Here is a 55,562-nt window from a genome sequence, read left to right on the forward strand (position 1 = left end):
ACCCCAACCCCTCCCCTGAAGGGGAGGGGCTAAGAGGGACTCTATAGCGACCGCGCGATCAGCATCTTCATGATCTCGTTCGATCCGCCATAGATCCGCTGCACCCGCGCATTCCGCCACATCCGCGCGATCGGATAGTCGTTGATATAGCCGTAACCGCCGTGCAGCTGGAGGCATTCGTCGACCACCTGGCCTTCGGCTTCGGTGACCCACAGCTTGGCGATCGCCGCGGTGGTGAGGTCGAGCGTTCCGGCGATCTGGCGGGCGATGCAGTCGTCGACGAACACGCGTGCGACCGCCGCCTTGGCCTTGCACTCGGCGAGCTTGAACTGGGTGTTCTGGAAATCGAACACGCGGCTGCCGAACGCCTCGCGCTGCTTGACGTATTCGACAGTCACTTCGACCGCCCTCTCCATCGCGATCACGCTCGACACCGCGATGACGAGGCGCTCACGCGGGAGCTCGGCCATCAGCTGGCGAAAGCCCTGGCCCTCGGTGGTGCCGAGCAGGTTGTCGGCGGGGACCCAGACATCATCGAAGAACAGCTCCGACGTGTCCTGCGCGTCGAGCCCGATCTTGTCGAGCGCCTTGCCGCGGCGGAAGCCATCGGCGCTCTCGGTCTCGACGACGAGCAGCGACACGCCTTTGCCGCCCGCGTCAGGATCGGTCTTGGCGACGACGATGATGAAGTCGGCGATCTGGCCGTTCGAGATGAAAGTCTTGGCGCCGTTGATCCGATAGCCGTTGCCGTCTCGCAGCGCAGTCGTACGGATCGACTGGAGGTCCGATCCCGCCCCGGGCTCGCTCATCGCGATCGCCGCGACGCTCTCGCCCGAGCAGAGTTTAGGCAGCCAGCGGCGCTTCTGCTTCTCGGTGCCATGGGCGAGGACATAGGGCAGGATGATCACGTTGTGCAGCGATAGGGCGAAGCCCTCGACGCCGTGGCGGGCGACCTGCTCGACGAGCGTGACGTCATGGCGGAAGTCGCCGCCGGCGCCGCCATATTCGGTCGGGATCGAGACGCCGAGCAGTCCGGCTTCGCCGGCGTGGCGCCAGAAGGCGCGCTCGACCTGCCCGGCTTCGCGCCACGCCGCGATGCGCTCGGGCGGGGCATGGCGCTCGAAGAAGCGCGATGCGGACTCGGCGAGGGCGGTGAGTTCGGGGTCTTCGCGCCAAGTGCTTTGCATTGTAGCCTTCTCCCTAACCGTCACCCCGGCCGAAGTGCCGGGGTCCACCGTGCGGCACCGGAAGGACAAGAGGCGTGCGTGCTTCCGCTGCCGCGCAGTGGACCCCGGAACAAGTCCGGAGTGACGGGCTGGTTATGGGCGCGCGCCGGGCTCACCGCGGCGCCATGCGGATCGCGCCGTCGAGGCGGACGTCCTCGCCGTTGAAATACGGGTTGCGCAGCATCTCGAGCGCGAGGCTGGCATAATCCTCGGGCCGGCCGAGGCGCTTGGGGAAGGGCACCGCGGCGGCGAGGGCTTCCTTCACCTGCGGCGGCGCGGCGTTCATCAGCGGCGTGTCGAAGATGCCAGGCAGGATCGTGTTGACGCGGATGCCCTCCGAGGCCAGGTCGCGCGCGATCGGCAGCGTCATGCCGACGATCCCGCCCTTCGACGCCGAATAGGCGGCCTGGCCGATCTGGCCGTCCTCGGCGGCGACGCTGGCGGTATTGACGATCGCGCCGCGCTCACCGTCTTCCCTGGGGTCGAGCGTCAGCATGCCGGCTGCCGACTTGACGATGCAGCGAAAGGTTCCGACGAGGTTGACCTGGATCACCCAGTCGAACGCCGCGGCGGGGAATTGGCGGATTTCGCCGCTCGCCTTGTCGCGGCCGACGGTCTTGAAGGCATTGCCGACGCCGGCGCAATTGACGAGGATGCGCTCCTGACCATGCGCCTCGCGCGCTTTGGCGAAGCCGGCATCGACCTCGTCGTCGGAGCGGACGTCGACCTTGCAGAAGATGCCGCCGATCTCGGCGGCCACCGCCTCGCCTTTCTCGATGTTCATGTCGAACAAGGCGACCTTGGCGCCCGCCGCGGACAGCGCCCGCGCCGTTGCCGCGCCGAGCCCTGAGGCGCCGCCGGTCACCACTGCGGCGGTGTCTTGGAAGTTCATGTCGTTCTCCTAGCCGATCGTGCCTGCGGCCCTGAGCGCCGCGATTTGGGGTTCGTCATATCCGAGGCCTGCCAGCACCCGGTCGGTCCATTCGCCGGTCCGCGAAGGCTGCGGCTGGAGCGCAGGCGTGGCCGCGAAGCGCGGGGCGGGGGCGGGCGCGCCTTTCGCGAAGGTGCCGCGCGCGCGGTTATGCGGGTGCGCGGCTGCTTCGTCGAACGTCAGCACGGGGGAGACGCAGGCCTCGGGCGGAAAATGCGCGATCCATTCGTCGCGGGTACGAGTGGCGAAGGTCGCGGCGAAGCGCTCGGTGCGTGCGGGCCAGGCGTCGGCGTCCATCTGGCCGGCGGCGTCCTCGCGGAGCCCGGCGGCGAGCGCGGCATAGAACAACGGCTCGATCGCGCCGACCGCGACGTGGCGGCCGTCGGCGCAGGCATAGGTGCGGTAGAAGGGCGCGGCGCCGCTGAGCAAATTGGCGCCGGGGCCGCCGCGCCACAGGCCGGCGGCCTTGAACCCCCAGCTCATGCTGGCGAGGAGCGCGGCGCCGTCGGTCATCGCCGCGTCGACAACCTGGCCGGGCGCGCCGCGCTTCACCGCGAGCAAGGCGCTGACCATCCCGAACGCAAGCAGCATCCCGCCGCCGCCGAAATCGCCGAGATAATTGACCGGGGCGACCGGCGGTTGGCCCGGCGTGCCGATCCCGTCGAGCAGTCCGGCGACGGCGATATAGTTGATGTCGTGGCCCGGTGCCAAGGCGAGCGGGCCGTCCTGGCCCCAGCCGGTCATGCGGCCGTAGACGAGCCGCGGATTGTCGGCGAGCAGGGTGTCCGGGCCGAGGCCGAGGCGCTCCATCACGCCGGGGCGGAAGCCTTCGATCAGGCCATCGGCGTCGCGGCAGAGCGCGCGGGCGATTGCGGCGCCCTCGGCGGACTTGAGTTCGAGGCCGACCGCCTTGCGGGATCTGGCGAGCGCGTGCGGGCCGAAGGTCGCGTCGGGGCGCTCGATACGGATCACCTCGGCGCCGTGATCGGCGAGCATCATCGCGGCGAACGGAGCGGGGCCGATGCCGCCGAACTCGATGACGCGGATGCCGGAAAGCGCGCCGGTCACCTAAATCCTCCCCCGGAGGGGGAGGATTTGCGCGTCTCTTCACAACGCCTCGACGATCGTCACGTTGGCGACGCCGCCGCCTTCGCACATCGTCTGAAGTCCGTAGCGCAGCCTGCGCTTGCGCAGCGTGTGGAGCAGGGTTGTCATCAGCTTTGTGCCCGAGGCGCCGAGGGGATGGCCGAGCGCGATCGCGCCGCCATTGACGTTGAGCCTGGCGGGATCGGCGCCGGTGTGCTCGAGCCAGGCCAAGGGCACCGGCGCGAAGGCTTCGTTGACCTCGTACAGGTCGATATCGTCGATCGACATGCCCGCGCGCTGCAGCGCGCGATCGGTGGCGAACAGCGGCTCCTCGAGCATGATCACCGGATCGCCGGCGGTCACGGTGAGGTTGTGGATGCGCGCGAGCGGGGTCAGGCCGTGCGTCTTGAGTGCGGCCGCGCTCACTACCATCACTGCCGAGGCGCCGTCGCAGATCTGGCTGGCGTTTCCCGCGGTGATCACGCCGCCTTCGACCAGCGGCTTGAGACCGCTTAGCCCTTCGAGGCTCGCGTCGAAGCGAATGCCCTCGTCCTGTGCATGAATCCCGCCCTCGATTTCGATCGGCATGATCTCGTCGGCAAAGTCGCCGCGTTCGACCGCGGCGGCGGCGCGGCGATGGCTTTCGAGCGAATAGGCATCGAGCGCCTCGCGGCTATGCCCGTATTTTCGCGCGATCCTCTCGGCGCCGGTGAATTGGCTGAACCCGCGCACCCCGAAGCGTTCGAGCTGGCGCTCGCTATACGGTTTGGCGCCGGCGACGCTGGTGCCCATCGGCACGCGGCTCATATGCTCGACGCCAGCGGCGATCACCACGTCCTGCGTACCCGACAGCACCGCCTGCGCGGCGAACTGGATCGCCTGTTGCGAACTGCCGCACTGGCGGTCGATCGTCACCGCCGGGATGCTCGCCGGCAAGCCCGAGGCGAGCACGGCGTTGCGCCCGACATGCAGCGCCTGCTCGCCGGCCTGCCCGACACAGCCCATGATCACGTCGTCGATCGCGAGCGGATCCACGCCGCTGCGCGCCGCGATTTCGGCGAGCACTGCGCCGGCGAGGTCGACCGGATGCCAACCGATCAGCCTGCCGCCCCTTTTGCCGCCGGCGGTCCGCACCGCCGCGACGATATATGCCTCCGCCATCCTGCTCTCCCGCGCGGCCTTGCCGGCCGTCAACTTACATCAGTGTAAGTGGCGCGGGAGGGCGGAGGCAAGGGGGTCAGTCGCCGCGATCGCCCTGATTCCGCGGTTTCTTGTGCTCGCTATGGTGGCGCACGTCCTGCGCGAGGCTGCGGCCGGCATCGACGACTTCGTCGAACTGGCCCTTCTCGTCGCGGCGGACATAGCGCTTGTCGCCCTTATGGGGCTCGATCAGTTCGCGTTCGCTCATGACACTCTCCATTGACCGAGAGTGAGAATCCGTGAGATTCGCGCATTGTTCCGCGCTGGACTTTGGGGTACGCGATACCCATCTACTTACCGTGGACGCAGCCGCTTGCCGTCCGCCTTCCCTTTTCGCGCGTAGCAGAGTAAAGGCACCGCCACTTTTGCTGGCGCTCACCCGAGAGGCATATTTTTGGCCAAAGAAGAACTCCTAGAAATGCGCGGCCAGGTCGTTGAGCTTCTGCCCAACGCCATGTTCCGCGTCCGGCTCGAGAACGATCACGAGATTCTCGGCCACACCGCCGGCAAGATGCGCAAGAACCGCATCCGCGTGCTGGTCGGCGACGAAGTGCTCGTCGAACTCACGCCGTACGACCTGACCAAGGGCCGTATCACCTACCGCTTCAAGTGAGCGGCGGGCCTGTGCGGCTCGTCCTCGCCTCCACTTCGCCGCGCCGGCTCGATCTGCTGAAGCGGATCGGCGCCGAGCCCGCGCGCGTCGCCGCGCCCGATGTCGACGAGGATGTCCGGCCGGGCGAGCTGCCCCGCGCCTATGTGCTGCGCGTCGCGATCGACAAGGCGCAGGCGGTGGAACGTGCCGCGGACGAGATCGTCCTGGCCGGCGACACCACGATCGCGGTCGGCCGCCGCATCCTTGCCAAGCCCGAAGACGAAGCCGATCTGCGGCGGATGCTCGGCCTGCTCTCCGGCCGGCGGCACCATTGCCTGTCGGCGGTGTGCCTGATCGGCCCGGACGGCAACGCGCGGACGCGGATCTCGGACACGGTCGTCACCTTCAAGCGACTGAGCGAGGCCGAGATCGACTGGTACGTCGCGAGCGGCGAGGGGATGGGCAAGGCCGGGGGCTACGCGATCCAGGGCAAGGCCGAGGCGTTCGTGCGCTTCCTGTCGGGGAGCCATTCGGGCGTCGTCGGGCTGCCGGTGTTCGAGACGCGGGCGCTGCTCGAAGGCGCGGGCTATTCGCTTGGCTGAGTGGCTGTACGAGGCGGGGATCGGCGAGAACCGCGCCGCGCTCGTCTCGCGCGGGGTAATCTGGAAGGCGCGGATCGAACTCGAACGCACTGCGCCGCGGCACAACGCGGTGCTCGACGCGCGGCTGGTCGACAAGAGCACCGGCAAGCTCGCGTTCGAGGGCGGCGAGGCATTGTGCGATCCGCTGCCGCAGGGGATCACCCAGGGCCGGCCGCTGCGCGTGCGCATCGTCCGCGAGGCGATCCCAGAGGCGGGGCGGCCGAAGCTGCCCAAGGCGGTGCCCGCGGGTCCCGACGCGGTGCCCGACGAAGGCCCGAATTTGCTGACGCGCATCGCCGGCAGCGGCGTGCCGGTGCGGATGCTGCGCGCCCACGAGCCCGATTTGTTCGAGGAAGCCGGCTGGTCCGAGGTGCTCGAAGAGGCAATGACCGGCGAGATCGCCTTTGCGGGCGGCGCGCTGCGGCTGTCGCCGACCCCGGCGATGACTCTGTTCGACGTCGATGGCGGCGGACCGCTCGAGCCGCTCGCGGTAGCGGCGGCGCATGCGGTGGCGCGCGCGATCGAGCGGCACGGCATCGCAGGCTCGATCGGCATCGATTTCCCGACTTTGGCCAACAAGGCGGCGCGGCAGGCGGTGGCCGAGGCGATCGACGCCGCATTGCCGCAACCCTTCGAGCGGACCACGGTCAACGGCTTCGGTTTTCTGCAAATCGTCCGGCGGCGGACGCGGCCCTCGCTGCCCGAATTGCTCCGCGCCGATCCGGTCGGCGCCGCGGCGCGGGCGGAATTGCGGCGGATCGAGCGGCTTCCCCCGCCGCCGCCCGCTACCCATATGGTGGACAGGCGAATCGCCAACCGGCTGGCGCAGCGGCCCGAATGGACCGCCGAGCTCGCCCGGCGCATCGGCGGCGCGACCAGCTTCGTCGCCCCCAAGGAGTGAACATTGGCAAAGCGTGACGGCTGCCCGATCTGCGGCAAAGCGACCGAGAGCGAATTCAAGCCCTTCTGCAGCCGCGGCTGCAAGGACCGCGACCTGCTGCAATGGCTGGGCGAGGGATATCGCGTTCCCGGCGAAGCCGTTGATCCGAACACGCAAAGCGGGCTGGACACGGGCCGGGACGCCGACTAAGAGCCCGCTTCCGGCGTTCGCCGGGACCCGTGCCCGGGTAGCTCAGTTGGTAGAGCATGCGACTGAAAATCGCAGTGTCGGCGGTTCGACCCCGTCCCCGGGCACCATTTTCCAAACCCGATTGATCGCGACTGCCGAAAGCGCGTCAGAAGCTCGTCGTGAGCCCGAGCACCACGGTCCTCTCCGCCAGATTGCGATAGGCGAGCGCGTCGCCCGGCAGGGTCAGTATCTGCGACGAGGCGTTGCGGTGGTTCGCGAGGTTGTTCAACACCGCGAAGATCAGCGGATTGCCGGGAACCGGCCGGATGCGGACGCGGCGGGAGATGCTCGCGTCGAGCGACAGATAGGCCGGCAATCGCGCCGCATTGACCGGGCCGTAGACCGGTGACGGCGACCCGAACGGCAGGATCACGCCCTCCGCCGGCGTGAACGGCTCGCCGGACCGGTGCGTCAAGCTGAGGCTGTAGGTGCTCGTTCTCGGCGTCGCATATTTGACGCTGGCCCGCAGGATGCCCGGATAATCGTTGCTTCCGCGTACGCGCTGGCCGCCCAGGCGCATGCTCTGGCTGACCGTCGCGAAGGACAGCCGTGCATCCAAGCCCTTGGCGGGCAGCCAGGTGGCATAGGCTTCCAGCCCGCGGCTTCGCGTCGAGCGGGCGATCCCGGTCAGATTGTCGATCGTGCTGCTGATGCGCAGATATTGGCTGTCGAAGGGGGCGCCTTCGCTGCTTTCTTCCGACAGATATCCCGACAGCCCGATCACGTTGTTGGCGAAATGCCACGAATAATCGGCTTCGAGCTGGCGGTTGGTCGATCGCGCCATTGGACCGTAATAGGCCCGGGTCGGCACGGCGACGCCGCCATATTTGCCGATCGAGACGATCAGTTTGTGCCGCAGGTCCGGGGATGACAGCGTGGCGCTGGCCTGGACGGAGAAGACGGGGCCGATGTTGCTCGCGATGCTGTGGCGGGCGCCGGCGCTGAACATCAGCCGTTCGCTCTCGCGATAAGTGGCGAAGACATAGCCGGTGAGCTGGCGCAGGGCGCTGCGGAAAGCGCCGGTCGACACTGCGTTTTCGTCGAAGACCAGTGCGGTGCCGCTGACCTGCCTGATATATTCGCCGTCCACGCCGATACGGACGCTCGTCTTGTCGCGCGAGGAGCCCCGCGCCAGATCCAGCGAGCCGAACCCATATGCATTGGTGCTGTGCACCCGCGAGCGTCCGAACGCCTCGCTTATGGTCGAATGCGTGAAGGCGGCATTGGCACTGAGCACCATGCCCCCCATCGGCAGCGCTGCCGAGACGACCGAGCGCTGCTTCGCGGGCTTCAGCCGGAACATGCTGTCGACGCCGTAGACCGTGAACGGAAAGGCATCGTTCGCCACTTCCCCCTGCAGGAAGATGTTGACCGTGCCGCCGCTGCGCGTCGTCAGATGCGCGAGGCCGCCGCCGCTGGCAGAGCGGATCTTGCCGTACAATTCGTCCAGCCCCGGATTGATCGCATTGTGCAGCGTGAAATCGGTGAGCGAGCCATAGACGGCGACGAAATTGTCTTGCGCCTTGGAGGCGAAGCTGTGGCCGCCGCTGATCCCGAGGTCGGTGATGGAGACCGTGCTGCCCGACGGCTTGGTGTCGGGCGTCAGAACGCGCACCACCCCCCCGGTCGCGCCGGAAAGATAGGTCGGCGGGTTTCCCGGATAGGTTTCCACTTCGTCGGCGACGATCAGCCCGAAGACCGATCGGTTCTCGGTCGAATTATCGACTTCGGAACCGGCGGAGAATTCATAGACGGGGACGTCGTTCAGATAGGCGCGGTTGATCGATGCCCGGTTGCCGCGAAAGGTGATGCGTGCATTGCCGGTGACGTTGGTGCTCGCGGGCAGATTGTTGACCGCGAGGATCGGATCCGCCTGCGCCTTGGGATCGGTGACGACATCGAGGAAGCCGAGCGTCTGCGGACTGAACGGCCGCGAGATCCTGCGGCTCACCACGATGATATCGCCGCTGTCGGCCGCCAGCGGCTTCAGCTGGATGACCGGACTGGTGGTGCCCTGCGCCTCCAGATCGATGCTGGCAGGCTCGTAGCCGACTGCCGACACGTCGAGGTGGATGACGCCGACGCCGTTCGACAGGGCTGGATCGACCGCAATGCGTCCCGCATCGTCGGTCAGCAGGTCCACCGATCTGCCGGCGGAAAGCAGCTTCACTTCGGCAAGCGCGATCGGCGCGCCGTCCTGGTCGGTGATCGTCACTTCCTTCGCTGCTTGTTGTGCAAGGGCAGCGGGGGACAGGACGGCAATCACGACGGGAGCGGCAACCGCCGCCCATGCCCGTCCCGAAGGAATCACGACGTCTTGGCGAGCTGGGCAAGCGCGAAGCTGTCGGGGTAGCGCTGGCGCCACTGCGCGTAGAGCGTGTTGGCCTCGTCATTCGACCCTGCCTGGCGCAGGATCTGGATCAGCAAGGCTGCACAATCATCCCGGCCCCAGGTCGGCTTGAGGGGGCTGGCAGCGTCTTCACGGGCGGCCAGCGCCTGGCGCAGCAGCGATTCGGCCACGCGGCCTCCGCCATATTGCTTGGGGGTATAGTGATCGGCCAGCGCCAGCGCGTAGAGCGCACGGACCGAGCCCGATTTGGCCAGCTTCGCGCGTAGATCGGCGGTCCTCGATACGAGCGTCTCGATCTCCGCAGGCTGGGCGACCGCGAAACGGACGAGCAGCACGAGATCCTGCAGCGCGTAGCTTTCGTCATCCTTGACCGCCAGCTTGTCGAGTAGGGTGTCGGCCTCGGACGTCAGCGCGGCGACGCGGTCCAGGCGCTTCTCGCCGAGCGCCAAGGTGGCAGCGAGATAATCGGCATAAGCCAGCCAATAGGTCCGATAGTGCAGCGACGGGCCGCGATCCGTCGCCATTCCGCTTCGCAGCTGGTCGGCGACGGCGGTCAATGTCGCCATGTCCTTGGCCTTGGCGGAGGACAGGGCGGCAGCGGCGATGCATTGCTGGATGCGGGGCAGGGCCTTGGCGCAGGCTGGCGCCGGTGGCGTGGGGGTGGACTGTCCGCGCGGCGCGGCTTGGATGGCGACGGACGCCATGCCCGCGATCGCGGCCGCCATCGCGATCCCGGCTTTGAACCCGCCCAATCGCGTTTCGCCCAGACTTTCACTGCATCGTGCTTCGTCGATCATAATGCCCGCCTCAATATACCCAAGTGCAAGATTGTGAGATGCCGCTCGACGGTTACCCCGGCACGTGCTCCGGAATGCGCGCCGTTCCCACGGCGAGATCGCCTCCGATCTCCGACCAACTCGGCGCGATCGAGCGGATGTCGCCGCGGGTGCGGGTCTGACAGTGGAAATGGTAGAAGCGCGCGGGCTGCCCGGCGTGGAAGACGATCTGGCTGGGCGTGCGATAGTCGATCCGCACGAGCAGATCCTCCGCACCCTCCGACAGCTCGAGGGCGAGCGCCTCGGCAAGCACTGCCCTGTGGCGACCGGGGACGCGGACGACCAGCGCATCGCGGCCGCGCTCTTCGACCGACAGGATCGACAGATAGGGCTGCTTTTCCGGGATGGTGGCGTTCGAATAGAGGATGGGCCGGTTGAGCAGGTCGATCTCGAAGCGCAGCCGGGCGTCCTCGTCGTCCAGCCAGCCCTGCTGGGCCGCGAAGGCATGGAGCGTGCGGTCGAACTGCCGGACACCTGCGAACAAGGCGGTGTGAATCGCCCCTCCCAAGGCGATGAAGCCGCCGGCGCCGGCATTGAACCCGGTCATCGACACGATGCCCTTGACGAACTCGGTATAGGGGTCCTCGGGCCTGCCTTCGCAGAACTGCCAGAACGCGGTTGCAACCTCGGTATAGGTGTCGCCGCCGGTCTGGTCGAGATAATCCATGGTGTGACGCAAGCCCATGAACGCATAGAGCGCCGTCATGTGATAGGTGAGGTTGATCCCACGCTGATAATCCTCGTTGCTGACTTGCGCGGTTGCGATGACGATCTCTGCCTCGCTGCACGGATCGGGATCGACGATCGTCTCCAGCCCGTAGAGTTCGCGCTGGGTCGACATCTTGACGTTGTTGATTAGCATCAGCGGATAGACGACGAAGGAATCCGATCGCATCCGGCACAGCGCATCCAGCCCGTCGCGGAACGACGCCAGCGTCTCCCCCGGCAGCGGCCAGATCATTTCGAGGAAGGACTGCATGCCATAGGCGTTCAGCGTCTTCTGCAGTTCGATATAGGTCGAATCCTTGATGTTGTCGCGCTCGACCGCCTTGAGCGCGTCGACGCTGACGGTCTGCATCGACACCGGTTGCGCGGCGATCAGCCCGACCTCGTGCCACATCCGCGTGATCTCGATGACGCGTTCGGGGGTGTTCTTCGATGAATTGATGAACGCCGTCTTCGGGAACCCCGTCCGCTTCTTGCAGTCCACGAAGCGCTGGGCGATCTCCAGGTCGCGCGGTAACATGCCGAAATTGGCGTCGATCAGGAACACCATCTCGATCCGGTTGTCGCCGATCCAGTCGATCTCGTCGAACACGCGGTCCTCGCCGAACTTGTGCACCTTGGCGTTGGTGGCGCCGCCCCAAAAGCAATAGGTGCATTTGAACGGGCATCCGCGGTTGGTCTCGAACGACACGAAGGAGAAGGACGCGGGATCGATCAATCCGGTCAGGAACGGCGAGGGGATGTCGTCCAGTTCGCGAATGCGCGGCGAGCCCTCGGTGGTCGACAGGATGCCGTCGCGGTAGAAGCTCAGACCCTTCACCTGCGACAGGTCGGGCGTGTCGTCGAGCATCGCGCACAGATAGTTGCGGAAGGTGTGCTCGCCCTCGCCGTTGCAGAGCACCAGCCGATCGCAGTCGCTGCGCAGATAATCGGCCGCGCCGTGCATCACCTGCGGCCCGCCCAGGATGATCTGCGCCTCCGGACGCTGCTCGATCAGCGCGTCGACGATGCGCCGCACGAGGCGCGAGTTCCACACATAGGTCGACAGCCCGTAGATATCGGCATCCACCGCGACCACCTTGCCGATGACGTCGGCCTCGTCGACGCTGATAACCTGCAGCGTGAAGTCGCAATGTTCGCGTACGCGCGCGTCCTGCAACGCGAACGACTGGAGATAGGCCGTTGCCAGCGGCGCGATCCCCGCGCGCGTTGGAAATTCGAAAAGAGCCACACGCTTCATCGTCACTTGCCCCTCCCTCACGCCGATATGGTCGTCCCGCTTCCTTGAATGATCGTGCGTCGCCCCCCTTGCGGCGACACGGTCAGCGGCCGCTTTGCTGGCGGCGGAAGATCAGCAGCGCCGCCGCCGCGAACGCCACCGCGAAGCCGGCATTGGCTGCCCACAGCGCGGGCTCGGCCACGGGGCTCGGATAGCCCAGAGCCGTGTGCGACAGCTGCGACGAATAATAGGACGGCAGGATCTTCGCGAACGACCGCAGCCAATGCGGAAGCGACTCGAGCGGCAGCCACAATCCGGCGCACAAGGACAGCGGCAGATAGACCATGTACATCATGCCGGGCGCGCTGGCCGGCGCCAGCACCAGGCCGAGCGCGGCACCCAGTCCGGCGAACACCAGCGCACAGGCGATGTTTGCCGAGAGCAGGTGCAGTACCTCCAACGGCGTCACGTCGAGCGGCGTCGTCAGTGCGGCGACCAGGGTTAGCCCCAGCGTGCCGAGGATCGACGCGAGCACGCCCGCCACCACCTTGGCGAACAGATAGGCGGCCGGCGGCATCGGCGAGGCGCGCTTGAGCTCTAGCCAGCCATAGCCGCGCTCGACCGCGACGCCACTGCCGACCGCCAGCAGCGACGCGCCGATCGCGCCGAAACAGGAATAGCTCGCCAGCAAATAGCGCGACAAAGGGTGCCCGCCAAAGTCGATATGGCCGTTGCTCAAGCCGAACAGCAGGAAGAACAGGACGGGGAACCCCAGCACCGCGGCCGGATATAAAGGCTCGCGGACCAGCTTGGTCAGCTCGTAGCGGGTCTCCTGCCAGTAGATGCCCCAAACCGGGGTGGATCGGCCGGCAGGCGCGATTGCGGAGGTTGCATTCATCACGACACCTGCTCTTCGACCTGGCCAACCAGCCGCTCCGCCGCGCCGGTGAGCGCGAGAAAGGCCCGTTCCAGGCTCGCTTGTTCGACTTCGATGCCGCTTGCGGCGGGATCGGCAGCGACGAGCGCACGGATCGTCCCGTCGGGATCGCTCGAGGCGATCACGGTCACGGCGCCTTCGCGGACGACCTGCGTCACGCCGAGAAGCCCGCGGATCGCCGCATCGGAAAGCGTGGTGCGGCAGCGTAGGTGGCGCGACGTCGCGGCGGCCTTGATCGCGTCCGGGGTGCCGCTGGCGATCAGCCGTCCGCCCTGCATCACCAGGATGCGGTCCGCGAGCCGGTCGGCTTCCTCGAGATAATGCGTCGTCAGCAACACTGCCTTGCCCGCATCGGCCGCGCCGCGGATCCGGTTCCACAACAGCGTGCGCGCCTCCACGTCCATGCCGACCGTCGGCTCGTCGAGAAACAGCAGATCGGGGTCGCCGCACAGCGCGAGCGCGAGCATCACGCGCTGCTTCTCCCCGCCGGACAGCTTGCCGTAGCGCCTTCTCTCCAGCTCCTCGATTCCCGCGAGCCGCACGATCTCGGCAATCGGCAGCGGCCGGTCATGATAGGCCCGGAACAGGTTGAGGTGTTCGCGCACGGTCAGCGTGCCCGGCACGCCGCCTGCCCCGACCTGCAGCATCGCGCCGACCCGCTGGCGCGCCGCCCGGTCGCGCGGATCTCGGCCGAACAGTTCGACGCTGCCCGTATCCGGCGTCGTCAGGCCCAGCATCAGGCGGATCGCGGTCGTCTTGCCGGCGCCATTGGGCCCGAGCAACGCGACGACCTCGCCCGGATATACCGAAAGCGAAAAGCCATCGAGCGCGACCTGGTCGCCATAGCGCTTGCCGACGTCGCGCAGCGTCACCGTCGCGCTTCGGCTGCCGCCGCTCCCGATCGCGCCGATGTTCGGGGCGGTCCTTATCTTGTCCATGATTGTCACTGCGCGATCCTCGGTCGGATGAACTGCACGGGTTGGGCCACCGGGCGGGGGTGGACGGCGAGGCCGATCTCCGGCGCGGCGGCGAAAAGATCCGCGTCGCCAGGGGCGAGACCTGCCAGGCAGATCACCCGCGCCCGCCGGAGCGAGTCCAGCTCGGCGGGACGCTCGGGATGTCCCGCCAGCGCCGCACCCAGCGGCATTCCCACGCGGGCGCAGTCGATCAACGCGCTCTGGATCGGCGACGGCGCGAGAGGCGGAAAATAGCGGCGGAATTCGACCAGGGGCGCGTCGCCGTCGCGCACCCGCGTGACGAACGGATTGACGGCCAGCCGCCGCGCCCGCTGCGCACGGACGACATCGTCCGGGTCGAGCGCTATGCGGCGACCGTCGAATTCCAGAACTTCGGCGCCGTGATCGACTGCGCTGGCGAGTGCCGTCGCCCAATCCACGGGCATTTCGCCGCCATCGCGCCGGTCCACCAGAAAGCAATTCTCGTCGCCCGCCGCGCTCTGCCGGCGAATCCAGCCGGCCAGCCACGCGCGTAGCCGTTGCAGCATGGGTCCCGACGGTCGCGGCTGCCGGTCGACCTGGGCGGCGAGAACCGACCAGCCGATACCGCCCAAGGCGCGCGGCGCCGTCGCCCGATCGAGCACCGCGTCCGAAGCGAAGAAGGGCAGGGCGGCTTCGCCGTCGACATCGATCTTGATGCCGTTGATCGCCGCCAGCCGGTCGAGCTGATGCACGAAGCCCTCGGCGAGCGTTTCCACCAGTGCCTGGGCTTCGGCGTGGCTGGTCACGGCGATCCGCCGCGCCTTCTCGATCACCAGCATCTGCACGCGCCAGTTGAGCGCCTCCAGGCACGCGTTGGCGCACCATTGCATCGCCGCCCGCACCCAGTGCAGCAGCGCGTCCTTATGGTCGTCCCGCGCCATTGCGAGCCGGGCGAAGCACAGATTGACGTTGACCTGGTCGGTTTCGGTGCGGCCGCCCTGAACGGTCGCGAACGCGCGCCCGTAATAGCGTTCGGACTGATCGAAATCATTGGCGTAGCGGTACAGGCGCGCCTGGTTGATGCTGTTGACGAAGCGAAGCTCTTCGGCGCCGGCCATCTGATCGAGCCCGCGCTCGATGACTTTTTCCAGGTCCATCGCGCCCGCCGCGTCGCCGGAACGCAGCTCTGCAAGCGCGGAGATGTTCATCAGCAGCAGTGCTGCGCGATCGGGAGGATCGATGTTGCCGCGAAGCGCACGCGCCCGCCGGAGCGCGTCGCGGGCGGCCATGCCTTGGCCCGTCATCACCAGTCCCCAGCCGCGGCCTTCCTCGATGCCGCTCGCCACCGCGGGGTCGGCGGACTCGGGTGCCGGCGGTTCCGCCGCCGCCTCCGCGAAGCTGGACATCACGATCCGCATCGCCTGGCGCTGCGCGACGAGCACGTCCCGTTCCGCCGGCGTGGCGGCACCCGCCACCGCGCGGTCCATCAGCAGCGGGGCCAACTCGCGTGGGCCGATATAGCAGAGCCGCCAGGCCTCGAAGGCGCGTTGCATCGCCCCGGAGGCGCCGGGCTGTGCATGGAAGGTCGCGAAGCTGCGAAACGCCGCCAGCCCGGGTTGGCTGAAGCGGGCAAGGTCGGCGTCCGAGAATTGCCATGCTTCGCCACGGCGGCTTTCCGGCGTCGCCACCGCCCAGCCATTGTCGAGGATCAGCAGGTCGGTCGTGTCCTCGTCCCCCAGCAGCGCCCTCAGGCGCGGGGACAATGCCGTCGGCATGGCCGAGACCAGCGAATTGGCACGGATCGCCGTCGCGGGATCCGACCTGCTCCCGGCGCTTGCCGGCGCGCCCGGCGCTAACGGTTCGGTCGCCACGACGGTCACGCGCGTCTGCGGCGACATCTCTGCCAGGTAGCCGAGCAATAGTTCCGATTCGCTCAGCCAGGCCGCATCGCCGGCGGGCGCCAGCAGCACCAGCGCGGAGGGACGGCGCGCGAGCAAGCGGCAAAGCTGGCGTGCGGTCTCGAACGCGGCGAGCAAGGCGCGATTCCCCTTGCTCTCCTCGTCGATGCCGCTGGCCAGCGCGTCGCTCAGCCAGGTCGGGCTGGTCATCTTCGGCGCGTCGCTCTTGAGCAGCACGTCCTGTCCGACGATCTGGCCCATCCACTGCGTGGCGATCGCCTGGGGCGTCCAGGTGCCCAGCCGCGCATCGGCGACGGCATAGCGCCCGCCACCGGCCGCATCGCGGATCGCCGCCGCGAGCGCCGGCGCGTCCAGCGCGACTATGGGTGCCGTCCGCTCGCGCATCATCGCGCCGCCTTTCGATTCATCTGGGTGAGCTGCGAGATGAAGCGCGCCAGCATCACCCCGAGCAGCAGGACCGTGAGCCCATAGCCGAACAGGGGTCCGAGCCAGTCGGCCAGCATGTGCGAATAGCGCCCGATGATCAGCGCGAGCACGACGGCGGTGATCAGGAACGAGGCCGCGCCATAAGCGATGTAGATCGGCTGGACGTAGCGCGCGACCTCCGTCGGGATCGGCTTATGCTCGCCCTTGCCGAACCAGCCGAGGATCGAGCGGTAGAGGTAGGCGTAGGCGTCCTGGCGGAGCTGCGGCATGTGAAGGAACTGCGCGACGATATGATAGCCGTCGAGCTGCAGGAACGGCAGGAACTGCAGCAGGAACAGCAGATTATACCAGATCAGAAAGTCCGACGCCGTCTGCCGGCCCAGGCTGCCGTCCGGAAACAGCGTCCATGCCGCAAAGGCGAACGGCAGGATCGACAGGCTGGCCAAGGGGCCGGCGAGGAACACCGCCGCACGTTTCCAGCGATTTTTGAACAGCAGCACGTCGTCGAGGCGCGTATAGGGGGTGAAGGTCAGGTAGCGGATCTGGAAACCCATTTCCCGTACCTCGCCGCCATAGGCCTTGCACACCAAAGCGTGCGCGCCCTCGTGCACCAGGAACATCGTCCCGTTGATCGCCAGGAACAGCGCGACCCGCCACGGCAGCATCGCCATGTCATAGCTTAGCGCCTGGCGCAGGATCGGTCCGAAATTGGCAAGCACGAACGCTTCGACGATCAGCACCGCAAGGGTGACCGCGGCAAAGGCCCAGGGCGATGCCACCCAGCGGAAGAGCGATACGATCCGCTCGAGATCGGCATCGGGGTTCCAGCTGTAGATGTTGAACGAGAACAGCGTCGGTGGCGGGGCGAGCAGCCTTTCGTCGGGCGCCCCGGCGTTTGCCGTGGTCGCGAACATGCCCGCCTGGCCGAACACGCGCAGCGCCTGCTGATAGGATGCGTCGTTGAGCGGGCGCCCGGTGGTCGCCAGATACCGCTGGGACATCGCGTCCTGCGAAATGCCGTCGACCACGCCACGCACGATCACGCTCTCGCGCTGGCCCAGCCGGAAATATCGGCCCGTCGTGCGGTTCTTGGCAAAGCAGAGCACGCGGCCGTCGACATATTCGTCGGGCCCCACGATGAGCAGGTCGGCCGCCTTGCCGGCCTCGCCGTCGAACGCCACCGCGCTCACAGCCGCAACGCCTTGGCGATCAGACCCGCGATATAAACCTCTTCGAAGATGAGGAGGCCGAGCCGATTGTTGGTCATGTGCGTATAGCTCGTCACCAGGCGGAACAGCACTTCGTTGGCAGAGCTGGGCGCGACGCTGAATTCGAGCTCGTCCGCCGCATAGGCCTGCAGGATCGTCTCGCGCATGTCGTAGGCGTGGCGGATATATCGGCTGAAATGGTGTTCCTCGCCCTCCCTCAGCCTGGCGTGGATCGACTCCAGCTGATTGACATAGTTGAGCACGCGGTCGGATTGCTGGCCGAAGAAATGATCGAGCCGGTCGGTGATCCGCACCGGGGTCTCCAGCTTGTTGAAGAACCCGACAAAGTGATCGAAGAAGCGCGCCGTTTCCTCGCGCGTCTTGAAGAACGCGAAGGCGAAGTTGAGCGTGAGCTGGAATGCCAGCCCCAGCACGTTCGCGTGCATCCGGACATTGTTGTCGCGGAGCGCCCTGATCGCGATCTCGCTCGACATGGCGAAGTTGCGCTGGGCGAGGTCGATGCCGATCGCGCCGCCATATCGCCCATATTCGGGGTTGTACGGCATGTGCTGGTAGCTGTTGTTGGGATAGATCGGGATTTCGGTATTCGCGAATTCGCGCTGGAATGCCTCCGCGCCGTGCTCGAATTCGTAGAGCGAGCGGATCACGCCGCGCAGATCGTCGAGATCGGGCTCGAGCATCGAGGGCTGCTCGCGCAGAAAGATAGGGACCTCGCGGTCGATCTCTTCGCGTACTGCGTCGGCTTCGCCGGGGGAGGTCGGTAGCACGCGCAGGCGGACATGATTGCCGCCCTCCCAATAGCGCACGAAGAAGAAGCTCGAGATGAGCCCGCTACGCTTCAGCCGCTGGACCAGCGGGTCGACGCAATTGAGCACCACTGCGCGGAGATCGGGCACGTTGTAGAAGATGTGCACCGCCAGATAGTCCGTCCGAAGAGCCGTCGTCATCGCTGCGCTCCCTGCGTGATCTCCACTACGAACTCGGCAACCCGCGGCTGGTCCTCGACAAGGACCACGGCGTCCTCCGGGCGCGGCAGCATCTCGCTGAATTCCGCATGCCCGCTTCGGTCGCTATTGGCCTTTTCGAGCATGGCGATGCTGAACGGGCTCTCGAAATCGACGAGGAACGGCTTCTGGTCGGCAAGCGAATGAGCGGCTTTCCGGCTCAGAATTTGCGCGAAGCAATGGCGCGGCAGGCCCCTTGCCGTTCGCCACTGCGCATATCGCGACAGCAGCGCGTAATCGTCCTCGGCACCGTCGCGAACGGGCAGCGCCGCAGCATCGACCGCCCATTTCGCCCGCGCGAGGATCACTTCGCCGCAGCGCACCCGCGGGAAGAAGCGATCGCCTTCGCCGTCCTCGAAAAGGTCGGCCTGCAAGTGGACGGGATAGCTGAAGTGCATCAGCAGCGTCTGGAGTTCGGGCAGCGCCAGCGGATAGAACATGCCGGCATAGACCGGGGTGACTTCCCGGCCGAGCCGCGCGCAGTACAGATACATGCGATCGTCGTGCGGATCGTGGCGCAGGCTCAGTTCGTCGACACGGATGCGCGCGGCGTGCGGCCCGGCCGGCCGTTCACCGGGGAAGACGATCTCGGCGGGCGTGGTCAGCGCATGCTGGTTGAGGTTGGTGTCGTAGCCGCCGTGAAATTCGGCCGTCAGCCGGTCGCCGTCCAGCTCTAGCGCGGCGTTGTGCTGCAGCAGCGCGTGGATGGGGTCGGCCCCGGACGCGTCGGCGAACAGCCCTTCGAAGCGGCTGAACGAACTGCCGCCGCCGCCATAGACGCGGTTTAGGACGACGCGTTGGCGCCCGCCGACATGCGCGAATTGCAGGTAGAAGGAATTGCTCAGCAGGTTCTGGAACGACGCCGCGAGGTCGCCGATCTGGTCGACCAGCGCCGGCGGCAATTCGATCTCGCCGCCCTCCGTCATTGCCGATGCCGCCGCCACCGCTGCACGTACCTGATCGCGCGCGCGTTCGACGATCGCGAGCTCGGGTGCGTGCGCGGCATTGAGGCGGCCGCTGCCGAAGTTGCCGGTCTTGCGGTCGCCTGCCGTGAAGGCGGTGTAGAAACGATCGTGGAAGAAGTCGGAAAAGGCGCTGAGGTCGTCGCACGTGCCGCCGCGGCCGTAGCGGTGGACGAACATCGCCTTCAATGCCAGCCGCGAGAGCAGCAGCGGATCGTACAAGGACAGGAAGCGCTGGATCCGCGGCAGGTCCGTCATCGCGGCGTGCCATTTGCCGCGCGGCAGCGGCAGCGGCGCGCGGCTGAGCGTCGCGTCCTCATAGACGATCGGTCGCGGCGCCCGCGTCGTCGGCGCGACCGCCGCCACGATGTCGTCGAGCCTCGCCTCCAGTCCGGCGATGACGGCGCGGCGATCGTCGACATCGCCCTCGCCATAGGCCCGCGCTCCGTCGACCACGTCGTCGATCGCCGCGGCGGCTTCCTGGAGCCACGGATCGTTCGCGCGGCGCAACTGGGCGCTGAACTGCCGCCAGCAATCGCTGTCGAGCACCGCGGTCTGCAGGCCGGCCGGCTTCAACAGGCCCTTGTCGGCGAGGAGCTGCAGATAAGAGGCGCCCTGTTCCGCGTTCATCCCGGTGGCTTCCAGCACTTCCACCAGATCGCGCACCCGCAGGCTGCGCCCGCCGTCCAGCCTTTCGATCAACGCGCCGAGCGCGGCGGTTCGGGTGATGCTGAAGGCATATTCCCGCGCCGAGGCGTGGATCGGGCCGAGCTGCTGCGAAACTGCCTCGACTCGCCGGCGATAAGAGAGGCGGCGGCCCGACTCGGACAGCTGGTCCTGGATCGTCACTTCCAGATCGGGGAAGCGCGTCAAATTCTGCAGGATGAGATGGCGCAGCCGGCCGAGCAGGCTGAGATTGGGGCGAACGCTGGCCACGACCCGCGCCGCCAGCGGCGGCACCAGCGCCAGGCCTTCGCCGTCTTCGAGCAGACCGAAGCCCACCAAGGTCAGCCGGCTGAAGGGCGAGGTCTTGCACGCGGTGCGGCAGACGAACTGCACCACCGCTTCCTCGATATGGCGCATCTTGCGGTTGAGCTTGCCTGCGTGCGCCGCCGCATAGCGCACCAGCGCGGTCTCCAGCGCGGGACTTGAGGTGAGCAGCCCCAGCCGGAAGTCGGTCTCGAGGACCAACTGCTGCAAGCGGCAGCGTCCGGCATCGCGCACCGTCGCGACCAGCGCGGCCGCCTGCGCGCGGTGCCGGTCCACGGCGTCCAGCGCATCGCGCCAGGCCTCGGCGTCCCGCGCGAATGTTGGAGGCAGATGCGCGGTGCAGGTCGTCAGCGCGGCCCGTCCCGGCCGCCGGCGGTTGAAGATGTCGCGCTTCACCGCGAGGAACGCGTTGCGCACCGCCTGGTCGTGCCGCGCGTCGTGGATCGCCTCGAACAGCGCCTCGGTCAGCCCCTCGCCCAACGCCCCGCACCGTTCGATCAGGCGCTGCTCCTCGCGGAGCGCGACGCTGATCTCGGGCGAATGCAGCGCATCGATCGCGGCATAGTCCAGCCCGCCGATGCGCAGCATCACCCCGTCGCTGATGCGCACCGCCCGCGCCGCCGCCGGCGCCTCGCGCTGCGAAAGGGCGACCGCGGCGCTCATGCCCGGCTCTGCCGCAGGAACTGGAAATCGAACAGCTCGCTCGGCGCGGCCTCGCCGCCGACATAGATCGCCAGCATCACGTCCCGCGCCGGCGGCAATTCCAGCAGCCGCTTCACCCGCTGCGCGCGCGCGCCGAGCACCACCCCGCAATCGAGCGACAGAGCCGCGGCGGCGACATAGGCCAATTGCGCCATCATCCCGATGCGCGCGTTGAGCACCCGGTAACCCCGCGCCCCGTGGCAGGCGAGCATCGCCCCCAGATCGCCGGTGACGAACAGCAGGCAGCCGGCTTCGTCGAGATTGTAGTTGAGCATCGCATAGGTCGATTGCCAGGCATGCGGCGACGCGCGCGAGATCGCCGCGCAGGCGCCGAGGCTCGGATCCCAGCGATAGCCGCCCGGCGCAAGGCCCTGCACGTTGAGGCTCTGCAGCACCAGTTCGATACTGCCCCCCGGCACCCCATCGTCCGCGACGGTGCCCTGCGCGCCCGCATGCCGGGTCATGAACGACAGCAGCTCGTGGAGCTTTTCCGCGAGGAGCGGCGTGGCCGGCCGCATGCTGCCCCAGGCCGAGCGCCGCGCGAGCAGCACCGACGGCAACCGGTCCAGCAGGGCGGCGTCGAACGGATCGACATGCGACTCCGCCACCGCCGGACGCCAGGCCGGGCCGATCGGCACCCGCGCCGCGTCGAGCGCCGTCGCCGCGTGGACCGCGAGGATCTCGTGCGGAACGGCGGCCCGCTGCGAGCGCTGGCGCGGGCGCACCACCGGTGTCGCCGGCACCGGCAGCGCCGCATCCGCGTCCGCTGCCGACGCCTCGTCCCCACCGATCCCGACCACCGCGAGCGCGACCTCCCGATCGCCCGGCAGGCCCAGCAAATCGCCGACCGCCGCATCGTCGAAGCGCAGCCGGACCTGGCGTCCGACACCGAACGCGTCCAGCACCAACCCGATCGTGGCGAGCATCGCACCGACGTCCTGGGTGCAGACGTGATAGCCGAAATTGTTGTATTTGAAGCAGTTCTGCCAAAGGTCGCTGGTCAGGACCAGCTGGCATTGCGAAGGCGTGGACGGCGCCATTGCGGCTGCCGCGGCCACCGCAGCGCGGCGGTCTCCCCGGCGCAGCGGTATCAACCGGTGATGCCCGGGATCGTAGCGATAGATCCCAGCGGGCAGCGGATCGCCGCCGCTCACGACATAGATCTGAGTGGGATACAGCCCACCCCCCGAGGCACTGCCGCGCCGATATTCCTGCTGGTTGAAGCCGGTCAGCGGCTGCTTGCTGTTCCAGCACAATTCGAGCTTCCGGCGCAGCGGCGCTGCGACCAGATACAGCATCGTGGAGAGCATGCCGCGGTCTAGCCGCGCCGTCCCGCCATTCGCTGCCGCACGTGCGCGCGCAAACCGGTCCGTCAGCCCGGCGGGGCCGGCGAGTTGGATCGCGCCCGGCGTATCGTACCGCGCGAACATCGCCGGCCGATCCTCCCAATCGGGCACGAAGCCGGGGGGAACCACTTCGTCCACGCCGTCCGCGCGACGATAGATGCGCCGCGCATAATCGAGCACGGTCGTCGCTTCGTCGGCCGCGGGATCGTAGGCGAGGTCCGCCGACAGGCTCATGGAAAGGGGTGCGCCAGTTTGTTGAGCGGCTTGGATCTGTCGGCCGCGAACCCCGCCGCTGCCGGCGCGGACCAGAGCCGCGGCAGCGATTCCGCGCGGTTGCGGGGGTGGCCGAAATCGATCGGCAGCAGGCCCGGCGCGATCGCGCGCACGGTGCGCAGCCCCAGCAGCCGCTGTTCGCGCGCGGTCATGTCGACCATGACGGTCTCCGTCACGCCTGCCTGCATGAGCTTCTGGTGCAGCTTCCTGACCTCGGCGCCGATGTCGATCGGCGATCCGCGCCGCCAGTCGGGATAGGCTTCCTCGACGCTGCGGAGCACCGTGCCCGAGTCCAGCCACCGTGTCTGGGCGGCCACTTCCGGCAGGCCGTACAGCATCTGGTGATCCATCACCGAGCAGACGAGAAGATGGTTCTCGGCCAATTCCCGCACCTGCGCCTCGGCGTGGCGGATCATCGCGGGCAGCTCGGTGATCGACGTCGCCGCCTCCAGCATCGCGCCCAGGATCGCCTCGATCGGATCGACATGCGCCGAGGCGCCGACTGCCATCGCGCCGATCCCCTCGTTGCGACGGCGCGCGACTGCGATGATCACCGGAAGGTCGATGTCCATGCGCGCATCGAGCAGCGATATGTCGATGCCCAGATAGTCGAGCCTGCTGACCAGCCGGGCGACGCGCACGTCGTGCACGCTCGCCGGATCGATCTTCGGCAAGGTGAGCATGCGCAGCCAGGTCAGGACGAACGAGTCGCGCTCGATCAATTCGAAGAAGCTCTTGAGCAGTGCCTCCTCGACACAGGAGCCCATCGCACAGCCGCTGGAATTGTTGTCGACCAGCTTGACCCGCTCGGTGAAGCCCGGCCGGTGATAGAAAGCGAGCGCCGAAGGAACGAGGACCGGCCGCCCGCGATCGAGCGAATGGCCCCAGATCCAGTTGCACGGCACATCGGGCGTGAACGGAGTCAGCCCCAGCGACAGCGCGTAGCTCTCTTCGTTATAGGCAAAGCAGAGCGTGGGATCCATTGCCTGTTCGCCGAGCTGGCGCAGCGTCGCCAGGGTCTCAGCGGGCCGGACCGGAGGCTGCATGCCGCCCTGCCGCTCGAGCGCTTCGATCACCCCGACTCGCTCGCTGTCGTCGCGGCGCAGGCAGAGTCCGCTCCAGCCGACCGAGCGCGGCTTGCTCGCGGTCGCGCGCTGCCAATAGAGCCCGAAGACGGGCGCTGTGATGCTTTGCGAGAAGCCGGAGATATGCCCCGGCCCGACCGCGCCGCAGACCGGATTGACCAGCGCCGTTACGGGCAGGTCGTAATCGTCCAGCCGCTTCATCCGGATATCGCCGGGCAAGGCGACGAGCGACTCGCGCAGTACCAGCGGGGGTGGTTCGACCCCGTCGTCGTGCATCGCGCACGAACAGAAGGCGTCGGCCATCACCCCTGCCATCACGACCTCCTGCGTGAGCAGGTTGAGCGTATAGACCGTACCCGAGGCGACGGACCCGGCCTCGATCACTCGGCGCGCCAACAGCCGAACCTGCTTCATCGCGAAGGGCGTGAGCAGCGCCCGCTCGCCTCCGTCCAGCGTCCCGTCGCCGCGCTGGATCGACCATTGCGCATCGGGCGGAAACCAGGAGAGGCAGCGTCGATCGAAGCATTCGGTGCAGGGCAGGTCGAGCCCGGCCGACTCGCTCGCCGAGAAGCGGACCAGATGCACCATGCGTGCCTCGACGCGCACCAACAGATAGCCGTCGGGCGCGTCGGTCTCGTCGTCTTGATTGTCGCGCCAGCGGGTGGGGTTGGCGATCGGGCCGCCGACGAAATCGACATCGAGTCCCCAGCTCGCCGGGAGCTCACGGCTCAGCTGATCCCGAAGCAATGCCACGGTGCAGGTCGCGTCAGGGACCAATGAATCTAGCATGCCCCGCCCTTCGTTCAAGCAAAGGTCGGCCCGCACCGCTTTTGCCGTCCGCCTCCACTTGTCCCCGGGCGGGCGGCCAAGCTCCATACTTGCCGGATCATAGGGCTGCCAAGATTCTTGGAGGATTGCAAGCCTCCCTCCAACGAACAAGCCCAAGTTAATTCACGATTTTACACGAATGTTCCGTGTTGACAGTCTTTCGATATCATGAGAGCCTGCGAGTCGCGGGTAAATCATTGCCTACAATGACTGTTGTCCGCTCATCGACATGGATAATCCTTCAAAGGGGTATGCTGACATGGGCAATAACGAGGTAATCAATACGACCGCATCCGACGATCTCTATGATCTGGAGATCGAAACGTTCGAAGTAGAAACACTGTCTGATCTTGGTATCGTGGCCGCGGTCGCTGCAGAGCTTCCGGACATTACCGTCTCCAGCACGAGCAGCACCACCAGCAGCTCCTGCTGCGGCTAAACACCGTATTGTTCGGTCCCGGGGTGTGCGGTCTCTCGCCGCGCGCCGAGCTGCTTCCAGCTTCGGGGCCGAATGGCGTCTCCCGCTTCTTGGAGTCGGCGGAAGCGGTATCTGGGGCAGGGGGCCCTAGCGACGTTCACCAAGCCCGACGAATAGCTGTAATTGGGGCGGGGCCGAGCGATGACCAGGCATTGCGCTAGAGCATCATCGTGAACGCGCCGCTGATGTCCGCCGCTGCAGCAGCGCGCGCAATATCGTCCCGAGCGATATCCTCAGCAGAATTGGTCGCCGATGCGATCGACCGGATCGAGCGCCAGGATGGCGTCCTCAACGCGGTTCCGTGCCGCGATTTCGACAGGGCGCGCCGCGATGCGCTGATCGCCGATCAGGCGGTCGCCAGCGGCACGCGCCTGCCGCTCCTCGGCGTTCCGATCACCGTGAAGGAATCCTTCTGGGTCCGCGGCCTGCCGACCTCCTGGGGCGTTCCCGAATTCCGCGACTGGCGGCCCAAATGCGACAGCCACGCGGTGCTCCGGCTCCGCCGCGCCGGCGCGATCGTGCTGGGCAAGACCAACATCGCCGCGGCGCTGGGGGACTGGCAGAGCGCCAATTCCGTCTTCGGCCGAACCAGCAATCCCTATGATCCCTCCCGCACCGCCGGGGGATCGTCCGGCGGCAGCGCCGCTGCGGTCTCCGCCGGGCTCTCCTATCTCGAACTGGGGTCGGATCTGGCAGGATCGATCCGGATCCCTGCACATTTCTGCGGCGTCTTCGGCTTCCGGCCGAGCGCCGGCCTGGTGTCGAAGCGCGCTTATGCCTTTCCCAAGACGATCCTGCCCAGCGATATCACCGAGATCGGGCCGATCGCGCGCACCGTCGACGATCTCGCCATCGCGATGAACGTGCTGACCGGACTGCCCTTTCCCGAGTCGCTCGCCTGGTCCGTGCATCTGCCGCCGCCGCGCCGGCCATCGCTCGAGAATCTGCGCGTCCTGTTGCTCGACTCGCACCCGCTCGTGCCGACCTCGGCGGCGGTTCGCGATGCCGTGCGAGATTGTGGGCACAAGCTGGCCGCTGCGGGCGCGATCGTCACCGACAATGCGCAAGGGCTCGCTGATCTGGCGGAGGACGCGCGGCTGTTCGTCCGGCTGATGACGCCGGCCAATCTCAACCGCGTGGCGCAGTCGCATTACACCGCGATGATGGAGCGCGCGCGGGAGGTTCCGGAAACGGATGACCGTCTCAGCGCGATCGCGCTCCGATCCTGCCTCACCTCGGCGCGGGAACTGGCGGTCGGTCAGGAGAGCCGCTTCCGGCGCAAGCTCGCCTGGCACCGGCTCTTCACCAGGTTCGACCTGGTCGTCTGCCCCGTATCGCCGACCACCGCATTCCCGCACGACGACCAGTCGGTGGAGCAGCGCCGGTTGCAGATCGACGACTCGGACGTCGATTATTTCGACCAGCTCTGCTGGACGGCATCGGCGGGCTTGTGCGGGTTGCCGGCCGCGAGCTTTCCCTGGGCCAATGATTTCGACGGAATGCCGATCGGGCTGCAGGCGATCGGGCCGCAGAACGAGGATCACACCGTTCTGACCGCGCTCCAGGAGATCGAGCGGCAGTTTGGCGGGCACCGCCCGCCCCGAGCTGCCAACGCGCCCGGCGACTCGCCGCCGGTGGCGGACCGGATCCGGATCCTCGCACAGCCGCTCGCCGCGCAGGAGGATTCAGGGGCGGTACCGGAGCGCGTCGCCGAACTCGTCAGTGCCGGCAGCGCGGGCCCGGCGCAGCGCCAATGGGGTGGTCAGCCGCATGTCCGATAGACTCAAATGGAACCCCAAGCTTCGGCGGGACGCCGTCTACCTCAAATCCGAGGAAGGCATCATCTTCCGCAGTCCGTCGGCCGACTTCCAGCTGAAGGGCGGCACGATCTACGATAGCTTCACTGCCTTGCTGCCGCATCTCGACGGATCGACGAGCGAGGACGCGCTTCTCGAAGCCCTGCGCCCGGCACAGCGGGACAAGACGCGATCGCTGCTGGATCTTCTCGCAACGCGCGACGTCATTCGCCGAGTCGATCCCGAAGACCTGGGCACGCTCGAGCCGGCGCTGCGCAATCGCTTTGCCAGCCAGATCGACTTTATCGGCCATTTCGCAGACGACCCTGGGCAGCGTTTCGCGCGCTTCCGCAATGCGCGGATCGCGCTGGTGGGCAGTGGCGACGCCTTCGTCAGTGCCGGCCTGGCGCTTCTCGACAACGGCCTCGCCCATCTCGTCCTCGCTTCGTCGGATCGGCAGGCGCTGAACGATCCCGCGTGGGACGCGCAATGCTTCCGGCTGGCCGAGTCGGGCGTCGCCGCGACGGTGGAGCGAACGACGCGCGATCGGCTCGACTCTGGCGACTTCGATCTGGTGCTATGCTGCGGCGAATTGGGCGACGCTCCGATGCTGGCGGCATTGAACGCCCTGGTGCTGGGGGACGGATGCGCCGTTCTTCCCGCCTTTACGCTCGATCGGCACAGCTATGTCGGCCCGCTGACCGAGCCCGGCCGCGCGGGCTGCTGGATGTGTGCGATGATGCGCTGGTCCGATCACGCGCCGGCGGCGTCCGCGGCCGATTTCTGGCGCGACATGGCGCTGCCCGGCGCGCAGCCGCGGCGCCAACCCGCGCTCGCCGGCACCACCGCGCAGATGCTCGGCAACGGCGTCGCCATGGAGGCGTTTCGCTTCTTCATCGGATTGCCCGCGATCGAAGCGCGCAATCAGCTGCTCGACCAGGATCTCGACAGCCTCGAGACCGCGCGTCGCCGGTTCCTGCGGCATCCCGATTGCCCGCGGTGCAGCGCCTTGCCGGTCGACGCGGCCGACATCGAGGCCGTCGCGGACGAGCAGGAATTGCTCGCCCGCTGGACGCCGCTCCTCGGCCATCCGTTCGCGACCTTCGGCATGTTCGACGATGGCGGGATCGAGCATCTGCCGGTGAGCATCAGCCTGGTGGCGACCGGCGACACGCAGGTCGCCGGCTGGAGCCTCGACAGCGTCCTGCATGCGCGCGTCGCGGCGCTGGGCGAAGCCGTGCGGCATGTCGTCGCCCGCGATGGCGGGCATCTGGCCGAGTCGGCGCAGGCCGAAGAGTCGGTCGAGCGAGTCGCGCCGTCCCGGATAGCCGGCTGGCTGGGCGTCGAGGACGAGGCCGCGACCCTGGTCGGCGGGGAATATGTTCGCAGCGGCGCGCGCGTGCTCGTGCCCGCCGCGGCGCTCCACTCGGCGCACGACAAGGCGGGCTGCTTCGATCCGGGGCGGTGCGGGCTCGGCGTCGCGATGTCGCGCGATCGCGCGGTGAACCGCGCGGTGCGCGACCTGCTCGAGCGCGAGATGCTCGATTTGCTCGCCGACGGACGATTGCCGCTCGCCCGTTTCGACCGGCAAGTCGCCGATGCCGCGATCGATTATCTGCTGACCGCCATCGGCCTGATGAAGGCCGAGTCGCCCCGGATCGCGCTGGCAAGGCACGGTTCGGGCCTGGTCGGCGCGCTGCTCCTACCCGACGGCGATTCACTCGCCGCAAACGCGATCCGGATCGCCTCCGGAACCCGCGCGACAGAGGCAGTTCGCAGACTATTGCTCCGACACCTAGCCACCCTCCAACTCACCCGCCAGGGTCTGACCGTTCCCCGGCGGAGTGCGGGCGGTATCTTTGCTGACATTCCGATCGATCTCCCGGCTCTCTCGACCCTGCCGCCATGGCACGACGATGCGGTAGGCATGGACGACATGCACGCGCATCTAGCCGCCAGCGGATCTGCAATCGTGGCGGTGGACGTAACGCCCGTCGATATTCAAGAAACGCGGAGTCTGACGGCAATCAGGACCTTGCTCGTAGCGAATAGCTGATCGGGGCACGGCATTCCGGTAGGAATTGCGTCGGCAGCACCGGCAGGAATCAGGCGGCGACCACCGGGGGCCGCTCCTGTTGCACTCGGTCTATCGCCCGCCGGAACACGCGTTCGACGAGTTCGGGCGGCCGATAGTCGCCGATCGGAACCGCGAGCGCGAGCGCCTGGTCGTTCTCGCTGGCGATGAGTCCCCTCTTTTCGAGCTGGCGCAGCTTGGCGCGGAGCCGCTCGGGTTCGATGGCATAGCCCGCCTGGTCCAGCGCCTGATGGAGGTTGCCCAGGCCCCAGGTGCGCTCGAGCAATTCGTAGATCAGCCGATCGATCCCGTTGAAGGCGATCAACCCGCGAGAGAAACCCGATCTGTGATCGAAAATATAAAGCGTCTCGCCGATCGTCTCGCAGAACAGATATTCGTCGCCGCGCTTGTTGATCCAGGCCTGCAGCGCCTCGCCAAAGGACGTCAGATACGTCGCGGGATCGCGGCCGTCGCGATAATCGAAGTCGAAATAATAGGCGAGATCGCGCTGGTGTTCTTCCGATATGTTCGAGTGGACCAGGCCATATTGGCGGAAGGGGCGAACGTTGACGATGCCTTCCTCTTCGCTGCGATCGAAGTAAGGCGAGAACCGGTCCAGCCGCATCTTGAAGAACCCGCTGGGCGGGTCGAGATGTGAGAGCGCGGGGAGGAGATGCCGCAAGCGCTCATACTCGTCGGGATCTTCTCCCGGGAAGCCGTACAGAATGTTCCACAAGGCTGCGATGCCGAACTCCTTGCAATATTTGAGGAGCTGCAGATTCTGCATCGCCGACACGCCCTTGCCCATCAGTTTCAGGATGGACGAGGATAGGCTTTCTATTCCCGGCTGGATCTTGTTGATATTGGCATCGCGCAACAGCCTAATCTGGTCTCGGCTCAGATTGGCCTTGGTTTCGTAAAATATATCGAGATCCATGTCACGATCGCGTAACTCCGGAAGCAGGGTCTTGAAATATTTGTAATCCAGGATGTTGTCCACCGCGTAGAAGCGCCCGGTGTAGGAATGGTAGCGCTCCTTGAGCGCCAGCATTTCATCGAGAACTTTTTCGGCGTTCTTACTGCGGAAGGTCATGCCGCCACCATTCAGCCCGCAGAATTTGCAGTGCGACTTTGCGCCCCACCAGCATCCGCGCGACGATTCGAACGGGATATTGGTCTTGGAGATTTCGGCTGCGCCATAAGAGGTGCGCATGAAATGCTCGAAGAATTCGGTGAAGTCGGGAAGCGGCAAATCGTCCATTCGCTGGACCATCGCAGTGTGGGCAACCTTCGTGTCCACGCCTTGCCGCAGGATGCCGGGGACTGCGATCGGCGCGCCGAGATCGAGCGCATTGACGTAGCGCGGAAACGCGACATCCCCTTCGCCCGAACAAACGAGATCGAGAAACGGATAGGCGTTGAGGAGAGCAAGCCCCATCGCCCCTTCCGCATTGGCGCCCCCAAAGGCAATCTGAATGTTGGAATGCTGTTCTTTGATCCGTTTGGCCAGGGCAAGCGAGGCAGCCGTCTGTTCGAACACCGACGTGAAGCCGATCATGTCGAACGTGGTCCAGTCGACGCTCTCCAGGCAATGTTCGATGAACGGCTTCGCCCCCGCGCGCATGTCGACGAGCGCCTGGCGATCGCTTGCGGATGCGTCAGGCGCATAATTGTCGAAGAAGTCGTCTTCGCCACCTTCGAGGTCGTTGAGGACGTTTGCGAATATCCATTCGCCGAGCAAGCTCGACGCCATGCTCGCTACCCAATTATACATGGGCAGCGCAGTTCTTTCTGCGAAATCAAGATTGAAGTTGAAGATTCGGACCGCATGTCCGTCGCGAACCAATGCGCCCTTTAAAAGACCCAATCCCAGCGACGGCCGGTAAATCGAGCTGAACGGCATGTTGATCAGTGCAATATTTCGCATAGTCCGCGCCCCACCAGACACTGTCGACTTGGATTTTACTAGAGCCACCCCAGGGCACGTTCGCAGTCGAATGTTACCGATTCGATTGCGCATGTCAAAAGATCATCGCGTCGTCCGCGACTTAGGTGCGCGATTCATCGGGGCGACCTTCCGAAGGCGTTGCCGGAGGTCGAAATGATGGGCTTCACTCGGGCCCGATCACGTCTCGGCCGGTCGATTCACTGGAACAGCATGTTGCTGCGCGGCCCGACCGGGTCCTTTCGCAGCAGCGCGATGACCTCGGCACCTGCCAGCAGCACGGGACCATAGCCATGCGCCGCACGGATGTGGCGCGGGCGATAATAATAGAAGGCCGGCTCGAACCCCATTCCGGTGCCAACGCAGACGTCCTCGACTTCGCCTGCCGGATTGACCTTGGTGGTCACCGCGTTCCACGCCAGCACCGCCACAGGCGCATAGACGCGGCGGTCGAGCCAGCCGCGGTTGATCGCGCGGGCGAGGGCGAAAGCGTAGATCGTGGCGGCGGAGGTTTCCAGATAACTGTCCGGGCGGTCGAGCAATTGGTGCCACAGGCCGGTGCCCGATTGCAGCCTGGCGAGCCCCGCGGCGTGCGCGCGGAGCTGCGCGAGGATCGCCGGGCGGCCGGGATGATCGGCGGGCAGAACCTCGAGCAGCTCGACCATGGCCATGATCGCCCAGCCATTGGCGCGGCCCCAGAAGAAGCTCGGATGCGGGTCCATGCCGTCGACCCAGCCGTGGCGATAGAGCCCGGCATCGGCGACGAACATGCGCTGCGAGAATTGCAGCACCTGGCGCACCGCATCGTCGAAATAGCGGCGCTCACCGGTCAGCGCGCCCATCTGGGCGAGCGCGGGCACGCTCATATAGAGATCGTCGAGCCAGAGGCTGTTGGGCATCGGCACCTGCCGCGCGAGCGTGCGATCGGGGAGGCGGGACTGGTGGTTGGAGATCCAGTCGAGATAGGTGTCGATCTGGGCGCGGCCGTTCGTGACGACGCCGGCGCGCTGCGCCTTGATCAGCGCGGCGGCCATCGCGCCGCTATCGTCGAGCCGGCCGGGCGCGAGCGGCTGCTGGACCGGGGTCCGGTCGGCGGGCGTGTTCTGCGCGCGGTAGCGGTTCGCGGTGTCGACCACCGCGCCCAGCCGATCGGCGACATAGTGCGTGTAGCGCGCGTCGCCGGTCACTTCGCCGGCGAGCAGCGCCCCCGAATAGACGACGCCCCATTCGTAGCTGGTAAGGCGATAGGCCGAGCGGAAACGGATGCCCGGCGCGAGCGGAGCGCCCGGGCGCACGTCCTTGCCGGCCGAATCGACCAAAGCGGTCGAGGTCTCGCGCTCGATATAGCCGAGCACGCGGTCCATCACTGCCTTCACCGCGGCTTCGGACGGGCGGCCATAGGGGATCGGATAGGCGGGCTTGAGCCGGGTCGGCGCATCGGCGACGTCGGTCACCGGGTCGCGATGCATTCCCGAAGGCGTGGCGAGCTGCGCCCGTGCGGTGGGAATAAACGCCAGCGCCAACGGCAGCGCAGCGGCCAGGATCGCGAAACGCGGCATCTTCTCTCTCCTGCTCGCCGGCATTGCGCCGATCCCGCGAATGTCCAGGCTATGACATCCGGTGCCACATGATGGCACCACGATCCCGGCGGCGACGCAAGCGAGAATCGCGGTCAGGAACCGCAGGGCCGGTCCGACGCGGGCGCCTCAAGCAGACGTACCTGTCCGAGCAAGCCCGATGGCGCGGGCACGATCTTGTCCTGATCCTGGTTCTGGAAGCGTTCGCCGTAACGCATCGTGAGCAGGCGGAAGTCGGCCGGCGCCCGTCCCGCGAGCTGGTTGAGCATCGTGTTCGACACGGCGATCTCGAGCAGGTTCGTGCCCTTGCGCAGCGCGTCGGTGATGTCGAGGCGATAGGGCGGCGCAAACACCGTGCCCACCGGCTGGCCGTTCAGGCGCACGATCGCGGCATCGCGGATCGGGGCGTCGATCGCGGCGAAGGGCCGCGCCGATCGCGACGGTATCGGGCGGGGCAGCCCCTCACCGAAATCCAGCGCCACGCACCTGCCGCGTACCGGCTCGGCATCGAAGCGGAGGCGATATGTCGCAGTGCCGGAGAAGAAGCGCAGGTCGGGATCGTCGGTCCACGACCCCAGGCTGGAAAGCGCTCGTTCGCTCCTGCCTGGAATGGCCAGCCGCCAGGCGCCGGTCAGCGGCCGGCTGGTCGGCGAGGCCGGCGGTTCGAGGGGCGCGCGCGGCGCACCGCTGAACATCAGGATCCGCGATTCATACGGTGCGAGCGCGATCGGGATTTCGCCGCTTCCCGACGCCCAGCGCTTGCCGGTCATCGCGTCCCACCAGCTGCCATTGCCGCGGTCGCCGGCAAAGCGCGCCCGGGTTCGCACCGGAATGTTGCCGGTGTTGACGACGAAATAGAGATCGCCCTCCGGCAGCCTGCGGTGGACGAAACCGAGATCAGGATCGGGCGAGGCCAGCGCAACGTCTGGCGGCGCAGCCTCGGCGACCGCGCGGCCGAGATCGTTTTCCGCGACGATCGCCACGCGCCCACGCAGCCGCTGCGACAGGCGGCGCACGGCAGTCCGCGCGGCGCTGTCGCGCAGTCCGCCGGCAGTGTCGGGCAAATGGTCGACCGCGACGACCTTGCCGCCCGTGCGCATCCAGCGTTCGATCGCGGCATAGGCGTCGGGATCAATGCGATCGAGGCGCGGCAGCACGAGCACGCGGTGGTGGAAGCCGGCTGCACCGATTGCCTTCGCATCGACGAAGTCGAAACCATGGCCGGCGTCGAGCACGTGCGTCACCACCGCGCCCGAGAGCCGATGCTCGATGCCACCGTTGATCGATGCGGCTTGCGGCTGCATTGCGGCCATCACGTCCTCGGTAGGCAGGTAAATCGCGACCGCGTTGGCCGGCTCGCCCAGCCGCAGCACGTGCGACACGCGCTGGAGATACCGGTTCAGGTCGGGCATCACCGCATACCAGGGATTATGGTCGTTGAGCGCCGCGGCGGCGTAGAACGCCCAGCCGGGCTCGGGCACCCCCGGCGGCGTGTACGGCCAGCCATGGCCGATCAGTTGGTTGACGCCCTGGAGGAAGTGGCGATCGGCCTCGACCTTCATGTCGAGCGGCGTCGCGGCCCATGCGGGTGAATGCAGCCAGGTCCAGGTTTCGGACGATACGATTGGCTTGCCGTAGAGATGCGCGCCCGAGGTCGCCCAGCGTGTCGAGGTGAATTCGCGCCAGTTCGCGCCTTCGCCCTCGGGCAGCGCGACCAGCGCATTCCCCGATAGCAAGGTCGGCGGCGTGCCATAAGCCTGGACGCGGAAGCGCGTACCGCGTCGCTTGGCCCAGCCGTCGATCGCCGCGAGATAGCGCTCGCCGGTCAGCTCGCTGAGCGTGCGCGCCCAATCGAAGCGGACCTCGGCGCTTTCGGGCGTGTCGAGGAACAGAGCGGGCAAATGCGGCAGCAGGTCGTAGCCGCGCCGCCGCGCGAACTCGGCGGGGAGGTCGCCGGTCCAGCCTGACCCATAGGCTTCGAGGCTGTCGGAGAAGAAGGCGTACGGCGGCGCGATGTCATCAAACGCGGAGAGCAGCCGATCGCCGACGACCTCGAGATGGTTGGCGATCGCCGCCGGATCGAGATGATCGAGTACATAGCCCTCGGCGCCGACCGCGGCGCGCTTCACCTGTTGCCCGGTACGGCCGGCGACGAACAGCAGCGCCTCGCGCGGCGCTGCGTTTGCCGGGACCTGCGCACGAGGGCCGTCGATTGCAATCGCAACAGACGGACCGGCGCCCAGCGGCCCGATCACCGCTGAGACTAGACTTTCGCCAGGCCCGAGCGCGGGCACCGCGAAGCTGGTCGCCCCGGCGGCGACGGGAACACGCACCATGCGGATGCTCATCGCCGCCTGGGTGATCGGCACGTGGGGACCGCCATAGGGCCAGCCGCTGCCGCCGGTCACGTCGATGCGCATCCCCTCGGCCTGGGCGGTCTGCGCGGCATGGCGCAGCATCGCGAGGAATTCGTTCGACAGCCAGGGCAGGTTGCGGATGCCCTTGCCGGGATCGTCGGGGCTCAGCGGGTAGACGGCCTGGACTTCGAAGCCGCCAAAGCCGCCCGCCTTCATCGCGCGAATCTCGCGGTCGATCTCGGCGGCATCGACCGACGGGCCGAACCACCACCAGCGCATCATCGGCCGCGCCTCGGGCGGCGGGGCGACGAAGGATTGCCAGAGGGCCTGGTCGTCGGCTTGTGCGCGGGCGTGCCCGGCCAAGATGGATGCGAACGCCAGCGTGCCGGCCGCGATCATGAACCTCATCTCACAATCCCCTCCGCGACAGGCCGCGACTCCGGCTCGGTTGCAGCACGATCGGCCGGTTTGCCGCAATTCCACGTCGGCCAGCAGCTTCTCTGAATGTCAAATATTGCTAGCATGTCCCATATGATGTAACAATGCGATCCGACGGTGTTCCGCCGTCGATGGCGACACTGCGGCATCGCAGGCGCTCGGGAGAGGAAAGTTGATGAGGCTCCATCGTTCGATCAGCACTGCGTCCGCACTTTCGGCGCTCGCCTGGGTCCTTGCTTTTCCCGTGGCGGCGCAGGCACAGACCGCGACCGAGACGCCGGCGCCGGCCGAGCCCGCGGCGCAGGACGCCGCCGCCGACGAAGTGGTCGTCACCGGCATTCGCCAGAGCCTCGCCGATGCGCAGAGCGTCAAGCGCAACTCGGCGCAGGTGGTCGATGCGATCTCGGCGGAGGATATCGGCAAGTTTCCCGACAAGAATATCGGCGAGGCCCTTCAGCGCGTCACCGGCGTGCAGATCACCCGCGCGGCCGGCGAGGGGCAGGGGGTCTCGATCCGCGGCGCCGATCCTGCGCTCAACCGCGTCGAGATCAACGGCCAGACCGCATTGTCGACCGTGGTCGGCAGTTCGCGCGCGGTCGAGTTCCGCGACTTGCCGGTCGAATTCGTGTCGCGCGTCGAAGTGGTGAAGTCCGCTACCGCGGACATGGTCGAGGGCGGGCTCGGCGGCACGGTGCGCGTGGTCACGCGGCGGCCGTTCGACAGCAACAAGCCGTTCATCGCCGGCTCGATCCAGGGCATCTACAGTACGCTGGCCGACAAGGTCGATCCCAAGGTCGCGCTGATCGGTAGCACCCTTTTCAACAACGACACGATGGGTATCCTCGTTTCGGCGACCTACGAGAAGCGCAGCCTGTGGTACGATCAGCTGCGCACGACGGGCTGGCGCCAGATCGATCGCGATCCCGCAACCGCCGGCGTCCAGCCGCTCGACCTCAACGGCGACGGCAAGGGCGATTTCTATCCCGACATCCCGCGCCCGGTGATCAATCGCGAATCGACCAAGCGCGGCGCGATCAACGGGGTGTTCGAATGGCGCCCCGATCCCAATTTCCGCTGGTTCCTCGAGGGCACTTACACGCGCTCGGAAATGACGCTCGACAGCCAGTTTCTCCAGCTCGGCACCGTGCAGAACGTCGTCGACGGCGGCGTCGATCGCACGCGCACGACGATCGGGCCCGACGATACGGCCACCAGCGTCACCTTCAACGGCGCGCTCGCCGCGCCGAACGGTCTGGGCATCACCTATCGCAACATCCTCGGCACGCAGGAGCGCAATACCTTCAACGGGCAGGTCGGCTTCGACTGGACGATCGGGCGGCTGACGCTGCAGGCGCGCGGTGGCTATGCCAAGTCGCGTGCCTTCAACGATGAGATCAACGCCACTGCCGCCGCGCTCGGCGTCTCGTCGCTGACGATCGACTATGACAATGATCAGCAGGCGCCCAACATCACGCTACCGATCGACCAGACCACTGCGCAGGGACTAAACCAGCTGATCGTGCTGCGCCGGCCGCGCTACAATAATCAGGAAGAGGTCGATGCCCGGCTCGACGCGGAGTTCAAGCCCGAAGGCAGCTTCATCACGTCGCTCAAGGCGGGTGTCCAGAGGCGCAACCTGACCGCCGACAGCCGCTATTTCGATCGCTCCACGACGCTCAACGGCTATAACGGCCAGACGCTCGACAACACGTATCGCACCGGCACCAGCTCCAATATCGTCGTCTCGACGGTGGCGCCGGCGCTGCTCACCCAGCAGATACGCGATCTGGTGGGCGCCAATGCGTCGCTCGGCGACCACGACTTCTTCGGCGACGCCAATCTCGGCTATGATGGCGGCATCCGCCGCTGGCTCAATCTCGGCATGGACGTGGCCGATGCGCTGGGCATTCCCGATCCCTATCGCAATGCGGTTCCGCTGGATACGTGGCAAGTGGAGGACAAGAACTGGGCAGGCTATGCCCAGGCCGGGTTTGACTTCGATGCGGGCGTGCGCATCACCGGCGTCATCGGCGCACGCGTGGTCGACACGCGCACCACCTCGGACGGGTTCCAGGTGCGCGCCGGCGTGGTTACGCCGGTGTCGTTCGATGGGCATTATACCGAATTCCTGCCCTCGCTGAATCTGAAGGCCGAGCTCGTGCCCGGTCGGCTCCAGCTCCGCGGCACTGCTACCGAAGTGCTCGCGCGTCCGGCGCCGCAGCAGCTCGCCCCGCGCTTCGTGCTCGACAATGTCGGCCTGACCGGCTCACGCGGAAATCCGGCGCTCGAGCCGTATCGGGCCCGCCAATATGATCTGGGCATCGAATATTATCCGAGCCGGACGAGTTATCTCTCGGCGACCTATTTCCGCAAGGAGATCGGCTCCTTCGTCCAGAACGGCACCGAGGCCTATTCCGAGACGGTGGACGGCGTCACGCGCAACTATACCATCACCGTCCCGGTCAACGGCACCAGCAAGGTAACGATCGACGGCGCGGAAGTGGGCGGCCAGATGACGTTCGATTTCCTGCCGGGCGTGCTGCGTAATCTCGGCATAATCGCGAATTACACCTATTCGAAGGATTCGGGATATGCGGACCGCGATTTCTTCACCAATGGCGCGCTGAGTTTCCCAGGGCTTTCGCGGCACAGCTACAACCTGTCGGGCTTCTACGAGGACAAATTGTTCAACGCGCGCGTCTCGTACAATTGGCGCTCCAAATATCTGATCACCTCGCGCGGGCGCGGCAACAATCCCGAATTCGGCGAAGCCTATGGTCAGTGGGATGCCTCGGCGGGGGTCAACCTCAACCAGAACATCTCGCTGTTCTTCGAGGGCGTGAACCTGACCAATGCGGTTCGCGCGGAGAATGCCAACAGCATCTATCGGCGCACGATCATCGAGAGTTTCGGCCGCCGCTTCTACGGTGGCGTGCGCGCGCGATTCTGATCCTGCCCCGGGGTCTTGCCAGCAGCGCCAAGCGGCGCTAGCTGGCCGGCATGCATCAAGAGTCGGGCGACACCCGACACCAACCTGCTCCCGGGCAAGGTGGTGCTTGCGCAAATCGCGCAAGGATGTGGCCGCCATGGCAACCCCCGGGGTTTTCCATCCAGCCACGCGTCGCACGCTTCCTGATGCCTCGAGCAACAGAGGAAAGTGTACCCGCGTGACCAACCAGCCCCAGCAATTCGCCAGCGACAATTATGCCGGAATCTGTCCGGAGGCCTGGGCGGCGATGGAAGCGGCGAACAGCGGCTATGCGCCGGCTTACGGCGAGGATGACTGGACGCAGCGCGCCGCCGATGCCTTCCGCACGCTGTTCGCCAGCGACTGCGACGTGTTCTTCGCGTTCAACGGCACCGCGGCCAATTCGCTGGCGCTCGCGTCGCTCTGCCAGTCGTTCCACAGCGTGATCTGTTCGTCCTCGGCCCATGTCGAGACCGACGAGTGCGGCGCGCCCGAGTTCTTCTCGAACGGGTCGAAGCTGCTGGTCGCGAGCACGCCGGACGGCAAGCTGACGCCGCAGGCGATCCGCGACGTCGCGACTAGCCGCTCGGACATCCATTTCCCCAAGCCGCGGGTGGTGACGATCACCCAGCCGACCGAGACGGGCCAGGTCTATGCGATCGACGAGATCAAGGCGATCTCGGCGACGTGCCGCGCGCTGGGGCTCAAGCTGCACATGGATGGGGCGCGGTTCGCCCAGGCGTGCGCATATCTCGGCTGCGATCCGGCCGACATCACCTGGCGCGCAGGCGTCGACGTGCTGTGCTTCGGCGGCACCAAGAACGGCATGGCAGTGGGCGAGGCGATCCTGTTCTTCGATCGCGGGCTCGCCCAGGATTTCGACTATCGCTGCAAGCAGGCGGGGCAGCTGGCCTCGAAGATGCGCTTCCTCGCGGCACCCTGGGTGGGGATGCTCGAGAGCGGCGCCTGGCTGCGCAACGCCGCACACGCCAATGCCTGCGCTACGCGGCTGGCGGCGGCGATCGCCGACGTGCCCGAGGTCGCGCCGATGTTCCCGGTCGAGGCCAATGCGGTGTTCCTGCGCGCGCCTGCGGCGGTGCTCGACGGGCTGCGTGCGCGAGGCTGGTCGTTCTATACCTTCATCGGGGGCGGGGCGCGATTCATGTTCGCCTGGGACGCCGACCCGGCGCGCGTCGATGCGCTGGCCGCGGATATCCGCGCGGCGAGCGCGGCGACGGTCGAGGCTGCCGTCGCGGCCTAGCGGTTACCGTTCCCCGGCCTTCGCCGGGGAACGGGTCCTCAGATCGAGGTTGCCTCGAGCGTCGTCGTCTCGGGCTTGGGCAGGCCCGAGGCCTTGTATTCGGCGATCAGCGCTTCCTTGCGCGCGCGCAGCTGCTCGCCGAGTGCGTCCATGTCGAGCCCGGCCTTGCGCGCCTGCGAGAACATGCCCTCCATGCGCATCTCCTCTTCCTCGACATGGTGCTCGATCTGCTCGGAGAGCACCTTGACCTTGGCATCGTAATATTCGTCGTCGGGGCCGCCCGCCTCGATCTCGGCGATCAGCACCTTGGCGCCGTCATGCTCGACATAGGCTTCCTTGAGCATGTCCTCCTCGATCTTGCCCTCGCAGGCCGGGTAGAAGATCTCTTCCTCGATCTTGGTGTGCACGGTCAGTTCCATGCAGATCTGCAGCGCGATCTTCTGCTTCTTGCTGCTGCCCGAGCTGCTCTCGAACTGCTCGAACAGTTCCTCGACCTTGCGGTGATCGGCCTTCAACAACGCGATCGCGTCCTGTTTACGGTCCTCGGCCATGTCTTCCTCCTGTGTCGGAGGCTCAACCGCGTGCGGTGTCTATCGTTCCACGCCGCCCGACGATCGCGCTGACGATGATTCCGCCGAGAATCAGCGCCATACCGGCGAGGTGATGGCCGTGGAGCTGCTCGCCGAGCGTAAGCGCCGCGAGCAGCGCGCCGAACAGCGGCATCAGCGTGATTGCCTGCCCCGCACTGGCCGGCCCGACCATGGCGACGGCGGCGTTGAACAGGGTGTAGGCGACCACCGAGGGCAGCACCGCGACATAGGCCACTGCGGCGATCACCCGCGGCGTCCAGTGCATCGCCGCGATCTCGGCCCATTCGGTGGCGGCGAGCGGGAGCATCGCGAGCACGCCGATCGCAAAGGTGATCGCGAGGAAGCTCTGGCCGTGGATCTTCGGGCGCAGGCGGAGCAGCGAGGTGTAGAAGGCCCAGGCGACCACTGCGCACAGGATCAGCGCGTCCCCGCGATTGAACGCGACTTGCGACAGCGCAGTCAGATGGCCCTGCAACACGATCACCACCACGCCGAGCGTCGACAACGCCACGCCGAGTATGGCGCCCCAGACGGCGCGGATGCGGAATACCGCCCGGTCGACCACCAGCACCAGCGCCGGGATCGCCGCCTGGAGCAGCATGCCGTTGCTCGCGGTAGTGTAGCGCAGCCCCGAATAGAGCAGGGCGTTGAACGCGGCGACGCCGAGCAGCCCGAGCAGCAGGATGATCTTCCAGCTGCCCGCGATTGCGGCGCGATCCGCGGCGAGACGGCGCGCAGCGAAGGGCGTTATCACCAGTAGCGCGCCGGTCCAGCGCAGCAAGGCGAGGAAGAAAGGCGGGACGGCGTCGTGCACCGCGCGCGCCACAATCGAATTGCCCGCCCAGAGCAGCATGACGAGCGCGAGCATGGCATAAGCGGCGGTCTGGGGGCGTGCGCGAGTCATCGGCGCGCTCTAGGGGGCATCGAATGGGTTCGCCAGAAGCGAAGGGCAGGAGCCGCGATTGCGGTCGTCGCTAATCCTTCCCCGCCAGGGGGGCGGCGCTGAAGGCGACGGCGGGGAGAAAGGCCACCAAACAGCTGTCGTGATTCCTCCCCCTCCATCAACCACGCTGACACCTCCTCCTAGCGGGGGGATTGCCTTAAGCGACCAATTGCATAAGCCCGCGTCAAAGGAGTGCCGCCATGCAGATTGCCGTTCTGACCTTCGACGGGTTCAACGAGCTCGACTCTTTCGTCGCGGCGGCGATCCTCAATCGGATGAAGCCCAAGGGCTGGCGCGCCTACATCACGTCGCCGACCCCCGAGGTCACCTCGCTCAACGGCGTCACGGTACAGCGCCAGAAGCCGCTCGAATTCGCGCATGAGGCCGATGCGGTGATCATCGGCAGCGGCAGCCGGACGCGCGAGATCGCCACCGATGGCGAACTGCTTTCGCAGATCGTCCTCGATCCGACGCGACAACTGATCGGCGCGCAATGCTCGGGAACCTTGCTGCTTGCCAAATTGGGGCTGGTTGGAGACCTGCCTGCCTGCACCGACCTGATGAGCAAGCCCTGGGTGATCGAGGCGGGGGTGCGCGTGCTCGACACGCCCTTCGTCGCGCATGGCAACGTCGCGACGGCGGGCGGGTGCCTCGCGTCGCAATATCTCGCGGCGTGGATCATCGCGCGGCTGGCAAGCGTGGCGGACGCCGAAGCGGCGATCGACTATGTCGCGCCGGTCGGCGAGAAAGCGGCCACCGTCGCGCGGGCGCTTGCCGCGGTGTCGCCGTTCCTGCCCGAGGTGGCGCCGCTCGCCGCCTGATCGCCGGCGCTCAGGGGTGGCGGCTCATTCCGGGCCGCCGTCAAGATCGCCGACGCAGTCCACTTCAGGGTCGGCTTTCGCCATCTGCTGCAATTCCTTCGTCCGCCTGGTGACCTCGGGGAAAACCGTGTCGGGCGCGGTCGTGTAGGTGCGGATTCGCCGCAGCGCCCAGGCATAATGCTGCGCACCGCTTTTGCAGCTATTGCTGCCGCCATCGCTCTCGCCCCAGATTTTGCGCCATTGCCCCTTACCATCGCGCTCGAGGACCGCCTGGAAGGAGCCGACTGGGCCTTCGCCGTCGACAAAGGCGATCGCCCGCGTTCCCGCGTGGAGAACGCGGAACTGGCGGAAGGTGAAGCGCGACTGCGCGCCGTCGTCGCCCGCGTGCAGCGTCTTGACGATCGCGCTGCGCTCGGCGCTGCCGGGCGGGGGCGTGTAGACGCCCGACGGCCCCGCGATCGCCGCCGGTGCCGAGACGAGCAGTGCGCCGATGCTCAGTGCGGACGACAGGCGGGAAAGCAGCGCGAGGATCATGCGCTCTGGTCGCGAGCGGGGCTCCAGCTGTCAACAGCGCGCGCTCTAGCCCCTCCCCCGAAGGGGAGGGGCTTTAGAGGCATCTCACAGCGCGCGGAACTTGAAATCGCGGAAGCGGGCTTCGCCTTCGCCGGCGGAGTACAGCCCCGGACGCAGCATCAGGAAGCCGCCGCGGACATTGTGGTGGTAGCCCGACACTTCCATCCCGCGATCGAACCGTTTCCATGTCTTGCCGCCGTCGCCGGAGGTGTGGAAGGACACGATGTGGCGATTGTTGGTCACGCGCATCCGCATCCGGCGGCCATAGGGATTGGCGGGGCGGCCGCGCTCGATGCCATATTGATGCGTGACGAAGCGCTTCGCGTCGAAGCCGAGCCCGCAATAGAGCTTCTCGTCATAGAACAGCACCAGCCCGGCGATGCCCCCTGGGGCGATCTCCACGTCGCACTCGAAGTGATAGGCCTGGTCGCCGGCGATGAGCAGCAGCGGCGACGAATCCACCGGCGCCGCGCCCGAGGCCTTGAGCACCAGCGCCCCATCCCCGACACGCTGGCGGCGGTTCTCGTCAGGACCCGGCTTGAAGAAATTCCACTTGCGGCCGAGCGCCAGCGCCTGGCTGAAATCGTCCGAGAGCGGCTGGCCATGGGGCAGAGCGGTGCCGCCCTTGGGCTTGCGGATCGGCTGCGACAGGTCGCCGCCCTTCATCCGGAACCAGCCGTCGCGGGTCCATTCGATCGGGTCGAGCAAGGCCTGGCGGCCGAGCGTCCAATAGCCGTTCTCGAAGCCGTGATAGACCGACCACCAGCTGCCGTCGGGCGCCTCGACCAGGCTGGCGTGGCCGCGCGACCACCATTGCTCGGAAACGCTGGTGGTGCGGACCAGCGGATTGGCAGGACATTGCTCCCACGGCCCGTGGATCGAGCGCGACCGCGCGGCGATGACCATGTGCCCGGTGGGCGGTCCGGCGGTGCCGCCGACCGCGGTGATCATGTAGAAATAATCGCCGTGACGGTGGATCTTGGGGCCTTCGGGCGAAAAGCCCTCGACGTCCCAATCCTCGGGATAATGCCAGGGATCGTAGACATGCTCGACCGGCCCGACGGTCGACAGTCCGTCGTCGGCGAGGCGAATGCGGTCGCCGCCCGAGAGGAACAGCCAGCGCGACCCATCCTCGCCGACCGCGTGGCAGGGGTCGATATGGTCATGCAGCCCCAGGTCGATCGGATCACTCCACGGCCCGTCGATATGATCGGCCCAGATCACGAAGATCGAATTTGGCTTCGCTTTGACCGGGATGTACAGGAAATAGCGGCCGGCGTGCTTTTCGAGGCTGACCGCCCAGACCGAACCGATATTCTTGGTCAGCGCCGCGCGACGCGGCTGCCAGTTCACCAGGTCGCGCGAATGCCAGATCGTGAGCCCGGGATAGGAATCGAAGCTCGAGAAGGTCATGTAATAATCCATGCCGTCCTTGAGGATGGCGGGATCGGGATGGTCGCCGGCGATCAGCGGATTGCGGAACTTGCCGTTGCCGAGATCGGCGATGCGCTGGTTGTCGAAGCCGCGCTTCCAATCGGGGGCGGGCGCCGCCGTGGCCTCTTCCGGGCGAACGAGGGCCGCGGCGCTCCCTGCCAGCGCCGCCGCGAACGCTTCCCGCCTGCTGATGTCCATGCTGTCCTCTCTAGGGTCGGTGCAAAGGGCTAGCCGCATGTGACGAGGCGGCGACCCTCGGCAGGATCGCCGCCTTCGGGTCAGAAGACCAGCCGCAAGCCGCCGGTGACGATGCGGCCGGTGCTCGCATAGGTCTGGGTGACCGGGTTGGCGCCATACATCGTGCGATATTGCGGATCGTTGGTCAGGTTGCGCGCCTCGAGCGTGAGCTTGGCGAAGCTGGTGACGTTCCACGCGAACGCCAGGTCGATGTTGAGCGTGTTCTCGTTATAGCCGAAGTCGGCCACGACCGGCGAATTGCACGCCGCGCCCGCATTGGTGGTCGTGCCTACCGAGCAGGTGCCGCTCGCCAGCGGGAAGCGATTGACGTAACGCGTCCGGTACGCCCCCGACACGCGCGCCGACCAGACGCTGTTCTCGTAATAGAGCGTGGCGTTGAACGCGTCAGGCGAGGTGTTGAGGAACGGCCCTTCGGCGAAGCTGTTCTGCGCCGTCCCGGCCCCGCCAGTCTGCGTGGTGTTGAGCACTGCGCCGGTGAGATAGCTCAGGTTCGAATCGATGTGCGTATAGTTGGCGGTGATGCCGAACTTGTCGAACGGCGCCGGCAGGAAATAGAAATCGGTCTGCAGATTGACCTCCACGCCCTTGATGTCGCCGCCCGGCGCATCGGCGAACTGGCGGATCGCCCAGATGCCGCCGGCGCGGGTATAGGCCTGGAGCGTCGGGCTGGTGATCGAGGCGAGCACCTGCTGATAGAGCGCCGGTTCGAACACGGTGGATAGTGGCGCCTCGAGCGCGATCTGCTGCGGGAAGCTGCCGATGCTCTTCTTGAAGAAGTTCACTGCGACCAGGCCATTGTGCGAGAAGTATTTCTCGAAGCTGAGGTCGAGATTGGTCGCGCGGAACGGGTTGAGATAGGGATTGCCGATCGTGACGGCCGGCGCCGCGCCGGCCGCGTTGAGGCCGGTCGCGAACGACGTGGTGCCCGGGGTCAGGGCGGAGAGCTGCGGGCGCGACATCACTTCCGCCGCGGCGAAGCGGATCAGCATGTTGTCGGCGACTTCCCAGTTCGCGTTCATCGACGGGAGCCAGTCCCAATATTCGTTGTGCGCAGTGACCGGCACGCCCGCGACGCCGTCGCTGCCGCCGACATTGCCCGATCCCGAGACGCGGGTGTTGGCGATGCGCATGCCGACATTGCCGCGCAGCGGGCGGCCGAGCAGGTCGACCTTGTAATCGACCTGGAAGAAGCCCGAGACGTCCTGCTCGGTGACCGCGGCGCGCTGGCGCCCGTCGACGATCGCGCGGAAATCGCCCCATTTGTTGACGCAATTGCAGTCGATGCCGAACTGGTTGACGAACTTGTTGAGGTCCGGCGCATAATAGCTCGTCGGAGTGCCCGCCGAGACGTTGAGTCCCTGGCCGAAGCCGACGGTCTGGCCGAGATCGGTGATGTTGAGACGCGCCTCGGCGAGCGTCGGGTTGACCGCTTCGATCCCCTGGTTGCGGCGGCCCTGGTCGCCCGAATAATCGAACTTCTTGGCGGTCATGCCGAACTTGAGCGTCATTTCGGGCAGCGCTTCGTAGGTGAAGTTGACGCGCGCGACACGGAATTCGTTTTCGACGACGTTGGTGAAATAGCGGATCGTCGACAGGCCCTTGACCAGCGACCAGCTCTGCGGATTGGCGACGTCGAAGCCGGGGCTGAACACCGGCATCTTGCCGCCGTCGCGGTCGTCGAAGGTATAGCCGTCGCGGTCGACCGCGTTGAACTCGGCGAGCAGGCCATAAGCGTGGAATTCGGATTTCGACCAGCCGCCGGTCGCGTCGACATAGAAGCCCTCGGCGAGATCCTGGTGGATGTTCGCGGTGACCTGCTTGAATTCGGTCGACCCGAACTGCGCGTCAGCGAAGCTGCGCCAGTCGACATCGTCGAGGAGGAGATAGTCGGCCTGGTCCTGGCCGTTGACGTGCGCAGCGCGGATCTTGGTGTTCGGGCGGCCGATCAGCTCATTGTAGAAGCCGGTGCCGTTGGCGGTCGCGACATAGCCGGGCGAGGCCGGGTTGTTGTAATAATCGAACGGATTGAGGTTGTTGGGATTGAGGCTGTTGAAATAACCGGGCAGCGGCGTCGCGCCGAGGCCGGTCCCGGCGGCGTCGCCGTTGCAGTCGATCGCGGCGCTCGGCACGCAAGTGGGATAGAGCGCGACGCGATCGGCGAAGTAATTGGCGTTGCCGACCGGGCGCAGCCCCGCCGAGCCGGTCTGCGCAGCGCGGGCATTGGTGCCGTTGCGGTTGAGACCGATCGTGGTGATGCCGCTCGACGTGCTGTCCTGGTCGTATTTCGAATAGACGCCGTCGATCGTGATCTCGGTGCCCGGCGCCGGCTTCCATTGCGCCGTCGCAGTGAAGCCGATCCGCTCGTAATCGAGGAACTGGCGGCCGATCGACGGGAGCGTCGGGATGATCGTGGTGGGGGTGATCAGCGCATAGGCCGCCGGATCCGAGCCGAAGGTCGGGCCTGCCCCGCCCGGGCGCGCGAAGCCGTAGGTGATCGGGGTGACGCCGTTCAGCTGCGAGCTGCGATAGGCATATTCGAACGCGCCGATGCCGCGGCGGTACGAATCGATCTGCTGCTCCTGCTTCTGATAGGCGCCGGAGACGAGCACCCCGAAGGTGTCGGTGAGCTTGACCGAGGCGAGCCCGGTGAAGCGCGGGTTCCAGCTCTTGCCGTTCTCGCGATATTCGCCCTCGGCGCCGATCGCGAAGCGATTGCCTTTGTACGACAGCGGCCGGCCGGTGGTGAGATCGATGATCGCGCCGAGCGAGCCCTCGTCATTCTCGGCGGCGGTCGATTTGGTGATCTTGATCCCGCCGAACAGCTCGGACGCGAAAGTGTTGAAGTCGAACCCGCGCGAGCGGTTGGCGCCGGCGTCGGACTGGTTGCCGCCGGCGACGTTCTGCGCGTCGGCGCCGTTCAGGCGGACCATCTGGAAGTCGCCGCCCAGGCCGCGCACGGTGATCGTGCGGCCCTCGCCATTGTCGCGGTCGATCGAGACGCCGGGGAGGCGCTGGATCGATTCGGCGAGGTTGGCGTCGGGGAAATCGGCGATGTCCTCGGCCGTGATCGCGTCGACGATCTGGTTCGACGAGCGCTTGATGTTGAGTGCGTTCTGCAGCGAGGCACGGAAGCCGGTGACGACGACCTCGTCGTCGCGCGTGGCCGCGGCGCTGTCGTCCTGCGTGGCGGCCGGCTGTTGCTCGGCGGCGGGCGCCACGTCCTGCGCGGCAGCGGCGCCGCTCCAGGTCGTCGCCAGCGCGAGCGCGGCGAACGACGCGCCGGTGCGCAGGATCGAAAGTGCAGTTCTCCTCATCTTGTCCCCTCCCATTTGACGCGCGCCGCTATCGATAGCGGTCGTCCCGTCGGCATCTCGTCGCAGGGGAAAAGCGTGCGGCCTTCGCCGTCATGACCGCGGACGCCGACGATCGTCTTGTCGTCGCATCCCGCGGGGTCTGCCTCTCCCTGCGCGACCGTTGCGGCCGTCGCCCGACGTCCACTTAGACACCGGTAGCATGATGGTAGCTGCAACATCGAACAGGGGCAACCGTCGATCACTCGAATAAAGTGTCAACTTATCAATGTGCTATGATTTATGTCACCGGTATCAATCGTGGCGCGTTCAGCCGCGTAGCGTCGTCCGCCACTTTCGGCGCAGCAGGCCAGGGTCGACGGGAATGCGGTCGTCGAGCACCTCCATCGAATCGATGCGATCGAGGCGAAAGGTGCGAAAGTCCTCGCGCAGCTCGCACCAGGCGATCAGCACGCGGACCGCGTCCATATAGCCGACCACCAAAGGCCAGAGCGTCCGTTCGGTGCAGGTCCCGGCGGGATCGGTGTAGCGGATCGCGATCCTGCGGGCGGCGCGGATCGCGTCGCGAAGTTCAGCGGCGTCGACGCGGTCGGCGGCCTGTTCCCAGGCGGGCGGCGTCCGCGCCGCAGGGTCCTCGAGGAATGCCCGCATGTCGTCGGGCAGTACCGCGGCGAGCTTGGCGATGACATCGCGCGCGGCGCGGGCCAGCGCCGGGTCGGCATGCCCAGACACCCATTGCGCGCCGAGCGCCACTGCGTCGATTTCGTCGGCGGTGAACATCAGTGGGGGCATGTCGAAGCCGGTGTCGAGCACGTAGCCGATCCCCGCCTCGCCGCGGATCGGGACGCGCTGGCCGATCAGCGCCGCCACGTCGCGATAGACCGAGCGCTTCGACGTCTCGAGTTCGTCGGCGATCGCCTCGGCGGTCACCGGGCGCGGCGTGCGGCGCAGGATCTGGACGATCTGGAAGAGGCGGTCGGCCTTGCGCATTCCCTCGTTCCTACTGCCACGCTGCTGACACCATGCTGGCAGCAGGGTGGCGGTATGTCGACTTGGCAACAAGGGAGACAGAGAATGTTGAAGACCTATCACGGCAGCTGCCACTGCGGCGCGGTGCGTTTCGAGGCGGAGATCGATCTCGAAGCTGGGACCGGCAAGTGCAATTGCTCGATCTGCACCAAGCGGCGCAACTGGGGCGTGGTGCTCAAGCCCGAGGCATTCCGGCTGCTCGGCGGCGCAGAGGCGCTCAGCGACTATTCGTTCGGGACCGGGCAGGGCAGCCATCGCTTCTGCAGCAAATGCGGGTGCGCGCCGTTCAGCCAGGGCGACGTGCCGCAGATCGGCGGGGCGTTCGTGTCGGTGCAGCTGGGTGCGCTCGACGACGCCAGCGACGAGGAACTGGCGGCGGCGCCGGTGAACTATAGCGACGGGCGCAATAACGCGTGGTGGAACGCGCCCGCAGTGACCAGCTACCTCTAGCGCGCGCCTGCCAGGAGCCGAGGGATCTCGCCGAGCAATTCGCGGCCGAGAAAGCCGAGCGGTCCGATCCGCTCGGCAAGGCGGCGGCCGGCTTCGCCGTGCAGCCACACGCCCCAGGCGGTGGCGACGCGCGGCGGGGCGCCCCGCGCGAGCAGTCCGCCGATGATCCCGGCGAGCACGTCGCCCGACCCGCCGGTGGCGAGGCCGGGTCCGCCGCCGGGATAACGCAGCAAACCCTCGCCGGGACAGGCGATCCACGTCTCGGCGCCTTTGAGCGCGACGATTGCGTTGAAACGTCGCGCGGCTTCCTGCGCGAGCCCGGCGGGATCCTCGGCGACTCGCGACGGATCGCAGCGCATCAGCCGCATCATCTCGCCCGGATGCGGGGTCAGCACGACGCGGCCGTCCTGCGCGCGGACCGCGTCGACATGCTCGGCGGCGCCGGCGATGATCGCGGCGTCGAGGAGGATCCCGAGCGATGCGCGGGGCTTGGCGAGAATCGGCGCCAGGATCGCCTGCGCAGGTGCCTCGGCGCCGGTGCCCGGGCCGAGTATCAGCGCGTCGCAACGCTCTAGATAGTCGGTCAGTTTTGCGCCGGCATCCTCGCCGAGTTCTCCCGCGTCGTTCGCCGGGAGCGGAAAGACCGCAGCCTCGGGAACGCGCAGGCCGAGCGGGAGCGCTGCGGATTCGACGGTGGCGAGCTGGAGCTTACCCGCGCCGGCACGTAGCGCTGCTTCACCGGTCAGGCGGAGCGCGCCGGGCACCGTCTCCGACCCGCCGGCGACGAGGACCCGCCCGCGGGCATTCTTGTCGGTATCGGCGTCGGGCGCGGGAAGCGGGTGCGCGGCGAGCCAGCTGGAATCGAGCGGCGTCATCCGCGGGCTGCGACCGGCGCGTCGGGCGCCGAGGTCGTCTCGGCGGCCGGGTCTTCGTCGACGGGCGCGGTCACGTTGTAGCGGACGAGGACGAGTCCGCCATCCTTTCCGGCGTCGGGGTGGTGGACATATTCGGTGATCGAGCAATTGGCGACGTCGCCCTGCTTGTCGATCGCGAGGATCTCCTCCTCGGACAGGTTCTCGATGACGTAGCGCAGGCACAGGACGACGACCTGGTGCGCGACGATCATCACGTCGCGGCCGGCATAATGGAGCGACACCGTATCCATCAGCGAGCGCAGCCGGAAGATGACGTCGCACCAGCTCTCGCCACCGGGCGGGCGGTGATAGAATTTGCCGAGCAGGCGGCGGAATTCGGCCTGTTCTGGCTGGACCGCGCGGATGCCGGCGGTGGTCAGCCCGTCGAGGATGCCGAACTCCTTCTCGCGCAGCCGCTCGTCGATGCAGATATTCTCGTCGGGATCGGCACCACCGGCATCGCGGAAGTGCCGCGCAGTCTCGCGGGCACGGACATAGGGGCTGGCAAGGATCACATCGGGCCGGCCATTGCCCTCGCCGCGCGCGAACCAGCGGCCGAGCGCGTCGGCTTGGGCGTAGCCGAGCTCGGACAACGGCACGTCGACGTCGCGTCCCTCGATCGCGATGCGGTGTTCGCCCGAGGCGTGCGCGAGGTCGCGCGCGACGTTTCCCGCGCTCTGGCCGTGGCGGACGAGCCAGAGGCGGGCGGGCCAGCGATTGGTGGTCATGCGGAAAAGCTCGGCGACATGCCCAAGAGAATGCCGAACGAGGGCGGGCGTTCCCGCAGGTTCAGCCCGGCGGGTTGAGCAGCACCCAGAGGCGGGCGATCCTGCCGTCCTCGACCTGCGCCACATCGGCGCCGGTGACGGCGACCGGACCACCGGCGGGGCCGGCGTGCCAATGCAGGGTCGCGAGGCCGTGATGGCCGACCGCCTTGGCCTCCGGCGTGAACGTGAAGGACGGGCCGAATTGCTCGAGCAGGGCACCAGCGACCTGAGAGATCGCGGCGCGCCCTTCGATCACCCGATCGGGCTCGTACATAATCGGTTCCGCAACATAGAGCTCGGCGATCGCCGCGTCGCGCTTGGCAGAGTCGCGCTCGCCGAAAACGCGGTGAAGGTTCGCCCGCAGCAGGGAATCGTAGTCGGTATCGGGCATTGCGTTCCTCCGATGGATCAGGCGCCGGCGGCAGTGAGGCGGTCGAGCTGGTCCTTCGAAAGCGCGACATCCCAGGCGCCGACGAGTTCGTCGAGCTGCTCGATGCTCGTCGCGCTGGCGATCGGCGCAGTGACGCCGTCCTGCGCCGCGAGCCAAGCCAACGCGATCTGTGCGAGACTGGCGCCGGTCTCGGCGGCGACCTCGTCCATCGCCGAGAGCACCGCTGCACCCTTGCCGCGCAGCAATTCGGCCATCCGCCCGCCGCGGACGCTCTTCCCGAGATCGGCCTCGCTGCGATACTTGCCGGTGAGGAAGCCCGAGGCGAGCCCGTAATAGGGCACTACGCCGATATTGTGCGTGACGCAGATATCCTCGAGTTCGCCCTCGAACTTGTGGCGGCTGACCAGATTATATTCGGGCTGGAGCACCCGATAGTGCGGCAGGCCTTCGCGCGTCGCCACGTCCAGCGCCGACTTGAGCCGGACCGCGTGGAAGTTCGAGGCGCCGAGCGCGCGTACCTTGCCCGCCTGGATCAGCGTGTCGAATGCCGCGAGCACGTCGGCTTGCGGTACGTCCTCGTCGTCCTGATGCGCGAAATAAAGATCGATCGTGTCGACCCCGAGCCGTGCGAGCGATGCTTCGGCGGCTGCGGCGATCCGCGCCGGGGCGAGCTTCGACCCGCCTTCGCCGTCGAGCATGCCCACCTTGGTAGCGATCAGCACCTTGTCGCGCTTTCCCGAGCTGCGCAGCCATTCTCCGATGATGTTTTCGGATTCGCCACCCTGATGGCCGGGCACCCAGGCCGAATAGACGTCGGCAGTGTCGATCATCACGCCGCCGCGCTCGACGAAGCGATCGAGGATGCGGAAGCTCGCCACCTTGTCGGCGGTCCAGCCGAAGACGTTGCCGCCGAGCACCAGGGGCGGAATCGCCAGCCCGCTGGCGCCGAGTTCGCGAAGGTCCATCATTGATTGCTCCCGTCGTCGGCGTGGCTGGCATTGATGTCGGTTGCCGCCGCCGCCGCGTTGAGCCGACGCGCCTCGTCGGCGCTGCTTCCGCTATCGTCGTCGGACTGGCCGCAGGCGGCCAGCGCGAGCAGGAGCAACAGCGGCAGCCCGCGTCTCACTCTTCGATCTCGTTGCCGGCATCGGCGACATTGGCGCCTTCATACGAATTCTCTGCCGCGGTGAAGGCGGAGTCGGTGGCGGCATTGGCGGCGTTCACGTCGCTGACCGCTTCGCCCATCGTGTTGCTGTCGCCACTAATCGTCTCATTGGCTTCGGCCGCCTCGTTCTTGGCGCCGCTGCACGCGCTGACGGCGAGGAGAGTCAACGGAAGCAGAAACAGGGTCTTGCGCATGGGATCATCCTCTTATTCGGTCACCGCGAGGGCTAGCCAGCGGTGGCGGACGGTGCAACTGCGTTGACCTGATATAAAGATATCTTTATATCTATATCCGACATGGTCCAGGCCCTCGCCATCTTCCGCGCGCTCGCCGATTCGACGCGGCTGCGCATCGTCGCGCTGCTGCGCGCGATGGAGCTGTCGGTGGGCGAGCTCGCGCAGGTTCTCGGGCAGAGCCAGCCGCGGGTCAGCCGGCACGTCAAGATCCTGTGCGATGCCGGACTGGTCGAGCGGCGCAAGGAGGGGAGCTGGGTGTTCGTCGCCTTGGGCGCGCATGCCAAGGTCCAGCCGATCCTCGCCGCACTCGACAGCTGGGACGAGGCCGATCACTGGACGCTCGCCGACGAAGCGCGGCTCGCCGCGGTGCGCGCCGACCGCGCGAGCGCCGCGGCCGAGTGGTTCGAGGCCAATGCCGGCGAGTGGGATGCGATCCGGTCGCTCCATGTCGCCGACAGCGAAATCGAGGCGGCGATGGCGCGTGCGCTTGGCGATGCGCGGCTCGGCTGCCTGGTTGACATCGGCACCGGCACCGGCCGCATGCTCGAACTGTTCGCGCCGCTTGCCGAAAACGCGCTCGGCATCGATCGGTCGTCGGAGATGCTGCGGCTGGCGCGGGCCAAGCTCTCGGAGCGCGGGCTCGGCAACGCCGAGCTGCGCCAGGCCGATCTTTATGCGCTGCCGCTCGCCGATGGCGCCGCCGACGCGGCTATATTGCATCATGTGCTGCACTTCGCGCAGCAGCCGGGCGCGGCGATCGGCGAGGCTGCGCGGGTGCTGGGCAAAGGCGGGCGGCTGCTGATCGTCGATTTCGCGCCGCATGACCGCGAGGAGCTGCGCTCGCGCGATGCGCATACAAGGCTCGGTTTCTCGGACGAGCAGATCCTCGGCTGGTTCGGCACCGCAGGGCTCGCGCCGGTGCTGGTCGAGACATTGGAAGGCGGCGAACTGACCGTCAAATTGTGGCTCGGTCGCAAGACCGGCGTGGAATCGAAGGAAGTGAAGGCGGCATGAGCATCGTGGACCCGCTGGCAGCGCCGCTGTTCGCCGACGTGGCGGGCGACATCGAAGTGAGCTTCGAATTCTTCCCGCCCAAGACCGAGAAGATGGAAGAGACGCTCTGGGAGTCGATCCAGACCTTGTCGCCGCTCGGGCCGCGCTTCGTCAGCGTGACCTATGGCGCCGGCGGGTCGACGCGCGAGCGCACGCACAACACGGTAGCGCGGATCGCGCGCGAGACGGCGATCCCCGCGGCGGCGCATTTGACCTGCGTCGAGGCGACCAAGGAAGAGATCGACCAGGTTGCCGAGGAATATTGGGCGGCGGGGGTGCGGCATATCGTGGCACTTCGCGGTGATCCGCCGCGCGCCGGCGAGAAGTTCGCGTCGCATCCCGGCGGCTATGAGAATGCCGCGGCATTGGTCGCAGGACTCAAGAAGCTGCATCCGTTCGAGATCTCGGTCGCGGCCTATCCCGAATGCCATCCGGACTCGCCCAATGCGACTGCCGATATCGACAATCTCAAGGCCAAGATCGACGCCGGCGCGACGCGCGCGATCACCCAGTTCTTCTTCGAGCCCGAGACCTTCTTCCGCTTCCGCGACGATTGCGCGAAGGCCGGGATCGCCGCCGAGATCGTGCCGGGGATCATGCCGGTGATGAACTTCGCCAGCGTCCAGCGCATGTCGGCGATGTGCGGGACGGACGTGCCGGTGTGGATGGGGAAGCTGTTCGAGGGGCTCGACGAGCATCCCGCCGCTCGGCAATTGGTCGCGGCGACGCTGGCGGCGGAGCTGTGCCGGAAATTGTACGCGGGCGATGTGCGGCAATTCCATTTCTACACGCTCAACCGCGCCGAGCTGAGCTACGCGATCTGCCATCTGCTCGGGCTGCGGCCGAAGGTCGGCGCGGAGCTGGTGGCGGCCTGATCCTCCCCGGAACGGGGAGGGGGACCGCGACGCGAAGCGGCGTGGTGGAGGGGGCTCTCCACCAGCGGAAAGCCAAGAGGAGAGCCCCCTCCACCATGCTGCGCATGGTCCCCCTCCCCGTGCCGGGGAGGATCAAGGAAGTATGATGACTGCACGCGAGAAACTGCTGGCCGAAGCTGCCAAGCGCATCCTGATCACCGACGGCGCGTTCGGGACCGAGATCCAGAACTGGAAGCTCGAGGAAGCGGCCTATGCCGGCGAGCTCGGCCTTTCGCATGATCAGAAGGGCAATAACGACATCCTCGCGCTGACCAAGCCCGAGGTGCCTGCGAGTATTCACCGTGCTTATTTCGAGGCGGGGGCGGACATCGCCGAGACCAATACCTTCTCGGCCAACCGGATCAGCCAGGCCGATTACGGCGCCGAGCATCTGGTCCGCGAGATCAATGTCGAGAGCGCCAAGCTGGCGCGGTCGATCGCCGACGAGTTCGAAGCCAAGGACGGCCGCCCGCGCTTCGTCGCCGGCGCGCTCGGGCCGACCAACAAGACCTTGTCGCTGTCGCCCGACGTCAACGATCCGGGCTATCGCGAGATCGACTTCGACACTCTGAAGGACGTCTATCGCGAGCAGATCGACGCTCTGGTCGAGGGCGGGGTCGACTTCATCCTGATCGAGACGGTGTTCGATACCCTGAACGCCAAGGCGGGGATCATGGCCGCGATCGAGGCGGGCAACGACCTCGGCCGCGACCTGCCGATCATGCTGTCGATGACGCTCACCGATCTCAGCGGGCGCAACCTCTCGGGCCACACCGTCGAGGCGTTCTGGCACGCGGTTCGGCATGCGCGGCCGGTGACGATCGGGCTCAATTGCTCGTTCGGCGCCGAGCAGCTGCGGCCGCACGTCAAGACGCTGAGCGCGCTCTGCGACACGCTGATCATGGTCTATCCGAATGCCGGCCTGCCCAACGAGCTCGGCGCTTATGACGAGGCGCCGGCGACGACGGCGGGGCTGGTCAAGGAATGGGCCGATGCGGGGCAGGTCAACGTGCTCGGCGGGTGCTGCGGATCGACCCCCGCGCATATCGCGGCGATCGCCGAGGCAGTGAAGGACCTGCCCGCGCGGCCGATCCCGACCCCGGAAGTGCGGACGCGGCTCGCCGGGCTCGAGCCGTTCACGATGGCGGCCTAGTTCCCCTTCCGCTTGCGGGAGGGTTAGGGGAGGGGCTGTCCTCCTCCACCACTCGCGCAATTGTTACTGCCCCTCCCCCGCCCCCTCCCGC

The 55,562-nt window shown here is 67.0% G+C and carries 45 protein-coding genes, 1 tRNA gene and 1 riboswitch; of the genes, 15 read left to right on the top strand and 31 right to left on the bottom strand.

Annotated elements, in window-relative coordinates:
* Positions 1-41 precede the first annotated feature (41 nt).
* The 5 genes from AC3WJI_RS13225 to AC3WJI_RS13245 form a co-directional block, all read right to left on the bottom strand.
* Positions 42-1,187 carry an acyl-CoA dehydrogenase family protein gene (locus AC3WJI_RS13225; protein WP_492757740.1) on the bottom strand — a complete coding sequence of 382 codons (1,146 nt, stop codon included), beginning with the start codon at positions 1,185-1,187 and terminating at the stop codon, positions 42-44.
* A gap of 151 nt (positions 1,188-1,338) precedes the next feature.
* The gene (locus tag AC3WJI_RS13230) at positions 1,339-2,118 is read right to left on the bottom strand and encodes an SDR family NAD(P)-dependent oxidoreductase (RefSeq protein ID WP_492757741.1); all 780 of its coding nucleotides are present in this window, start codon (positions 2,116-2,118) and stop codon (positions 1,339-1,341) included.
* 9 nt (positions 2,119-2,127) lie between these two features.
* Positions 2,128-3,225, bottom strand: a complete 1,098-nt coding sequence (locus AC3WJI_RS13235) for a CaiB/BaiF CoA transferase family protein (RefSeq protein WP_492757742.1) — start codon at positions 3,223-3,225, stop codon at positions 2,128-2,130.
* 39 nt (positions 3,226-3,264) lie between these two features.
* On the bottom strand, positions 3,265-4,404 hold the full coding sequence (locus tag AC3WJI_RS13240) for an acetyl-CoA C-acetyltransferase (protein ID WP_492757743.1): 1,140 nt from the start codon (positions 4,402-4,404) through the stop codon (positions 3,265-3,267).
* Positions 4,405-4,480: 76 nt separating this feature from the next.
* Positions 4,481-4,651 carry a hypothetical protein gene (locus AC3WJI_RS13245; RefSeq protein ID WP_492757744.1) on the bottom strand — a complete coding sequence of 57 codons (171 nt, stop codon included), beginning with the start codon at positions 4,649-4,651 and terminating at the stop codon, positions 4,481-4,483.
* A gap of 186 nt (positions 4,652-4,837) precedes the next feature.
* On the opposite strand from AC3WJI_RS13245, the gene infA reads away from it, so the two are divergent.
* The 5 genes from infA to AC3WJI_RS13270 all read left to right on the top strand — a co-directional run bounded on the left by infA (position 4,838) and on the right by AC3WJI_RS13270 (position 6,873).
* Complete coding sequence (gene infA / locus AC3WJI_RS13250) at positions 4,838-5,056, top strand: translation initiation factor IF-1 (protein ID WP_003049127.1); 219 nt, start codon at positions 4,838-4,840, stop codon at positions 5,054-5,056.
* A gap of 11 nt (positions 5,057-5,067) precedes the next feature.
* On the top strand, positions 5,068-5,637 hold the full coding sequence (locus AC3WJI_RS13255; RefSeq protein WP_492757782.1) for a Maf family protein: 570 nt from the start codon (positions 5,068-5,070) through the stop codon (positions 5,635-5,637).
* Positions 5,630-6,577, top strand: coding sequence for a ribonuclease E/G (locus tag AC3WJI_RS13260; RefSeq protein ID WP_492757745.1), 948 nt, complete (start codon positions 5,630-5,632; stop codon positions 6,575-6,577). Before AC3WJI_RS13255 ends, AC3WJI_RS13260 begins: the two co-directional genes overlap by 8 nt.
* Before the next feature lie 3 nt (positions 6,578-6,580).
* Positions 6,581-6,766: a DNA gyrase inhibitor YacG gene (locus AC3WJI_RS13265; RefSeq protein WP_492757746.1), complete on the top strand. Its 186-nt coding sequence runs from the start codon at positions 6,581-6,583 to the stop codon at positions 6,764-6,766.
* A 31-nt stretch (positions 6,767-6,797) separates the two neighbouring features.
* Positions 6,798-6,873 (top strand) — tRNA-Phe (locus AC3WJI_RS13270).
* 38 nt (positions 6,874-6,911) lie between these two features.
* Here AC3WJI_RS13270 and AC3WJI_RS13275 read toward each other — a convergent pair.
* The 11 genes from AC3WJI_RS13275 to AC3WJI_RS13325 form a co-directional block, all read right to left on the bottom strand.
* Positions 6,912-9,020, bottom strand: a complete 2,109-nt coding sequence (locus tag AC3WJI_RS13275; RefSeq protein ID WP_492757747.1) for a TonB-dependent receptor — start codon at positions 9,018-9,020, stop codon at positions 6,912-6,914.
* A gap of 92 nt (positions 9,021-9,112) precedes the next feature.
* On the bottom strand, positions 9,113-9,952 hold the full coding sequence (locus AC3WJI_RS13280; protein ID WP_492757748.1) for a hypothetical protein: 840 nt from the start codon (positions 9,950-9,952) through the stop codon (positions 9,113-9,115).
* A gap of 52 nt (positions 9,953-10,004) precedes the next feature.
* The gene (locus tag AC3WJI_RS13285; protein ID WP_492757749.1) at positions 10,005-11,957 is read right to left on the bottom strand and encodes a B12-binding domain-containing radical SAM protein; all 1,953 of its coding nucleotides are present in this window, start codon (positions 11,955-11,957) and stop codon (positions 10,005-10,007) included.
* An 82-nt stretch (positions 11,958-12,039) separates the two neighbouring features.
* Positions 12,040-12,834: an ABC transporter permease gene (locus AC3WJI_RS13290; RefSeq protein ID WP_492757750.1), complete on the bottom strand. Its 795-nt coding sequence runs from the start codon at positions 12,832-12,834 to the stop codon at positions 12,040-12,042.
* Positions 12,834-13,811 (bottom strand): ABC transporter ATP-binding protein, encoded by a 978-nt coding sequence (locus tag AC3WJI_RS13295; protein WP_492757751.1) that lies wholly within the window; start codon positions 13,809-13,811, stop codon positions 12,834-12,836. Before AC3WJI_RS13295 ends, AC3WJI_RS13290 begins: the two co-directional genes overlap by 1 nt.
* 5 nt (positions 13,812-13,816) lie before the next feature.
* On the bottom strand, positions 13,817-16,117 hold the full coding sequence (locus AC3WJI_RS13300) for a hypothetical protein (protein ID WP_492757752.1): 2,301 nt from the start codon (positions 16,115-16,117) through the stop codon (positions 13,817-13,819).
* On the bottom strand, positions 16,114-17,346 hold the full coding sequence (locus AC3WJI_RS13305) for a site-2 protease family protein (RefSeq protein ID WP_492757753.1): 1,233 nt from the start codon (positions 17,344-17,346) through the stop codon (positions 16,114-16,116). Before AC3WJI_RS13305 ends, AC3WJI_RS13300 begins: the two co-directional genes overlap by 4 nt.
* Entirely contained in the window at positions 17,343-18,332 is a 990-nt protein-coding gene (locus tag AC3WJI_RS13310) for a lantibiotic dehydratase C-terminal domain-containing protein (protein ID WP_492757754.1), read from the bottom strand. Before AC3WJI_RS13310 ends, AC3WJI_RS13305 begins: the two co-directional genes overlap by 4 nt.
* Entirely contained in the window at positions 18,329-21,004 is a 2,676-nt protein-coding gene (locus tag AC3WJI_RS13315) for a lantibiotic dehydratase (protein WP_492757755.1), read from the bottom strand. The genes AC3WJI_RS13310 and AC3WJI_RS13315 overlap by 4 nt, the downstream gene beginning before the upstream one ends.
* The gene (locus AC3WJI_RS13320; RefSeq protein WP_492757756.1) at positions 21,001-22,623 is read right to left on the bottom strand and encodes a SagB/ThcOx family dehydrogenase; all 1,623 of its coding nucleotides are present in this window, start codon (positions 22,621-22,623) and stop codon (positions 21,001-21,003) included. Before AC3WJI_RS13320 ends, AC3WJI_RS13315 begins: the two co-directional genes overlap by 4 nt.
* On the bottom strand, positions 22,620-24,500 hold the full coding sequence (locus AC3WJI_RS13325; protein WP_492757757.1) for a YcaO-like family protein: 1,881 nt from the start codon (positions 24,498-24,500) through the stop codon (positions 22,620-22,622). The genes AC3WJI_RS13320 and AC3WJI_RS13325 overlap by 4 nt, the downstream gene beginning before the upstream one ends.
* Before the next feature lie 334 nt (positions 24,501-24,834).
* Between AC3WJI_RS13325 and AC3WJI_RS13330 the strand changes: the two genes are divergently transcribed.
* The 3 genes from AC3WJI_RS13330 to AC3WJI_RS13340 all read left to right on the top strand — a co-directional run bounded on the left by AC3WJI_RS13330 (position 24,835) and on the right by AC3WJI_RS13340 (position 28,905).
* Entirely contained in the window at positions 24,835-25,014 is a 180-nt protein-coding gene (locus AC3WJI_RS13330; protein WP_492757758.1) for a thiazolylpeptide-type bacteriocin, read from the top strand.
* A gap of 224 nt (positions 25,015-25,238) precedes the next feature.
* Complete coding sequence (locus tag AC3WJI_RS13335) at positions 25,239-26,834, top strand: amidase (RefSeq protein WP_492757759.1); 1,596 nt, start codon at positions 25,239-25,241, stop codon at positions 26,832-26,834.
* Positions 26,824-28,905, top strand: a complete 2,082-nt coding sequence (locus tag AC3WJI_RS13340; RefSeq protein WP_492757760.1) for a TOMM precursor leader peptide-binding protein — start codon at positions 26,824-26,826, stop codon at positions 28,903-28,905. Before AC3WJI_RS13335 ends, AC3WJI_RS13340 begins: the two co-directional genes overlap by 11 nt.
* Positions 28,906-28,954: 49 nt before the next feature.
* Here the strand turns inward: AC3WJI_RS13340 and AC3WJI_RS13345 are convergent, their stop codons facing one another.
* From AC3WJI_RS13345 to AC3WJI_RS13355, 3 genes are all read right to left on the bottom strand, one after another.
* The gene (locus AC3WJI_RS13345) at positions 28,955-30,943 is read right to left on the bottom strand and encodes a RiPP maturation radical SAM C-methyltransferase (protein ID WP_492757761.1); all 1,989 of its coding nucleotides are present in this window, start codon (positions 30,941-30,943) and stop codon (positions 28,955-28,957) included.
* 125 nt (positions 30,944-31,068) lie between these two features.
* Complete coding sequence (locus tag AC3WJI_RS13350; RefSeq protein ID WP_492757762.1) at positions 31,069-32,427, bottom strand: glycoside hydrolase family 88/105 protein; 1,359 nt, start codon at positions 32,425-32,427, stop codon at positions 31,069-31,071.
* A 113-nt stretch (positions 32,428-32,540) separates the two neighbouring features.
* Positions 32,541-35,210, bottom strand: coding sequence for a glycosyl hydrolase (locus tag AC3WJI_RS13355; RefSeq protein WP_492757763.1), 2,670 nt, complete (start codon positions 35,208-35,210; stop codon positions 32,541-32,543).
* Between the two features lie 205 nt (positions 35,211-35,415).
* Here AC3WJI_RS13355 and AC3WJI_RS13360 point away from each other — a divergent pair, with 205 nt between their 5' ends.
* Positions 35,416-38,190, top strand: a complete 2,775-nt coding sequence (locus tag AC3WJI_RS13360) for a TonB-dependent receptor (protein ID WP_492757764.1) — start codon at positions 35,416-35,418, stop codon at positions 38,188-38,190.
* A gap of 47 nt (positions 38,191-38,237) precedes the next feature.
* Positions 38,238-38,347, top strand: a riboswitch (SAM-I-IV-variant riboswitch).
* Positions 38,348-38,407: 60 nt separating this feature from the next.
* Positions 38,408-39,469 carry a threonine aldolase family protein gene (locus AC3WJI_RS13365; RefSeq protein ID WP_492757765.1) on the top strand — a complete coding sequence of 354 codons (1,062 nt, stop codon included), beginning with the start codon at positions 38,408-38,410 and terminating at the stop codon, positions 39,467-39,469.
* 38 nt (positions 39,470-39,507) lie between these two features.
* On the opposite strand, the gene AC3WJI_RS13370 is transcribed toward AC3WJI_RS13365, so the two are convergent.
* Both AC3WJI_RS13370 and AC3WJI_RS13375 read right to left on the bottom strand, forming a co-directional pair.
* Positions 39,508-40,020, bottom strand: a complete 513-nt coding sequence (locus AC3WJI_RS13370; RefSeq protein ID WP_492757766.1) for a hemerythrin domain-containing protein — start codon at positions 40,018-40,020, stop codon at positions 39,508-39,510.
* A 22-nt stretch (positions 40,021-40,042) separates the two neighbouring features.
* The gene (locus AC3WJI_RS13375) at positions 40,043-40,963 is read right to left on the bottom strand and encodes a DMT family transporter (protein WP_492757767.1); all 921 of its coding nucleotides are present in this window, start codon (positions 40,961-40,963) and stop codon (positions 40,043-40,045) included.
* Between the two features lie 239 nt (positions 40,964-41,202).
* Between AC3WJI_RS13375 and AC3WJI_RS13380 the strand changes: the two genes are divergently transcribed.
* Positions 41,203-41,823: a DJ-1/PfpI family protein gene (locus tag AC3WJI_RS13380; RefSeq protein ID WP_492757768.1), complete on the top strand. Its 621-nt coding sequence runs from the start codon at positions 41,203-41,205 to the stop codon at positions 41,821-41,823.
* Positions 41,824-41,847: 24 nt separating this feature from the next.
* Here AC3WJI_RS13380 and AC3WJI_RS13385 read toward each other — a convergent pair whose 3' ends face one another.
* The 4 genes from AC3WJI_RS13385 to AC3WJI_RS13400 all read right to left on the bottom strand — a co-directional run bounded on the left by AC3WJI_RS13385 (position 41,848) and on the right by AC3WJI_RS13400 (position 48,389).
* Positions 41,848-42,357, bottom strand: coding sequence for a hypothetical protein (locus AC3WJI_RS13385; protein WP_492757769.1), 510 nt, complete (start codon positions 42,355-42,357; stop codon positions 41,848-41,850).
* 84 nt (positions 42,358-42,441) lie between these two features.
* On the bottom strand, positions 42,442-44,028 hold the full coding sequence (locus AC3WJI_RS13390; protein WP_492757770.1) for a family 43 glycosylhydrolase: 1,587 nt from the start codon (positions 44,026-44,028) through the stop codon (positions 42,442-42,444).
* An 80-nt stretch (positions 44,029-44,108) separates the two neighbouring features.
* Positions 44,109-47,402: a TonB-dependent receptor domain-containing protein gene (locus AC3WJI_RS13395; RefSeq protein WP_492757771.1), complete on the bottom strand. Its 3,294-nt coding sequence runs from the start codon at positions 47,400-47,402 to the stop codon at positions 44,109-44,111.
* A gap of 306 nt (positions 47,403-47,708) precedes the next feature.
* A complete protein-coding gene (locus AC3WJI_RS13400) occupies positions 47,709-48,389 on the bottom strand; it encodes a helix-turn-helix transcriptional regulator (RefSeq protein ID WP_492757772.1) in 681 nt (226 codons plus the stop codon).
* A gap of 84 nt (positions 48,390-48,473) precedes the next feature.
* Between AC3WJI_RS13400 and AC3WJI_RS13405 the strand changes: the two genes are divergently transcribed.
* A complete protein-coding gene (locus AC3WJI_RS13405; protein ID WP_492757773.1) occupies positions 48,474-48,878 on the top strand; it encodes a GFA family protein in 405 nt (134 codons plus the stop codon).
* Here the strand turns inward: AC3WJI_RS13405 and AC3WJI_RS13410 are convergent.
* The 6 genes from AC3WJI_RS13410 to AC3WJI_RS13435 all read right to left on the bottom strand — a co-directional run bounded on the left by AC3WJI_RS13410 (position 48,875) and on the right by AC3WJI_RS13435 (position 52,309).
* Positions 48,875-49,753 carry an NAD(P)H-hydrate dehydratase gene (locus tag AC3WJI_RS13410; protein ID WP_492757774.1) on the bottom strand — a complete coding sequence of 293 codons (879 nt, stop codon included), beginning with the start codon at positions 49,751-49,753 and terminating at the stop codon, positions 48,875-48,877. The genes AC3WJI_RS13405 and AC3WJI_RS13410 overlap by 4 nt on opposite strands.
* Positions 49,750-50,520 carry a histidine phosphatase family protein gene (locus tag AC3WJI_RS13415; RefSeq protein WP_492757775.1) on the bottom strand — a complete coding sequence of 257 codons (771 nt, stop codon included), beginning with the start codon at positions 50,518-50,520 and terminating at the stop codon, positions 49,750-49,752. Before AC3WJI_RS13415 ends, AC3WJI_RS13410 begins: the two co-directional genes overlap by 4 nt.
* 61 nt (positions 50,521-50,581) lie before the next feature.
* Complete coding sequence (locus AC3WJI_RS13420) at positions 50,582-50,950, bottom strand: nuclear transport factor 2 family protein (RefSeq protein WP_492757776.1); 369 nt, start codon at positions 50,948-50,950, stop codon at positions 50,582-50,584.
* 17 nt (positions 50,951-50,967) lie between these two features.
* Positions 50,968-51,918 (bottom strand): aldo/keto reductase, encoded by a 951-nt coding sequence (locus tag AC3WJI_RS13425; protein ID WP_492757777.1) that lies wholly within the window; start codon positions 51,916-51,918, stop codon positions 50,968-50,970.
* The gene (locus tag AC3WJI_RS13430) at positions 51,915-52,076 is read right to left on the bottom strand and encodes a hypothetical protein (protein WP_492757778.1); all 162 of its coding nucleotides are present in this window, start codon (positions 52,074-52,076) and stop codon (positions 51,915-51,917) included. Before AC3WJI_RS13430 ends, AC3WJI_RS13425 begins: the two co-directional genes overlap by 4 nt.
* Positions 52,073-52,309, bottom strand: a complete 237-nt coding sequence (locus AC3WJI_RS13435; RefSeq protein WP_492757779.1) for a hypothetical protein — start codon at positions 52,307-52,309, stop codon at positions 52,073-52,075. The genes AC3WJI_RS13430 and AC3WJI_RS13435 overlap by 4 nt, the downstream gene beginning before the upstream one ends.
* A 102-nt stretch (positions 52,310-52,411) precedes the next feature.
* Here AC3WJI_RS13435 and AC3WJI_RS13440 point away from each other — a divergent pair, with 102 nt between their 5' ends.
* The 3 genes from AC3WJI_RS13440 (at position 52,412) to AC3WJI_RS13450 (ending at position 55,471) form a co-directional block, all read left to right on the top strand.
* Entirely contained in the window at positions 52,412-53,365 is a 954-nt protein-coding gene (locus AC3WJI_RS13440) for an ArsR/SmtB family transcription factor (RefSeq protein WP_492757780.1), read from the top strand.
* Positions 53,362-54,279, top strand: coding sequence for a methylenetetrahydrofolate reductase (gene metF, locus AC3WJI_RS13445; RefSeq protein ID WP_492757781.1), 918 nt, complete (start codon positions 53,362-53,364; stop codon positions 54,277-54,279). The genes AC3WJI_RS13440 and metF overlap by 4 nt, the downstream gene beginning before the upstream one ends.
* A gap of 145 nt (positions 54,280-54,424) precedes the next feature.
* Entirely contained in the window at positions 54,425-55,471 is a 1,047-nt protein-coding gene (locus AC3WJI_RS13450; RefSeq protein ID WP_492757783.1) for a homocysteine S-methyltransferase family protein, read from the top strand.
* The last annotated feature ends 91 nt before the right edge of the window (positions 55,472-55,562 follow it).

It is taken from the genome of Sphingomonas sp. FW306-1B-B10E, from assembly GCF_058782005.1.

Coding starts and splice junctions, on each gene's coding strand:
- AC3WJI_RS13225 (WP_492757740.1), bottom strand. CDS start 1,187: ATGCAAAGCACTTGGCGCGAAGACCCCGAACTCACCGCCCTCGCCGAG.
- AC3WJI_RS13300 (WP_492757752.1), bottom strand. CDS start 16,117: ATGATGCGCGAGCGGACGGCACCCATAGTCGCGCTGGACGCGCCGGCG.
- AC3WJI_RS13345 (WP_492757761.1), bottom strand. CDS start 30,943: ATGCGCAATCGAATCGGTAACATTCGACTGCGAACGTGCCCTGGGGTG.
- AC3WJI_RS13435 (WP_492757779.1), bottom strand. CDS start 52,309: ATGCGCAAGACCCTGTTTCTGCTTCCGTTGACTCTCCTCGCCGTCAGC.
- AC3WJI_RS13230 (WP_492757741.1), bottom strand. CDS start 2,118: ATGAACTTCCAAGACACCGCCGCAGTGGTGACCGGCGGCGCCTCAGGG.
- AC3WJI_RS13320 (WP_492757756.1), bottom strand. CDS start 22,623: ATGAGCCTGTCGGCGGACCTCGCCTACGATCCCGCGGCCGACGAAGCG.
- AC3WJI_RS13245 (WP_492757744.1), bottom strand. CDS start 4,651: ATGAGCGAACGCGAACTGATCGAGCCCCATAAGGGCGACAAGCGCTAT.
- AC3WJI_RS13415 (WP_492757775.1), bottom strand. CDS start 50,520: ATGACCACCAATCGCTGGCCCGCCCGCCTCTGGCTCGTCCGCCACGGC.
- AC3WJI_RS13360 (WP_492757764.1), top strand. CDS start 35,416: ATGAGGCTCCATCGTTCGATCAGCACTGCGTCCGCACTTTCGGCGCTC.
- AC3WJI_RS13380 (WP_492757768.1), top strand. CDS start 41,203: ATGCAGATTGCCGTTCTGACCTTCGACGGGTTCAACGAGCTCGACTCT.
- AC3WJI_RS13390 (WP_492757770.1), bottom strand. CDS start 44,028: ATGGACATCAGCAGGCGGGAAGCGTTCGCGGCGGCGCTGGCAGGGAGC.
- AC3WJI_RS13400 (WP_492757772.1), bottom strand. CDS start 48,389: ATGCGCAAGGCCGACCGCCTCTTCCAGATCGTCCAGATCCTGCGCCGC.
- AC3WJI_RS13425 (WP_492757777.1), bottom strand. CDS start 51,918: ATGATGGACCTTCGCGAACTCGGCGCCAGCGGGCTGGCGATTCCGCCC.
- AC3WJI_RS13405 (WP_492757773.1), top strand. CDS start 48,474: ATGTTGAAGACCTATCACGGCAGCTGCCACTGCGGCGCGGTGCGTTTC.
- AC3WJI_RS13295 (WP_492757751.1), bottom strand. CDS start 13,811: ATGGACAAGATAAGGACCGCCCCGAACATCGGCGCGATCGGGAGCGGC.
- AC3WJI_RS13375 (WP_492757767.1), bottom strand. CDS start 40,963: ATGACTCGCGCACGCCCCCAGACCGCCGCTTATGCCATGCTCGCGCTC.
- AC3WJI_RS13350 (WP_492757762.1), bottom strand. CDS start 32,427: ATGCCGCGTTTCGCGATCCTGGCCGCTGCGCTGCCGTTGGCGCTGGCG.
- AC3WJI_RS13370 (WP_492757766.1), bottom strand. CDS start 40,020: ATGGCCGAGGACCGTAAACAGGACGCGATCGCGTTGTTGAAGGCCGAT.
- AC3WJI_RS13240 (WP_492757743.1), bottom strand. CDS start 4,404: ATGGCGGAGGCATATATCGTCGCGGCGGTGCGGACCGCCGGCGGCAAA.
- AC3WJI_RS13355 (WP_492757763.1), bottom strand. CDS start 35,210: ATGAGGTTCATGATCGCGGCCGGCACGCTGGCGTTCGCATCCATCTTG.
- metF (WP_492757781.1), top strand. CDS start 53,362: ATGAGCATCGTGGACCCGCTGGCAGCGCCGCTGTTCGCCGACGTGGCG.
- AC3WJI_RS13420 (WP_492757776.1), bottom strand. CDS start 50,950: ATGCCCGATACCGACTACGATTCCCTGCTGCGGGCGAACCTTCACCGC.
- AC3WJI_RS13280 (WP_492757748.1), bottom strand. CDS start 9,952: ATGATCGACGAAGCACGATGCAGTGAAAGTCTGGGCGAAACGCGATTG.
- AC3WJI_RS13315 (WP_492757755.1), bottom strand. CDS start 21,004: ATGAGCGCCGCGGTCGCCCTTTCGCAGCGCGAGGCGCCGGCGGCGGCG.
- AC3WJI_RS13385 (WP_492757769.1), bottom strand. CDS start 42,357: ATGATCCTCGCGCTGCTTTCCCGCCTGTCGTCCGCACTGAGCATCGGC.
- AC3WJI_RS13290 (WP_492757750.1), bottom strand. CDS start 12,834: ATGAATGCAACCTCCGCAATCGCGCCTGCCGGCCGATCCACCCCGGTT.
- AC3WJI_RS13285 (WP_492757749.1), bottom strand. CDS start 11,957: ATGAAGCGTGTGGCTCTTTTCGAATTTCCAACGCGCGCGGGGATCGCG.
- AC3WJI_RS13310 (WP_492757754.1), bottom strand. CDS start 18,332: ATGACGACGGCTCTTCGGACGGACTATCTGGCGGTGCACATCTTCTAC.
- AC3WJI_RS13410 (WP_492757774.1), bottom strand. CDS start 49,753: ATGACGCCGCTCGATTCCAGCTGGCTCGCCGCGCACCCGCTTCCCGCG.
- AC3WJI_RS13450 (WP_492757783.1), top strand. CDS start 54,425: ATGACTGCACGCGAGAAACTGCTGGCCGAAGCTGCCAAGCGCATCCTG.
- AC3WJI_RS13330 (WP_492757758.1), top strand. CDS start 24,835: ATGGGCAATAACGAGGTAATCAATACGACCGCATCCGACGATCTCTAT.
- AC3WJI_RS13340 (WP_492757760.1), top strand. CDS start 26,824: ATGTCCGATAGACTCAAATGGAACCCCAAGCTTCGGCGGGACGCCGTC.
- AC3WJI_RS13335 (WP_492757759.1), top strand. CDS start 25,239: ATGTCCGCCGCTGCAGCAGCGCGCGCAATATCGTCCCGAGCGATATCC.
- AC3WJI_RS13440 (WP_492757780.1), top strand. CDS start 52,412: ATGGTCCAGGCCCTCGCCATCTTCCGCGCGCTCGCCGATTCGACGCGG.
- AC3WJI_RS13395 (WP_492757771.1), bottom strand. CDS start 47,402: ATGAGGAGAACTGCACTTTCGATCCTGCGCACCGGCGCGTCGTTCGCC.